The 54,313-nt window shown below is 59.7% G+C and carries 62 protein-coding genes and 4 pseudogenes (1 of these 66 cut by a window edge); 31 read left to right on the top strand and 35 right to left on the bottom strand.

From position 1 onward, the window contains the following. Positions 1-160: 160 nt before the first annotated feature. The 8 genes from H3221_RS24650 to H3221_RS24685 form a co-directional block, all read right to left on the bottom strand. Entirely contained in the window at positions 161-955 is a 795-nt protein-coding gene (locus tag H3221_RS24650) for an ABC transporter permease (RefSeq protein WP_003465028.1), read from the bottom strand. Then, positions 956-1,885, bottom strand: coding sequence for an ABC transporter permease (locus H3221_RS24655; RefSeq protein WP_003465031.1), 930 nt, complete (start codon positions 1,883-1,885; stop codon positions 956-958). It abuts the gene before it with no gap. Between the two features lie 325 nt (positions 1,886-2,210). Next, positions 2,211-3,263: an ABC transporter substrate-binding protein gene (locus tag H3221_RS24660; RefSeq protein WP_134587819.1), complete on the bottom strand. Its 1,053-nt coding sequence runs from the start codon at positions 3,261-3,263 to the stop codon at positions 2,211-2,213. Between the two features lie 280 nt (positions 3,264-3,543). After that, positions 3,544-3,768 carry a DUF2798 domain-containing protein gene (locus tag H3221_RS24665; protein ID WP_003465037.1) on the bottom strand — a complete coding sequence of 75 codons (225 nt, stop codon included), beginning with the start codon at positions 3,766-3,768 and terminating at the stop codon, positions 3,544-3,546. A 54-nt stretch (positions 3,769-3,822) separates the two neighbouring features. Beyond that, positions 3,823-4,524: a cysteine hydrolase family protein gene (locus H3221_RS24670; RefSeq protein WP_003465039.1), complete on the bottom strand. Its 702-nt coding sequence runs from the start codon at positions 4,522-4,524 to the stop codon at positions 3,823-3,825. Between the two features lie 90 nt (positions 4,525-4,614). After that, positions 4,615-5,205 (bottom strand): TetR/AcrR family transcriptional regulator, encoded by a 591-nt coding sequence (locus H3221_RS24675; RefSeq protein WP_003465041.1) that lies wholly within the window; start codon positions 5,203-5,205, stop codon positions 4,615-4,617. 81 nt (positions 5,206-5,286) lie between these two features. After that, positions 5,287-5,964 (bottom strand): GntR family transcriptional regulator, encoded by a 678-nt coding sequence (locus H3221_RS24680; protein WP_016487046.1) that lies wholly within the window; start codon positions 5,962-5,964, stop codon positions 5,287-5,289. A gap of 69 nt (positions 5,965-6,033) precedes the next feature. After that, positions 6,034-6,768: an SDR family NAD(P)-dependent oxidoreductase gene (locus H3221_RS24685; protein WP_016487047.1), complete on the bottom strand. Its 735-nt coding sequence runs from the start codon at positions 6,766-6,768 to the stop codon at positions 6,034-6,036. Between the two features lie 228 nt (positions 6,769-6,996). Between H3221_RS24685 and H3221_RS24690 the strand changes: the two genes are divergently transcribed. The 3 genes from H3221_RS24690 to H3221_RS24700 are packed head-to-tail and all read left to right on the top strand — an operon-like array spanning position 6,997 to position 10,468. Next, entirely contained in the window at positions 6,997-8,028 is a 1,032-nt protein-coding gene (locus H3221_RS24690) for an ABC transporter substrate-binding protein (protein WP_016487048.1), read from the top strand. 53 nt (positions 8,029-8,081) lie between these two features. Further along, positions 8,082-9,149 carry a phosphotransferase gene (locus H3221_RS24695; protein WP_016487049.1) on the top strand — a complete coding sequence of 356 codons (1,068 nt, stop codon included), beginning with the start codon at positions 8,082-8,084 and terminating at the stop codon, positions 9,147-9,149. Further along, positions 9,146-10,468, top strand: a complete 1,323-nt coding sequence (locus tag H3221_RS24700) for an aspartate aminotransferase family protein (RefSeq protein WP_016487050.1) — start codon at positions 9,146-9,148, stop codon at positions 10,466-10,468. Before H3221_RS24695 ends, H3221_RS24700 begins: the two co-directional genes overlap by 4 nt. 4 nt (positions 10,469-10,472) lie before the next feature. Here the strand turns inward: H3221_RS24700 and H3221_RS24705 are convergent, their stop codons facing one another. The 9 genes from H3221_RS24705 to merR (H3221_RS24745) form a co-directional block, all read right to left on the bottom strand. Further along, positions 10,473-11,225: an ABC transporter ATP-binding protein gene (locus H3221_RS24705; RefSeq protein WP_134587845.1), complete on the bottom strand. Its 753-nt coding sequence runs from the start codon at positions 11,223-11,225 to the stop codon at positions 10,473-10,475. Between the two features lie 20 nt (positions 11,226-11,245). After that, positions 11,246-11,803 carry a recombinase family protein gene (locus H3221_RS24710; RefSeq protein WP_003100847.1) on the bottom strand — a complete coding sequence of 186 codons (558 nt, stop codon included), beginning with the start codon at positions 11,801-11,803 and terminating at the stop codon, positions 11,246-11,248. Next, entirely contained in the window at positions 11,797-12,168 is a 372-nt protein-coding gene (locus H3221_RS24715) for a hypothetical protein (protein ID WP_003100853.1), read from the bottom strand. Before H3221_RS24715 ends, H3221_RS24710 begins: the two co-directional genes overlap by 7 nt. Beyond that, positions 12,165-12,665, bottom strand: a complete 501-nt coding sequence (locus H3221_RS24720; RefSeq protein ID WP_003100856.1) for a hypothetical protein — start codon at positions 12,663-12,665, stop codon at positions 12,165-12,167. The genes H3221_RS24715 and H3221_RS24720 overlap by 4 nt, the downstream gene beginning before the upstream one ends. After that, complete coding sequence (locus tag H3221_RS24725; protein ID WP_003100858.1) at positions 12,662-12,988, bottom strand: hypothetical protein; 327 nt, start codon at positions 12,986-12,988, stop codon at positions 12,662-12,664. The genes H3221_RS24720 and H3221_RS24725 overlap by 4 nt, the downstream gene beginning before the upstream one ends. A gap of 254 nt (positions 12,989-13,242) precedes the next feature. After that, positions 13,243-13,599 (bottom strand): cupin domain-containing protein, encoded by a 357-nt coding sequence (locus H3221_RS24730; protein WP_003465043.1) that lies wholly within the window; start codon positions 13,597-13,599, stop codon positions 13,243-13,245. A 236-nt stretch (positions 13,600-13,835) separates the two neighbouring features. Next, positions 13,836-14,222 (bottom strand): HepT-like ribonuclease domain-containing protein, encoded by a 387-nt coding sequence (locus tag H3221_RS24735; protein WP_134587682.1) that lies wholly within the window; start codon positions 14,220-14,222, stop codon positions 13,836-13,838. Next, a complete protein-coding gene (locus H3221_RS24740; RefSeq protein WP_016487057.1) occupies positions 14,219-14,485 on the bottom strand; it encodes a nucleotidyltransferase family protein in 267 nt (88 codons plus the stop codon). The genes H3221_RS24735 and H3221_RS24740 overlap by 4 nt, the downstream gene beginning before the upstream one ends. Before the next feature lie 246 nt (positions 14,486-14,731). Beyond that, complete coding sequence (merR, locus tag H3221_RS24745) at positions 14,732-15,166, bottom strand: Hg(II)-responsive transcriptional regulator (RefSeq protein ID WP_000429838.1); 435 nt, start codon at positions 15,164-15,166, stop codon at positions 14,732-14,734. A gap of 71 nt (positions 15,167-15,237) precedes the next feature. On the opposite strand from merR (H3221_RS24745), the gene merT reads away from it, so the two are divergent. From merT to merE, 6 genes are read left to right on the top strand one after another with little or no spacing between them, the layout of a single operon-like run. Continuing rightward, positions 15,238-15,588, top strand: coding sequence for a mercuric ion transporter MerT (merT, locus tag H3221_RS24750; RefSeq protein ID WP_001294667.1), 351 nt, complete (start codon positions 15,238-15,240; stop codon positions 15,586-15,588). A gap of 15 nt (positions 15,589-15,603) precedes the next feature. Further along, positions 15,604-15,879: a mercury resistance system periplasmic binding protein MerP gene (merP, locus tag H3221_RS24755; protein ID WP_000735441.1), complete on the top strand. Its 276-nt coding sequence runs from the start codon at positions 15,604-15,606 to the stop codon at positions 15,877-15,879. 2 nt (positions 15,880-15,881) lie between these two features. Beyond that, complete coding sequence (gene merF, locus H3221_RS24760; RefSeq protein ID WP_000654684.1) at positions 15,882-16,127, top strand: mercury resistance system transport protein MerF; 246 nt, start codon at positions 15,882-15,884, stop codon at positions 16,125-16,127. Continuing rightward, positions 16,124-17,770: a mercury(II) reductase gene (gene merA, locus H3221_RS24765; RefSeq protein ID WP_000136268.1), complete on the top strand. Its 1,647-nt coding sequence runs from the start codon at positions 16,124-16,126 to the stop codon at positions 17,768-17,770. Before merF ends, merA begins: the two co-directional genes overlap by 4 nt. A 16-nt stretch (positions 17,771-17,786) precedes the next feature. After that, entirely contained in the window at positions 17,787-18,152 is a 366-nt protein-coding gene (merD, locus tag H3221_RS24770; protein WP_003465059.1) for a mercury resistance co-regulator MerD, read from the top strand. After that, positions 18,149-18,385, top strand: coding sequence for a broad-spectrum mercury transporter MerE (gene merE, locus H3221_RS24775; RefSeq protein WP_001087809.1), 237 nt, complete (start codon positions 18,149-18,151; stop codon positions 18,383-18,385). Before merD ends, merE begins: the two co-directional genes overlap by 4 nt. Before the next feature lie 52 nt (positions 18,386-18,437). Here merE and H3221_RS24780 read toward each other — a convergent pair whose 3' ends face one another. From H3221_RS24780 to H3221_RS24795, 4 genes are read right to left on the bottom strand one after another with little or no spacing between them, the layout of a single operon-like run. Beyond that, the gene (locus tag H3221_RS24780) at positions 18,438-19,052 is read right to left on the bottom strand and encodes a recombinase family protein (RefSeq protein WP_000904941.1); all 615 of its coding nucleotides are present in this window, start codon (positions 19,050-19,052) and stop codon (positions 18,438-18,440) included. Positions 19,053-19,112: 60 nt separating this feature from the next. Beyond that, a complete protein-coding gene (locus tag H3221_RS24785) occupies positions 19,113-20,333 on the bottom strand; it encodes a TniQ family protein (RefSeq protein WP_134587647.1) in 1,221 nt (406 codons plus the stop codon). Next, the gene (locus H3221_RS24790; protein WP_134587648.1) at positions 20,330-21,238 is read right to left on the bottom strand and encodes a TniB family NTP-binding protein; all 909 of its coding nucleotides are present in this window, start codon (positions 21,236-21,238) and stop codon (positions 20,330-20,332) included. The genes H3221_RS24785 and H3221_RS24790 overlap by 4 nt, the downstream gene beginning before the upstream one ends. Before the next feature lie 2 nt (positions 21,239-21,240). Then, positions 21,241-22,920, bottom strand: coding sequence for a Mu transposase C-terminal domain-containing protein (locus tag H3221_RS24795; RefSeq protein ID WP_134587649.1), 1,680 nt, complete (start codon positions 22,918-22,920; stop codon positions 21,241-21,243). A gap of 702 nt (positions 22,921-23,622) precedes the next feature. Here H3221_RS24795 and H3221_RS24800 point away from each other — a divergent pair. After that, a complete protein-coding gene (locus H3221_RS24800; RefSeq protein WP_003464991.1) occupies positions 23,623-24,141 on the top strand; it encodes a YkgB family protein in 519 nt (172 codons plus the stop codon). 29 nt (positions 24,142-24,170) lie between these two features. Here H3221_RS24800 and H3221_RS24805 read toward each other — a convergent pair whose 3' ends face one another. The 7 genes and pseudogenes from H3221_RS24805 to H3221_RS24830 form a co-directional block, all read right to left on the bottom strand. Further along, entirely contained in the window at positions 24,171-25,016 is an 846-nt protein-coding gene (locus H3221_RS24805; protein ID WP_003464995.1) for an AraC family transcriptional regulator, read from the bottom strand. Positions 25,017-25,254: 238 nt separating this feature from the next. Then, positions 25,255-25,716, bottom strand: a complete 462-nt coding sequence (locus H3221_RS26030; RefSeq protein WP_423812476.1) for a c-type cytochrome biogenesis protein CcmI/CycH — start codon at positions 25,714-25,716, stop codon at positions 25,255-25,257. A 70-nt stretch (positions 25,717-25,786) separates the two neighbouring features. Continuing rightward, positions 25,787-27,304, bottom strand: coding sequence for an IS66 family transposase (gene tnpC, locus H3221_RS24810; RefSeq protein WP_134587650.1), 1,518 nt, complete (start codon positions 27,302-27,304; stop codon positions 25,787-25,789). A gap of 19 nt (positions 27,305-27,323) precedes the next feature. Next, on the bottom strand, positions 27,324-27,683 hold the full coding sequence (tnpB, locus tag H3221_RS24815) for an IS66 family insertion sequence element accessory protein TnpB (protein ID WP_224490793.1): 360 nt from the start codon (positions 27,681-27,683) through the stop codon (positions 27,324-27,326). 83 nt (positions 27,684-27,766) lie between these two features. Next, a pseudogene (gene ccmI / locus H3221_RS24820) lies at positions 27,767-28,489 on the bottom strand (c-type cytochrome biogenesis protein CcmI); the annotation flags it as partial. Beyond that, positions 28,482-28,955: a cytochrome c-type biogenesis protein gene (locus H3221_RS24825; RefSeq protein WP_012080655.1), complete on the bottom strand. Its 474-nt coding sequence runs from the start codon at positions 28,953-28,955 to the stop codon at positions 28,482-28,484. The gene H3221_RS24825 and the pseudogene ccmI, both read right to left, overlap by 8 nt. After that, positions 28,952-29,074 (bottom strand): annotated as a pseudogene (locus H3221_RS24830) (DsbE family thiol:disulfide interchange protein); the annotation flags it as partial. The pseudogene H3221_RS24830 and the gene H3221_RS24825, both read right to left, overlap by 4 nt. Before the next feature lie 112 nt (positions 29,075-29,186). Between H3221_RS24830 and istA the strand changes: the two are divergent. From istA to H3221_RS24860, 6 genes are all read left to right on the top strand, one after another. Then, a complete protein-coding gene (gene istA, locus H3221_RS24835) occupies positions 29,187-30,686 on the top strand; it encodes an IS21-like element ISPst3 family transposase (protein WP_024012635.1) in 1,500 nt (499 codons plus the stop codon). Beyond that, a complete protein-coding gene (istB, locus tag H3221_RS24840) occupies positions 30,679-31,482 on the top strand; it encodes an IS21-like element ISPst3 family helper ATPase IstB (protein ID WP_010454871.1) in 804 nt (267 codons plus the stop codon). Before istA ends, istB begins: the two co-directional genes overlap by 8 nt. 427 nt (positions 31,483-31,909) lie before the next feature. Continuing rightward, positions 31,910-32,353, top strand: coding sequence for a peptide-methionine (R)-S-oxide reductase MsrB (msrB, locus tag H3221_RS24845; RefSeq protein WP_003464965.1), 444 nt, complete (start codon positions 31,910-31,912; stop codon positions 32,351-32,353). A 1-nt stretch (position 32,354) separates the two neighbouring features. Further along, positions 32,355-32,894, top strand: a complete 540-nt coding sequence (gene msrA, locus H3221_RS24850; protein WP_003464967.1) for a peptide-methionine (S)-S-oxide reductase MsrA — start codon at positions 32,355-32,357, stop codon at positions 32,892-32,894. A gap of 140 nt (positions 32,895-33,034) precedes the next feature. Then, positions 33,035-33,739 carry a glutathione S-transferase N-terminal domain-containing protein gene (locus H3221_RS24855; RefSeq protein ID WP_003464969.1) on the top strand — a complete coding sequence of 235 codons (705 nt, stop codon included), beginning with the start codon at positions 33,035-33,037 and terminating at the stop codon, positions 33,737-33,739. After that, positions 33,736-34,704 carry a magnesium and cobalt transport protein CorA gene (locus H3221_RS24860; RefSeq protein WP_003464971.1) on the top strand — a complete coding sequence of 323 codons (969 nt, stop codon included), beginning with the start codon at positions 33,736-33,738 and terminating at the stop codon, positions 34,702-34,704. The genes H3221_RS24855 and H3221_RS24860 overlap by 4 nt, the downstream gene beginning before the upstream one ends. Before the next feature lie 204 nt (positions 34,705-34,908). Here the strand turns inward: H3221_RS24860 and H3221_RS24865 are convergent, their stop codons facing one another. After that, the gene (locus H3221_RS24865; RefSeq protein ID WP_016487060.1) at positions 34,909-35,076 is read right to left on the bottom strand and encodes a hypothetical protein; all 168 of its coding nucleotides are present in this window, start codon (positions 35,074-35,076) and stop codon (positions 34,909-34,911) included. A gap of 75 nt (positions 35,077-35,151) precedes the next feature. Between H3221_RS24865 and H3221_RS24870 the strand changes: the two genes are divergently transcribed. The 3 genes from H3221_RS24870 (at position 35,152) to H3221_RS24880 (ending at position 37,021) form a co-directional block, all read left to right on the top strand. Then, positions 35,152-36,165, top strand: coding sequence for a zinc-binding alcohol dehydrogenase family protein (locus tag H3221_RS24870; RefSeq protein WP_002118279.1), 1,014 nt, complete (start codon positions 35,152-35,154; stop codon positions 36,163-36,165). Between the two features lie 72 nt (positions 36,166-36,237). Continuing rightward, complete coding sequence (locus tag H3221_RS24875; protein WP_005006001.1) at positions 36,238-36,669, top strand: GlcG/HbpS family heme-binding protein; 432 nt, start codon at positions 36,238-36,240, stop codon at positions 36,667-36,669. 61 nt (positions 36,670-36,730) lie between these two features. After that, positions 36,731-37,021: a DUF1330 domain-containing protein gene (locus H3221_RS24880; RefSeq protein ID WP_023109439.1), complete on the top strand. Its 291-nt coding sequence runs from the start codon at positions 36,731-36,733 to the stop codon at positions 37,019-37,021. A gap of 325 nt (positions 37,022-37,346) precedes the next feature. On the opposite strand, the gene H3221_RS24885 is transcribed toward H3221_RS24880, so the two are convergent. Next, positions 37,347-37,817 (bottom strand): TlpA family protein disulfide reductase, encoded by a 471-nt coding sequence (locus H3221_RS24885; protein ID WP_003464979.1) that lies wholly within the window; start codon positions 37,815-37,817, stop codon positions 37,347-37,349. Between the two features lie 422 nt (positions 37,818-38,239). Here H3221_RS24885 and H3221_RS24890 point away from each other — a divergent pair, with 422 nt between their 5' ends. The 5 genes from H3221_RS24890 to H3221_RS24910 all read left to right on the top strand — a co-directional run bounded on the left by H3221_RS24890 (position 38,240) and on the right by H3221_RS24910 (position 41,137). Then, on the top strand, positions 38,240-38,887 hold the full coding sequence (locus H3221_RS24890; RefSeq protein WP_002118288.1) for a sulfite oxidase-like oxidoreductase: 648 nt from the start codon (positions 38,240-38,242) through the stop codon (positions 38,885-38,887). After that, positions 38,880-39,626, top strand: a complete 747-nt coding sequence (locus H3221_RS24895; protein ID WP_002118292.1) for a ferredoxin reductase — start codon at positions 38,880-38,882, stop codon at positions 39,624-39,626. The genes H3221_RS24890 and H3221_RS24895 overlap by 8 nt, the downstream gene beginning before the upstream one ends. Positions 39,627-40,079: 453 nt before the next feature. Next, the gene (gene grxC / locus H3221_RS24900) at positions 40,080-40,352 is read left to right on the top strand and encodes a glutaredoxin 3 (protein WP_005005995.1); all 273 of its coding nucleotides are present in this window, start codon (positions 40,080-40,082) and stop codon (positions 40,350-40,352) included. 67 nt (positions 40,353-40,419) lie between these two features. After that, positions 40,420-40,701, top strand: coding sequence for a DUF427 domain-containing protein (locus H3221_RS24905; protein WP_003464986.1), 282 nt, complete (start codon positions 40,420-40,422; stop codon positions 40,699-40,701). A 169-nt stretch (positions 40,702-40,870) separates the two neighbouring features. Further along, a complete protein-coding gene (locus H3221_RS24910) occupies positions 40,871-41,137 on the top strand; it encodes a hypothetical protein (protein WP_003464988.1) in 267 nt (88 codons plus the stop codon). A gap of 860 nt (positions 41,138-41,997) precedes the next feature. On the opposite strand, the gene sdhC is transcribed toward H3221_RS24910, so the two are convergent. Next, a complete protein-coding gene (gene sdhC / locus H3221_RS24915; RefSeq protein WP_005005993.1) occupies positions 41,998-42,372 on the bottom strand; it encodes a succinate dehydrogenase, cytochrome b556 subunit in 375 nt (124 codons plus the stop codon). A 350-nt stretch (positions 42,373-42,722) separates the two neighbouring features. Between sdhC and H3221_RS24920 the strand changes: the two are divergent. Next, positions 42,723-44,375, top strand: a pseudogene (locus H3221_RS24920) (Tn3-like element ISPa38 family transposase); the annotation flags it as partial. 39 nt (positions 44,376-44,414) lie between these two features. Here the strand turns inward: H3221_RS24920 and H3221_RS24925 are convergent. Then, the gene (locus H3221_RS24925; RefSeq protein ID WP_134587838.1) at positions 44,415-45,344 is read right to left on the bottom strand and encodes a recombinase family protein; all 930 of its coding nucleotides are present in this window, start codon (positions 45,342-45,344) and stop codon (positions 44,415-44,417) included. Between the two features lie 201 nt (positions 45,345-45,545). On the opposite strand from H3221_RS24925, the gene H3221_RS24930 reads away from it, so the two are divergent. From H3221_RS24930 to H3221_RS24940, 3 genes are read left to right on the top strand one after another with little or no spacing between them, the layout of a single operon-like run. Next, positions 45,546-45,785 carry a ribbon-helix-helix domain-containing protein gene (locus tag H3221_RS24930; protein WP_003089107.1) on the top strand — a complete coding sequence of 80 codons (240 nt, stop codon included), beginning with the start codon at positions 45,546-45,548 and terminating at the stop codon, positions 45,783-45,785. Then, entirely contained in the window at positions 45,785-46,195 is a 411-nt protein-coding gene (locus tag H3221_RS24935; protein ID WP_003150546.1) for a putative toxin-antitoxin system toxin component, PIN family, read from the top strand. The genes H3221_RS24930 and H3221_RS24935 overlap by 1 nt, the downstream gene beginning before the upstream one ends. A gap of 3 nt (positions 46,196-46,198) precedes the next feature. Next, a complete protein-coding gene (locus tag H3221_RS24940; RefSeq protein ID WP_003299771.1) occupies positions 46,199-49,192 on the top strand; it encodes a Tn3 family transposase in 2,994 nt (997 codons plus the stop codon). Between the two features lie 12 nt (positions 49,193-49,204). Here the strand turns inward: H3221_RS24940 and H3221_RS24945 are convergent, their stop codons facing one another. Genes H3221_RS24945 through H3221_RS24955 form a run of 3 tightly spaced genes read right to left on the bottom strand, consistent with a single transcriptional unit; the run spans position 49,205 to position 50,063 of the window. Continuing rightward, positions 49,205-49,417: a GDCCVxC domain-containing (seleno)protein gene (locus tag H3221_RS24945; RefSeq protein WP_003089113.1), complete on the bottom strand. Its 213-nt coding sequence runs from the start codon at positions 49,415-49,417 to the stop codon at positions 49,205-49,207. Positions 49,418-49,424: 7 nt separating this feature from the next. Next, positions 49,425-49,700 (bottom strand): mercury resistance system periplasmic binding protein MerP, encoded by a 276-nt coding sequence (gene merP / locus H3221_RS24950; RefSeq protein ID WP_003150552.1) that lies wholly within the window; start codon positions 49,698-49,700, stop codon positions 49,425-49,427. Positions 49,701-49,712: 12 nt separating this feature from the next. Beyond that, complete coding sequence (locus tag H3221_RS24955; protein WP_003089115.1) at positions 49,713-50,063, bottom strand: mercuric transporter MerT family protein; 351 nt, start codon at positions 50,061-50,063, stop codon at positions 49,713-49,715. Positions 50,064-50,137: 74 nt separating this feature from the next. Between H3221_RS24955 and merR (H3221_RS24960) the strand changes: the two genes are divergently transcribed. The 3 genes and pseudogenes from merR (H3221_RS24960) to H3221_RS24970 all read left to right on the top strand — a co-directional run. Beyond that, positions 50,138-50,536, top strand: coding sequence for an Hg(II)-responsive transcriptional regulator (gene merR, locus H3221_RS24960; protein ID WP_003089120.1), 399 nt, complete (start codon positions 50,138-50,140; stop codon positions 50,534-50,536). Continuing rightward, a pseudogene (locus tag H3221_RS24965) lies at positions 50,526-51,074 on the top strand (SMP-30/gluconolactonase/LRE family protein); the annotation flags it as partial. The gene merR (H3221_RS24960) and the pseudogene H3221_RS24965, both read left to right, overlap by 11 nt. A 165-nt stretch (positions 51,075-51,239) precedes the next feature. Then, on the top strand, positions 51,240-54,313 hold the 5' portion of the coding sequence (locus H3221_RS24970; protein WP_077749512.1) for an SbcC/MukB-like Walker B domain-containing protein. 361 nt of this gene lie beyond the right edge of the window; only the first 3,074 of its 3,435 coding nucleotides appear in the window; it begins with the start codon at positions 51,240-51,242; the stop codon falls past the right edge of the window.

Raw genomic sequence — 54,313 nt, forward strand, 5'->3', positions numbered from 1 at the left:
GAGATGGGCCTGGACACGGGTGATAGATGCTGAATTAAGCCGTGTGACGGCAGGCTGTGCTGGGCTGCACGTCGGCATGGGCGTGCGTGGTCAGGACGCAAAAACACACTTGCCCGCAATGGCGGGCAAGTGTGTTTGCAGAGGGGGAGTGCGTTGTTGGTTATTGTTTGTTGCGACCGGCAATCACCACCAGGATCAGCGACGCCAGGATCAGGATCGAACTGATAGCGGCAATGGTCGGATCGATCTCGTCGCGCAGCGCCGTGAACATGCGCTTGGTCAGAGTCTGGTTGTCGCCGCCGGAGATGAACAGCGCCACCACAGTTTCATCCAGCGAGGTGATGAAGGCGAACAGTGTCGCCGAGACCACACTGGGCTTGATCTGCGGCAGGGTCACGGCCATGAAGGCGCGAAAGCGGTTCATGCCCAGGCTGCGCGCCACCATTTCCTGGGACATGTCGAAGTTACGCAGACCGGCCAGCAGCGCGATGATCACGTAGGGCAAGGCGAGCATGATGTGCGCCAGCACCAGGCCGGTCAGCGTGCTGATCAGGCCGACCCGGGCGTAAACGAAGAACACGCCGGCGGCGATCAGGATGATGGGCACCATCATCGGCAGCAGCAGGATGATCTGCAGCGTACGCACCACCTTCAGGCTGGAGTTGTTGATGGCGTAGGCGGCCGCCATACCAATCGGCAGGCTGATGGCCATGGTGAAAAATGCCGTGATCAGACTGACCCGCGCCGCCGACATCCACTCCACGCTGTTGAAGAACGCCTCGTACCAGTGGAAGGACCATTGCTTGGGAGGGAATTGCAGGAAGCGCGCCTCGGAGAACGACATGGGTACCACGATCAGCACCGGGATGATCAGGTACAGCAGGATCGCCGCGACCAGCACCGTGAACAGCACGTGGGACAGGCGAAGGTGACGCAGGTTGGCAAGCAGGTTCATTTAGCGCGCTCCCAGGATGCGTTCGATGGGGATGAAGCGATTGATGCCCCAGAAGATCAGGAACACCACAAACAGCAGCACCAGGCCGACTGCGCTGGCTGCGCCCCAGGCGTGATAGAGCTCGACGTTGCGTTGCACCAGCATCGACACCAGGATCGTGCGGCCACCGCCGAGCAGTTCCGGGGTGATGAAGAAGCCTAGGCAGATGACGAACACCAGGATGGAACCGGCCATGACCCCCGGCGCTGCCATCGGCAGGAAGACCCGGCGGAAGGTGTAGAAGGGTTTGGCGCCAAGGCTCTCGGACGCTTGCATGAGGTCCTGGGGGATTTTTTTCATCACCGAATACAGCGGCAGGACCATAAAGGGCAGCATGACGTGCAGGGTGCCGATTACCGTGCCAGTGGTGTTGTGCATCAGCGTCAGGGGTTGGTCGATGATGCCAAGGTCCATCAGCGTCTGATTGACCAGTCCGCGGCGTTGCAGGAGCACCAGCCAGGCATAGGCCCGCACCAGCACGCTGGTCCAGAACGGCAGGATCACGCAGATCAGAATCAGGTTGGCCCAGAAACCCTGCAGGCGCGAAGCGGCGTAGGCAATGGGGAAGCCCATGACGATCGACAGGATCGTCACCAGGAAACTGATCTTGAAGGTCAGGGCGAAGGTGTCCCAGTAAATGCTTTCCTGGAAAATCCGGATGTAGTTGGCCAGGGAAAACCCTTCCTCGGTCTGGACCGACTGAAAGGCCAGCCAGCACAGCGGCATGATCAACAGCACCACGACCATGACCAGCGCCGGGGTGAGCAGCAACAGCATGGAGGTGTGCTCCTTGCGTTCTTCACGGGCCAGGGCGTCTTCGCTGGTCATGGGCGGCTGGTGCTGCTGGTCGCTGGAGTCGGGCATGGATTTGGCGAGATAGGCGTTGGACATGATGACCTCTCGTCACTGCGCAGTGCTGGAGGGTATCCAGCACTGACGGGTAGCGCTGGCGGTGGCAGTCGTCCTGGCGGACAGCAGGGTGCGGTGCTCGGGTAATGTCATGTGAAGAACTCCCAATGGTGGGCAGGTACTTGAGGCGAGCGCGAGTTGTCTGCACAGGTCACTCTGCGGGACCCTCAGGCCTAATGTACCGGGATGCCAACGAATGAAGTGGACGCAATTGACCGGTGCGCAAGCGCTTTATGTCGAAATCGCGGGGGCAGACGGCATGTCCTGCGCCGAGGCCTCTGGCCTGCGGCGCAGCAACGGCCGATGGCTATTTTTTCTGGACGAAGGACAACCAGCGTTCTTCGGCCTTGACCCCGGCTTCGGAGGCCCACCATTGCGCCGAGAGCAGGGCCTGGCGCGAGATGTTGCCGGGTGCGGAAGGCAGCTTGGCCTCGCGCTCGGCCGGGATTACCCCGGTCTTGAAGGCTTCGGGGTTGAGCGGGCCGTAGTCGATGATCATCGGCAACGCCGCTTGCAGTTTGGCATCGATGGCCTCGTTGACGAATTTCATGGCGGCCACCTTGTGCGGCGAGCCTTTGAGGACGCACAACGAGTTGGTTTCCAGCACACCCTGGTTGTAGTCGAATGCCACGGGTGCGCCGGCGGCCTGTACGGCGGTGATACGGCCGTTCCAGGCCTGGATCATGTCCACTTCGCCGTCGCTGATCAGCTGCGCCGACTGCCCGCCGGACGTCCACCAGGTGGCGATGTCGGGCTTGATCTGCTCAAGCTTGCGGAAGGCGCGATCGACGTCCAGCAGATAGAGCTTGTCCATCGGCACGCCATCGGCCAGCAGCGCGATTTCCAGAGTTGGACGTGGCAGGTTACGTAGGGAGCGCTGGCCCGGGTATTTTTTGGTGTCCCAGAAGTCGGCCCAGGTCTTGGGTACGTCCGCGCCTTTGAACGCGTCCGTGCGATACGCCAGCACCGTGGAGTAGCTGATGTAGCCGACGCTGTATTCGTCCTTGAGGCTGTCGGGTATTTGCGCGGCATTGGGAATCAGCGCAAGGTCGAGCTTCTCGAACAGCCCTTCGGCTTCGCCACGGATGCAGTCGCCAGTGGGCAGGTCCACCACGTCCCAGGTGACCTTGCCGCTCTCGACCTGGGTCTTGATGATCGGGTAGGCCTTGGGCGAGCTGTCCTGTTTGAGCGTCAGACCGAGCTTTTTCGCCGCAGGCTCCAGGATCGCCTTGCTCTGGGCTTCCTGATAAGCACCGCCCTGGGATACGAACGTGATGTCCTCGGCCATGGCCTGGGTGGCGCTACCGATGAACAGGGCCAGACTCGCGAGTTGGAAAGCTGTAGTGCGCAATGTGCTCATGGAAAGACTCCGAATGGTTGGCAGATTTTCTTGGGCGAGCTGTAGGTTTTGTTGTCGGTCGCTCTGCGGGACCATGGAGGTCTAATGTACCGGCTTGTCCGTGAACGAAGCGGCTACAAATGCGCGGATGAAAAGTGGTTTATTGCGAAAATGCGAACGGGCACAGTATTTCGTGCGTCGGGTGCGGGCTTGCGCGCCTGTCGCGAGCAGCCCCGAAGCCCCCGGTAGGAGCGAGCATGCTCGCGATGGCGGTGTGTTGGGTGAGTCATAGCCAAGTCATTCAGCCCACCGTCATCCGCCTCACCACGCGCCGAATCATCGGCGCCGCCAGCACCACCACCGGCAACATCGATACCCACGACAGCGCCCACGCGTTCAACCAGCGGCCGGCAAAGGCCAGGTCGAGCGCATGGGGTGTGGTGGCGATGGCGGCCGCGACCGCGCAGGTCAGGCCGGATTGAACGACGCCGAAAACGAAATGCTCATAACGGGCGGGGATTTTCATCGGGGGTTCTCGAGAAAGAGCGGGGGGGCGCGATGCCCGGCCGCTCGGGCACGATCAAGCCGGTTGCAGTTGCGCGATAGTCTCTTCGGTGGTCCACAGCCCGTGGGCGAGGAAGCGGTAATTGATGATGGCCGCCAGGTAGCCGTCGCCATCCGGCAGGCGCGGGCCGGCGGTGGCGTCGCGTACCACGACTATTTCAAAGCCCTGTTCGAGCAGTTCGCGCAGGTGTGATTCCACGCAAAGGTTGGCCGCCATGCCGGCGAGGATGATCTGCGACACGCCTTTCTTGCGCAATTGCAGCGCCAGGTCGTTGGTTTCCGGGCCGTAGACCTTGTGCGGCGAGGCGATGATGGTCTCGCCGTCGAGAATGTACGGCTTGTAGATCTCGAGGAAATCGGCGCCGGAGCCTTCGAAGTTTTCCAGGGTGTTCGGTCCCTTGCGATCGAACATGCAGATGCTGTGCATGACCTTTTCCAGCGGACCGCCAAAATGCCAGTCGTGGTCGTGCGGGTAGTAATAGTGTGGCGACACGGCCACGGGCAGGTCGTGAGCCTTGAAGGCCTTGAACAGTTTTTCCAGGTTTTCGACGGTGTTGTTCTCGACGATGCTCTCACCGAACACCGCCCAACTGGCGCCGGCAGGGCTGAGGAAGTCGTTCTGTGGGTCGATGACCACCAGGGCGGCTTTGCTCAGGTCGAGCTTGAAACCAGTGGCAGGCAGTGCGGGTTCGGCGGGGTCGGCGTACAGATGGCTCATGACGATTTACCTCTTGGGTGCTTGCGTGGATGAGACGTGAATATTGCTTTATATAAATGACCAGTCGTCTTATTAATGAGGAAAAAAAACTCACTCCAATAGCCGAGGCAAGACCATCGATACGAAACGCTGCAGAGGTGCACCGTCGCGCAGGACCTTGCCGCGCATGACCGCACCTTCCCAGCCTTCGACGATGACACTGGCCAGCGCTTCGGCGTCGTGAGTTTCAGAGAGTTCGCGGCGCTGCTGCGCTTCACGCAGGCAGCTCGCGAGCAAACCTTCCCAGCGCGCCAGCACATCGGCCAGACGCTTGCGGGTTTGTTCGCTGCCATTGGACATTTCCAGGGACAGGTTGCCAATCAGGCAACCCAGGCTGTATTCATGCTCGCCGTGCTCGAGCACCAGGGCCTGGAAGAACTGGCCGATGCGCTCCAGCGGCTTGACCCGGGCGTCGTAGAAGATCGGCCCGTGGCGGGTTTCGATCGAGGTCCAGTATTCCTCGAGGATCTCTGCCGCGAAGTCTTCCTTGCTGGCGAAGTAGTTGTAGAAAGAGCCCTTGGGAATCTCGGCAGCGGCGGTGATGTCCTGGACGCCGCAGCCGTTGAAGCCACGGTTGTGAACCACCTGGCGGCCAATCGACAGCAAACGGGATCTGACTTCGAGGTTGACCGGGCGAGCCATGACAGAGACATCCAGTGATGAGAAAGTTTTAATAAACTAACTGGTCATCTATGTTTCGTCAACAGTAGAATTGACTGCCAATCAGTCCGCCTGCGCCATCTCGATGTACTCGAGCATCTTCTCGTTGCCATCGAGAATGTCACGGCAGATGGCCGCCCGTGCCGCCGCGCCATCGCGGCGCTTGAGTGCGTCGAGCACTTCCCAGTGATGGTCGATGGCCATGCGCTCGTTGAAGTTGCCATAGGCACGGGCGATCAGTGGGCCGGTGCGCATCCACAGGCTATCGAGCAAACCCGCCAGCACCGGCATGCGCGCGATGGTGGTCAGCGCGTAGTGAAATTGCTGATTGCACTTGAGAGCGGCTTGCAAGTCCTGGGCGTTGATCGCGGCGATGTTGTTTTCGATGCAGGCTTGCAGGTCTGCGAGTTCGCTGTCGGTCACCAGCGCGGCGGCCGTCTCCGCAGCCAGGCCTTCAAGCGCCAGGCGGATGCTGCGGATCTCGCCGTATTGCGCGGCGGTGAGGATGGGTACGCGGATGTCACGCGGGGTCTTGAGGATCAGCGCCTGTTCCTTGGCCAGTTGCAGGATCGCGTCGCGCACCGGTGTGACGCTGGTGCCCAGTTGTTCGGCCAGGTCGCGGATGCGCAGGCGGTCATCGGGCTGGAAACGCCCGGTGATCAGTGCCTCGCGCAGCAACTCGTAGATGCCACTGCCCAGGTAAGAGTGATTGAGGGTTTGAATAGGGTAGGGGTTGCTCATTGATCGCTCATCTGCGGCGGATGCCCGGCCCGAATGATGGAAGTTTCCGGCCGGGATTTCCAGATTATTTCAGACGTGCTGACCACCGTTGACATGAATCTCCGAACCGTTGATGTACGACGCGCCTCGGGTGCAGAGGAAATGCACCAGGGATGCGACTTCTTCCGGCTTGCCCAAGCGGTGCATGGGGATCTGCTGATCGACGATCAGTTCGGTCCCGGCAGACAGGATCGACGTCTCGATCTCACCCGGTGCAATCGCATTGACCCGCACACCGTGTGGCCCGAAATCATGGGCCATTTCCCGCGTCAGTGCGGCCAGTGCAGCTTTCGAGCAGGCGTAGGCGACCCCGGCAAACGGGTGCACCCTGGAACCTGCAATCGAGGTGACGTTGATCACCGAGCCTTGCGCCGCCTTGAGCTCATCGAACAGCCCTTGGGCCAGTAACGCCGTGGAAAACAGGTTGACGTTGAACACGCTGAGCCAGGTGGCGTAATCGGATTCCAGCACGCCCAATCGTGCGCCGGCTTCGCCTTTGGGTGAAATGCCGGCGTTGTTCACCAGGGCATCGAGGCGTCCGCCGAGTTTCTCCCGGATCAATGGCAGGCTGCGGCGCACTTCGTCGATGTCTTCCAGGTCCAGGTGGATGTGGTTCAACTCGCCTTCAGCCCAGGGGCAGCCTTCGGTCCAGTTCTGTCGCGAGGCCGTAAACACGCGCCAGCCCGCAGCGTTGAAGTGCTTCACCGTGGCATGGCCGATGCCACGGCTCGCACCGGTGAGGAGGAGGGTTCGTTGCTCGGTCATGCAGGCGCTCCTGAGGAAGGGGTGGAGTGGTGAGACTATACCAGTAAAAATTATGATGCATCATATTCTAAATATGTTACTAATGAGCTGCGCCTCGGAATCATCGCCGTGCGCCGGCCACCAGGTGCAAGACACCCGGCGCTGACCGAAATATTGCTGCCAAAAACAAAAAAACCACCTGCCATCCCTTAGCTGCCGCTCACGCACGTAGCGAATTCGGAGAGACGCATGAACAGCAAAATCGCAACTGTACTGATGCTTGGAATGCTTGCCGGCCCTTTGAGCGCCGCTGAAAAACTGACCGTGGTGTCCTTCGGCGGCAACAACCGCCAGGCCCAGGAAAAAGCCTTCTACAAACCCTTCACCTCGGAAAAGAAAGTGGCGATCACGGCCGATGACTACAACGGCGAAATGGCCAAGATCCGGGTCATGGCCGACACCGGGAAAACCAGCTGGGACGTGGTCGAGGTCGAATCCCCCGAGCTGTTGCGCGGTTGTAGCGAAGGCCTGTTCGAGCCATTGGACTGGTCGCGCATCGGCAAGAAAGAAGATTTCATCCCGGCCGCCGTCAGCGATTGCGGGGTGGGTATCTTCATCTGGTCTACCGTTCTGACATACGACCCGAAAAAACTCGCCAGCGCGCCACAGGGCTGGGCGGATTTCTGGGACGTGAAGAAATACCCCGGCAAGCGCGGCCTGCGCCGTGGCGCCAAGTTCACCCTGGAGTTCGCCCTGTTGGCCGATGGCGTGGCCAAGGAAGATGTCTACACCTTGCTCGGCACCGAGGAGGGCGTGCAGCGGGCCTTCCGCAAACTGGATCAGATCAAGCCCGACATCCAGTGGTGGGAATCCGGCGCGCAGCCGTTGCAATGGCTGGCGGCAGGCGACGTGGTGATGACTTCGGCCTATAACGGGCGTGTCACCTCGGCGCAGGCGGAGGGACAATCGTTTGAAATGCAGTGGAATGGCAGCCTGTACGACCTGGATCACTGGGCCATCGTCAAAGGCTCGCCGAAGAAGGCCCTGGCGGAAAACTTCATCGCGTTTGCCAGTGCACCGGTTCAGCAGAAGCACTTTGTCGAGGCCATTCCTTATGGGCCAAGCAACACCAAAACCGTGGCACTGGTCGATGAGGCGGTGGGCAGCAAACTGCCGACTTCACCGGATAACCTGAAGAACGCCCGGGCCACGGATGCCGAGTTCTGGATCGACCACGGCGAAGACCTGGAAGAGCGTTTCATCGCTTGGGCCAACAAGTAATGCAAGGGGCCTGCGCGAGCAGGCCACATCACCGAAGCGAGGAGTCATGAACAATGCCGCTTGAGAAAGTATCGGCGCAACCCTGTCTGCTGGAGGCGGCCCCTGCCCGTGTCAGTGACGGGCAGGTCCTTGGGGTCCTTGCGCAGCACTACGCGATCAGCGGAAAACTCGAGCAACTGGGCGGCGAGCGCGACCTCAATTTCCGGGTCATGCTCGCGGACGGTACGTCGCGTCTGTTCAAGTTGTCGCATCCATTGGAAAACCCGCAGGTCGTGGACTTCCATAACCAGGCCATGCTCCAGATCGAGCGTAACGATCCGGCGTTGCCGGTGCAGCGTGTCTTTGCATCACTCGGCGGGCGATTCGTGGAGCCGGTCGAAATCGAAGGCCAGCGCATGTTGGTCCGTCTCCTGTCCTTCGTTGACGGCTTGCCGCTGCACCGCGTCGCCCACACATCGGTGAATTTCAGGCAGAACCTGGGCCAAGCGCTCGCCCGGTTCGACCTGGCCCTGGACGGCTTCAGCCATCCCGCTGCCGGGCACGTCCTGCTGTGGGACATGCAACACGCCCAGCGCCTCAGGCCCCGGCTGAAACACATCGAGCCGGGCGTTCGTCGCGACCGGATCGAACACAGCCTGGACCGCTTCGAATCCCAGGTACTGGGCAAGTGCGCCACGCTGCGCCACCAGGTGATCCATAACGACATGAACCCGCACAACATCATCGTCGATCCGGATCAGCCCGATGTGTTGCGCAACATCCTGGATTTTGGCGACATGGTCCACGCGCCGTTGGTCAACGAGGTCGCGGTCGCGGCATCGTACCAATTGGGGGTGGCGGGCGACGTCCTGGCCCCGGCGCTGGACATGATCCGCGCCTATCACCAGGTCAATCCCCTCACCGGCGAAGAATTGCAACTGCTGCCGGTGCTGATCTCCACACGCCTGGCGTTGTCGTTGTGCATCAATTATTGGCGGGCCGACCTGCACCCGGACAATCGCGAGTACATCCTGCGCAACTCATACCGCGCCCAGGATGCCCTGGCGGGATTGTCCGCAATGGCACCCGCCGAGATCCACGACAGAATCCTTGCCGCTTGCACCCAGGAGGTTGGCGCATGAGCATGATCAACGGTTTCACTTCTGAAGATGCCGATCGCCTGTCAGACAAGGAAAAACGCCTTGTCGAACGCCGGGCACGGTTGCTCGGCCCGGCCTATCGACTGTTCTACGAACACCCCTTGCACACGGTGCGCGGCGAGGGCGTGTGGCTGTACGACGAACAAGGCCGGCGGTATCTGGATGCCTACAATAACGTGGCGTCGGTGGGGCATTGTCATCCCCGGGTGGTCGAGGCGATCAGCCGGCAGGCCGGGCAACTCAACACCCACACTCGCTACTTGCAGGAGGGCATGCTCGATTACGCCGAGCAACTGCTGGGCACCTTTCCCGAGTACCTCGAGCGGGTCATGTTTACGTGCACCGGCAGCGAGGCCAACGATCTGGCGTTGCGCATCGCCAAACAGTTTACCGGCGGCACCGGCGTGATCATCACCCGCTTCGCGTATCATGGCGTCACGGGTGATATCGCCGAGCTTTCTCCGTCGCTCGGCCCGAGCATGGTTCTGCCACCCCACGTGCGCACCGTTCGCGCCCCCGATGCTTATCGGCTGGGTGCGGATCAAGTGGCCTCGACCTTCGTGGCTGACGTCCGTGCGGCCATCGATGACCTGCGCAAACACGGCATTCGTCCGGCGGCGATCCTGCTCGACGGCATTTTCGCCAGCGATGGCGTCTTTGCGGGCCCAACCGGCTGCATCGCCGAAGGGATCGCATTGGCCCAGGCCGAAGGCCTGTTGTACATCGCCGATGAAGTCCAGTCCGGCTTCGCCCGCACTGGCCTGAACATGTGGGGTTTCCAGCGGCACGACGTGCGCCCCGACCTCCTGACCCTGGGCAAGCCGATGGGCAACGGCCACCCCATCGCCGGCCTGGTCGGTCGAGCGCAAGTGGTCGATCACTTTGGCCAGAACATGCGCTACTTCAACACCTTTGGCGGCAACCCGGTGTCCTGCGCAGCGGGGCAGGCCGTGCTGGACGTCATCCGTGACGAACAGTTGCAGCAGCGCTCGCACACCCTGGGTGAATGTCTGTTGACGGGGTTGCGGGAGCTGGCCGAGCGTTACCCGATCATCGGCGATGTGCGCGGTGCCGGGATGTTCCTGGGGGTCGAGCTGGTGACCGATCGCGCCACAAAAGCGCCTGCCGCCACGCAGACCCGTCAGGTGGTCAACGCGATGCGCGAGCAGGGCGTATTGATCAGTGCTGCCGGGCCGCTGGAAAACGTGCTGAAGATTCGCCCGCTGCTGGCCTTCGAACAGGAGCATGCGCACTTGCTACTGGAAGCGGTCGGCACGGCGCTGGAAGGGCTGCAGCCGTAGCGGTTCAGACGATATCGTCGATCAGGATATGGTGCTGCCCACGGCTGCAGCGTTCGATGCGCGCCTCGACCTTGTACACCGCGCGCAGCATCTGCTCGTTGATCACTTCATGGCTCGGGCCGCTGCCCTGAGCGGTGCCATCGGCGATGACCAGCACCTGATCGGCGAAGCGCAAGGCCTGGTTCAGGTCATGGATGGCGATGAACACGATGACTTCGCGCTTTCGCGCCAGGTCGCGCATGAAGTTCAGCACCTGGACCTGGCGGTGCATGTCGAGGGCGCTGGTGGGCTCGTCCATCAGCAGGATCTGCGGTTCGCGCACCAGCGTCTGGGCGATTGAGACCAGTTGTTGCTGGCCGCCGCTGAGTTCACCCAGGTTGCGGAATGACAGCGGCGTAATGCCCAGGGCGTCGAGGATCTCATCGACCAGTTTCAGTTCGTCATCGTGGACCACCCAACCCGGTGTCAGTTGCTTGCGCGCCAGCAGCACCGATTCGTACACGGTCAAACGGGCGCTGGCGTTGAGGCCCTGGGGCATGTAGCTGATGCCTTTCATGCCTTTTTCCGCGCCTTGCAGCTTTACCTCGCCGGGCCCGTCGATCAGCCCTGCCATGCGTTTGAACAGGGTCGATTTACCTGCGGCATTGGGCCCGACCACGGCGACCACCTGGCCGCCGACAAACTCGGTGGTGGTCACACCGCTGATGATCGTGCGCTGGCCATAGCTGGCGCCGAGGTCTTGCAGGGGTCGTCTCAGAAAACGGAAAATAAAGCACGCTAAGCGTGCGTGGAGGCTGGCACCCAGCGGTACAGCGTCGGAATGGACACGCCGAGGTTCTTGGCCACGTCCTTGGGCGGCACCCCGCTGGCCAGCAGCTTCTTGGCCGACTCGATCTTGCTGTCGGTCATCTTCGGCTTGCGGCCGCCTTTGCGGCCGAGCTGCTTGGCGACTTCCAGCCCGGCGCGGGTGCGCTCGACGGTCAGCTCGCGCTCCATTTCGGCAAGGCTCGCCATGACGTGGAAGAAGAACCGCCCGGATGGTGTGCCGGTGTCGATGGAGTCGGTGAGGCTCCTGAACTGGACACCGTGCTTGTGCAGATCGCCGACCAGATCGACCAGTTGCTTGACCGACCGGCCCAGCCGGTCGAGCTTCCAGACGACCAAAGTATCGCCTTCGCGCAGCATTTCGAGCGTCTTGGCCAAGCCAGGCCGGTCTGCCCGCGTGCCACTCACCTTGTCCTCGAAGACCTTTTTACATCCGGCCTTGCTCAAGGCTTCGCGTTGCAGCTCCAGGTTCTGATCCTGCGTCGAGACGCGCGCATAGCCAATCAACATGGCTTGTCTCGCGCCCGGTCGATGCGTTCCTGCATCGCCTGCATCACTTCTTCGTGGGTGTACGATCTGGCGTTGGCGTCGGTGGCTTGCCGCAGGGCTTCCTCAACCTCGCGCGTCATCCGCTCGTAATCCTCCGGCCACAGCGCTTGCTCCATGCGCAGCGACGCCTGACCCAGCAGGTGCAGCAGGCTGAACAGCCGCATGTCGTTGGTGGCGACGATGCGCTCCCGAATCTGCTCCTGAATAGCTTCGCTAGCCCGATGCGCTTGTGGTGTGGCAGTCCCCTCGTAGTCAGCGGGGAATTCCGCTTCCTCGGCAATCCTTGCCCAGGCGCTGGCCAGCGCCTCGATGGTTGACGTGCTCATTTCCGCCGCTCCTGTGCTCTTTGGCGAATCAACCGGCCAAGGGGCCTCGACGCGAAAACCAGCAGCATCACGCCTATCGGATACCAGGTCGAGAAGACCACCAAGGCATCGAAGGCTGGCCGTCCGGTGTTGGTAGGCAGTACGGCGGTCACAGCCATCAACCCGCCGACCGTCCAGATGATGCGCCACACGTAGGGCATCACGCGGGGCACGTAGCCGTCATCGAAAGCGGTCTGGTAGTAGCGGCGCAGGCCGCGCTCGGCAAGCGCCTGGCGCTGCCGCTCCGACAGCGCATCCGTCCGGCCATACCAGCGCCGGAATGGTGGACAGCGCAGCAGCAAAGGGGTGAAGAGGATCATCACCGCCACGATCGCGACACCCCACGCCATGACGGCGCCGGCATCGGGCCGCTTGGCGTTCTCGATCACGGGCGCGAAGACGCCCGGAGCACCGATCATCCAGAACAGCGCAATGTGCTGATGGAAGGAGAGCTTCATTTGCTCATCCACTTGCGCAGCAGGCGCTTTTTCAGGGAGGCGCGTTCTTGCGGGTTGCGTCCCTTGTGATTGGCGATGCGATCCGCCGTGGCGGCCTGGCGCTTGACGGGCCAGTAGGAGCGGCCATCCTTGCCCATCGACCAGACGCTGCTGGCCTGGTTTTCCAGCAGGGGCAGATGGGCGCTCAGGGCTTCGGGCGACGCGCTGGTCAGCGCCGTGCGCTCACGGGTGCGCCAGCGCTGATGCCAGAGCTTCTTGTCCTCGCGCTCGCTGCCGCAGGTCGTGTGCCCGACGATGGGTGTTTTGCGGCGGCTGCGGCTCATAACGTAGTGGTCTCCAAGAACATTCAGGACTGATCCCAGGCGTCGATGGTCAAGACCTGATCGGCAGGACAGGCGGCTACGCGGTCGGGAACTGGATGGTGTTCAGTCTCATGCCGACCCCATTCGATTGATCGCGTCGCTTGCGGCACGCTGCGACGCAAGGAGGTTTGCGACCTGGTTTAGCAGCCGTGTCCGCTGCATGTCTGTTACCTATCTCCCCGACCGCTCATTGGACCAACTCCAGAGATTGGGCTCTATCGCTCAGCCAATACGAAACCGGCATTGGCTGATGCCACAACCGAGACGAACACAAATGGCTCGGTACCTGTATTTCGCGCCCCGTGCACTTGGCCCGGTCTTGCCACGGCTATCTCACCTTCCCTGAGGGCACGAACAATCCCATTGCCCTGAAAGTAATCAGCCATTCCCGACAAAACAGTCCACGTGTCTTGGCCGTGAGGATGAATGTGAGCCGCAATTTCCTGCCCGGGATGGACATGCCAAACCACGATAATTGAGTCTCGGGTTTCAAGCACAACGGAACGAATAGGCTCGCCTTCGGACGGCTGAACATACTCGGCTACAGAAAATATTCTCGATTCAACAGTCATCGGAGATCCCTCTTTCACAGTGCCCCCAGACAGGCTGGATATGAGTTCTAACTCGAATTTGAACGGGAGGCTGGTCGTGCGGTCGTGCAGTTGCCGATGAGCGTGTCGGCTGCTGCCTCCTTGCCCACCAGCGAACTCACGTCCGTTGCGGCCATCCAGAAGGTCTTGCCCGAGCGCGGCTCATAGGTCGCGGGATCGAACACGCCAGAGGGGCCGAACATCGGCGGCTTGATTGGTCATGGCTCCATGCCTTTGTCGTTACGGTCTTCATCGTCGGCATCCTGACGCACGGCGGGCAATTGCTGGAGCAACGCCGGCAGCCATTCCTGTACCGTCTCCCACACCACATCGAGGTTGATGTCGAAATAGCCGTGAGCCATGCGATTACGCATATTGCGCATGCTGCGCCACGGCACGTCGGCATGCGCCTGGGTGAACTCGACGTAGCCATCCATCACCTTTGTGGCCGCCTCGCCGATGACGATCAGGCTCATCATGACGGCCTGCTGGGTGCGCTTGTCGGCCAAGAAGTCGTCCTTGGCCATCCCTTCCACGAAGCTGCGCGCATCGGTTGCGGCCTGCTGAATGTGGTCGAGGTAATCGGGCAGGCGGTTCTCGCTCATATCGGTTGCGCCTCCGCGAGCACCTTGGCCCGGAACTTCGGCGGCAGGTCGCCGGGAGTCAGCAGATCGACGTCAACGCCGAGCAGCGATTTCAGTTCTTCTTCCAAATCGCCCAAGTCCAACAACGTGGCACCGGGCAGCGCATCGACCAACAGGTCGAGGTCGCTGCCATCCCGGTCGGTGCCATGCAGCACCGAGCCGAAGACGCGCGGGTTCGCGGCGCGAAAGCGGCCTACCGCTTCACGCACTGCGCTTCGCTTCATGTCAAGCACAACAGACGGTCGCATGGGCATCCTTTCTTATCGAAACTCGTTGAGATGATATGCAATCAAGAATAGAATTTCAAGAACTATTTTCGAGAATCGCAATGCCTTGATTCCCGTGCCGCGCCTGTCACTTTCAGAAGGCGACAGCACGAAATATCAAAAGTCGACCGCACGGTCTTTTCTGACGTTGGAGTCGCCTCAGAAAACGGAAAATAAAGCACGCTAAGGCGTAGTTCCCTCGGGCTACACCGCGTCCGCACTGCGCGGTTCTTTCTTCCCTTGCAGTGACGCAATCAGCGGGCAGGAAACGTTCCCCTTCCGCGCATGGCAGGCGCACACCAAATCAGACAGCACGGCCTCCATGCGCGCCAGGTCAGCCATCCTCTCGCGCACGTCCTTGAGCTTGTGCTCGGCCAGGCTGCTGGCTTCCTCGCAATGGGTGCCATCCTCCAGCCGCAGCAGCTCGGCGATCTCATCCAGGCTGAAGCCCAACCGCTGGGCTGATTTCACGAAGCGCACCCGCGTTACATCCGTCTCGCCATAGCGGCGAATGCTGCCGTAAGGCTTGTCCGGTTCCGGGAGCAAGCCCTTGCGCTGATAGAACCGGATGGTCTCCACATTGACCCCGGCCGTCCTGGCGAAAACGCCAATGGTCAGGTTCTCCAAATTGTTTTCCATATCGCTTGACTCCGTACATAACTACGGAAGTAAGCTTAAGCTATCCAATTCAGATTCGAAAGGACAAACGTATGTCTGAACCTCAAAACGGGCGCGGCGCGCTCTTCACTGGCGGGCTGGCCGCCATCCTCGCCTCGGCTTGCTGCCTCGGGCCGCTGGTTCTGATCGCCTTGGGGTTCAGCGGCGCTTGGATCGGCAACTTGACGGTGTTGGAACCCTATCGCCCCATCTTTATCGGCGTGGCGCTGGTGGCGTTGTTCTTCGCCTGGCGGCGCATCTACCGGCCGTCAGCCGCCTGCAAACCGGGTGAGGTTTGCGCGATTCCCCAAGTGCGAGCTACTTACAAGCTCATTTTCTGGGGCGTGGCCGTGCTGGTTTTGGTCGCGCTCGGATTTCCCTACGTCGTGCCATTTTTCTATTGATCACAGGAGTTCACCATGAAAAAGCTGCTTTCCGCCCTTGCCCTCGCTGCCGTTGTTGCCCCCGTGTGGGCCGCCACCCAGACCGTTACGCTGTCCGTACCGGGCATGACCTGCTCGGCCTGTCCGATCACTGTCAAGAAGGCGATTTCCAAGGTCGATGGCGTCAGTAAAGTTGACGTGACCTTCGAGACGCGCGAAGCGGTGGTCACCTTCGATGATGCCAAGACCAGCGTGCAGAAACTGACCAAGGCTACCGAGGATGCGGGCTACCCATCATCAGTCAAGAACTGATCATGAAAGACCCGAAGACACTGCTGCGGGTCAGCATCATTGGCACAACCCTCGTGGCGCTGTGTTGCTTCACCCCTGTTCTGGTCATTTTGCTCGGTGTGGTCGGCTTGTCCGCGCTGACCGGCTATCTGGACTATGTGCTGCTGCCTGCGCTGGCGATTTTCATCGGCTTGACCATCTACGCCATCCAACGAAAACGCCAAGCCGATGCCTGCTGCACCCCGAAATTCAATGGAGTAAAAAAATGACCGAAATCACCGTGAATGGCATGACCTGCACATCCTGCGCCACCCATGTCAAAGATGCTTTGGAAAAGATTCCCGGCGTGAATGCCGCTGTGGTGTCCTATCCAGAAAGCCGCGCGCAAGTCATGGCAGACACCGCCGTGAGCCACAACCAACTGCTGGCCGCCATCGCCGCATTGGGTTATCAAGGCTCGATCCGGGTTGGTGATTTCAAAGATGAACCAAAAATCCGTGATGCACTTGAGGGCGCCGGTTTGCATATCGCCATCATTGGCAGCGGCGGGGCCGCGATGGCGGCGGCGCTGAAGGCCGTCGAGCAAGGCGCGACGGTCACGCTGATCGAACGCGGCACCATCGGCGGCACCTGCGTCAATATCGGCTGTGTGCCGTCCAAGATCATGATCCGCGCTGCCCATATTGCCCATCTGCGCCGGGAAAGTCCGTTCGACGGCGGTATTGCGGCAACTGTGCCTGCGATTGACCGCAGCAAACTGCTGGCCCAGCAGCAGGCCCGTGTCGATGAACTGCGGCACGCCAAATACGAAGGCATCCTGGACGGCAATCCAGCCATCACCGTTTTGCACGGTGAAGCGCGTTTCAAGGACGACCAGAGCCTGGTCGTCCGTTTGAACGAGGGTGGCGAGCGCGAGGTAACGTTCGACCGCTGCCTGGTCGCCACCGGTGCCAGTCCGGCCGTGCCGCCGATTCCGGGCCTGAAAGAGTCACCCTACTGGACTTCCACCGAAGCGCTTGTCAGCGACACCATTCCCGCACGCCTGGCCGTGATCGGTTCGTCGGTGGTGGCGTTGGAACTGGCGCAAGCCTTTGCCCGGCTCGGCAGCCAGGTCACGATCCTGGCACGCAGCACCTTGTTCTTCCGGGAAGACCCGGCCATCGGCGAGGCCGTGACAGCCGCTTTCCGCGCCGAGGGCATCGAGGTGCTGGAGCACACGCAAGCCAGCCAGGTCGCCCATGTGAACGGCGAATTCGTGCTGACCACCGGACACGGTGAATTGCGCGCTGACAAGTTGCTGGTTGCCACCGGTCGGGCACCGAATACGCGCAGCCTCGCGCTGGACGCGGCGGGGGTCACTGTCAATGCGCAAGGGGCCATCGTTATCGACCAAGGCATGCGCACGAGCAACCCGAACATCTACGCGGCCGGCGACTGCACCGACCAGCCGCAGTTCGTCTACGTGGCAGCGGCCGCCGGCACCCGTGCCGCGATCAACATGACCGGCGGCGACGCAGCCCTCAATCTGACCGCGATGCCGGCAGTGGTGTTCACCGACCCGCAAGTCGCCACCGTGGGCTACAGCGAGGCGGAAGCGCACCACGATGGCATCGAGACCGACAGTCGCACGCTGACACTCGACAACGTTCCGCGAGCGCTTGCCAACTTCGACACACGCGGCTTCATCAAGCTGGTCATCGAGGAAGGTAGCGGACGGCTCATCGGCGTGCAGGCGGTGGCCCCGGAAGCGGGCGAACTGATCCAGACGGCGGTGCTCGCCATCCGCAACCGCATGACGGTGCAGGAACTGGCCGACCAGTTGTTCCCCTACCTGACAATGGTCGAGGGGTTGAAGCTTGCGGCGCAGACCTTCAACAAGGACGTGAAGCAGCTTTCCTGCTGCGCTGGATAAAAAAAGGAGGTTTTCAATGAGCGCCTACACCGTGTCCCGGCTGGCCCTTGATGCCGGGGTGAGCGTGCATATCGTGCGCGACTACCTGCTGCGCGGATTGCTGCGTCCGGTGGCGTGCACCCCGGGCGGCTATGGCCTGTTCGATGATGCCGCCTTGCAACGGCTGTGCTTCGTGCGGGCGGCCTTCGAGGCGGGCATCGGCCTGGACGCGCTGGCGCGGCTGTGCCGGGCGCTGGATGCTGCGGACGGCGATGAAGCGGCCGCGCAGCTTGCCGTTCTGCGCCAGTTCGTCGAGCGTCGGCGCGAAGCGTTGGCCGATCTGGAGGTGCAGTTGGCCACCATGCCGACCGAGCCGGCACAGCACGCGGAGAGTCTGCCATGAACAGCCCCGAGCGCTTGCCGTCCGAGACGCACAAACCGATCACCGGCTACCTGTGGGGCGCGCTGGCCGTGCTCACCTGTCCCTGCCATTTGCCGATTCTCGCCATTGTGCTGGCCGGCACGACGGCCGGCGCGTTCATCGGAGAGTACTGGGGTATCGCAGCCCTCACGCTGACCGGTTTGTTCGTCCTGTCTGTGACACGACTGCTGCGGGCCTTCAAAGATCGATCATGAGCGCTTCCCATTGAGACAAACCACGCTGTCGCTACGTTGCCTCATGCCGGCATCAAATTCGGCTGAGTAGCTTCTCGCCATCTGGACGTAGCTCACCCTTGGGTGAAACATGCCGATACAGGGTCTGCCGCGTGACGCCAAGTTCCTGGCATAGGTCGCCGACCTTGGTCTCTGGCTGACCCATTGCCGCCATCGCCAGCCGCAGCTTGGCGGCGGTCATCTTGAACGGCCGGCCGCCTTTCCGCCCGCGCGCGCGGGCCGAGGCTAGGCCGGCAATCGTGCGCTCCGCGATCAACTCGCGCTCGAACTCGGCCAGGGCGGCGAAGATGCCAAAGACCAGCTTGCCGGCGGCGGTCGTGGTGTCGATGGCCGCGCCGTGCCCGGTTAATACCTTCAAGCCGATGCCGCGCCCAGTCAGGTCGTGCACGGTGTTGATGAGATGTCGCAGGTCGCGTCCGAGCCGATCCAGTTTCCACACGACCAGTGTGTCGCCAGTTCGCAACGCCTTCAGGCAGCTCGTCAAGCCGGGCCGATCCTCGCGCATGCCGGATGCCTGGTCCTCGTAAAGATGTACTGGATCGACCCCGGCGGCAATCAGCGCGTCGCGCTGCAAATCGGTAGCCTGGGAGCCGTCCGCCTTCGATACCCGCATGTAGCCTATCAGCATGTCGTACCTGTCACATATACGTTCGATTATGTGACAGCTTGCACCAGATAGTTCTAGCCGTCAAAATTTGTCATATAACGCGTTATTTAATGTAAGACACGCAAAGGGTTCATCGGGATCATAATGTGACAAGAATTTCAGTGGGATACCGTCTTTGGAAAACTCAGTGCGTAAGCGCTCCAAGGACTCGGGGTCGTGCCGCCGTCCATTGGCAGCCAGCGCGAACAGTGAGCGGGCTGTCTCAGGATTGTGCCGAGCGTCGGCGACGGCTTTGTTGATCGCCTTGATCGCCTCCTGCCAGACGTTGATGGACTCCTGCTTCCGCTCCCTTGTGGGTAGACCGTTGGTGAACTCGGTTTGCGGCTCCGACCAGAATAGCTTTGCTTGCTCCCCCGGTGGGCTTATCACTCTCGACTCGATCAACCGAATTGCCGTTGCCGCCGCTTCCAGCATCTGTATCCGCACTGCCGGATTCAAGGTTTCATACGGTCGCCATAGACTTTGTCCAGCGCGCGGCGGATACCCGCAGGCTTCCCAAACATGACGGATATATCCTGCGTAGGTTCCGCACGTTGAGAGCGGAGTGTTCAGCTCATCGAGCAACGTGCGTAGTATCCGAAACCAGAGGCCGGCGTGGATGCGCCGGCGCGGCAGCTCAACATAGCCCGTTGTCATTCCCTGCCAGGTGCGCCGATCCATCGCTGTAATCGCTTCGCCGGCCGCGCGTGGTGAAGGGTCGGCGTTCTCCCACCTGAGAAACCGTCCAGGTATTCCCCAATAGGACTCCAGCCAGCAGCCATGCAGCGGGCAACTCAGCATCAGGGGCAGCTTCCAAGCGAGCAATATGGCTTGACCCGCCGGATCATTCAGGCAGAGCGGACAGGCTCGTTCAATCGGCTGACTAGGTAGCCAGGCTCGCCAACGTGCGACTATTCTAATTTTACGATTGCGCCTTGGTAGGAGCACCGAGAACTGGAACGCATAGGTTTCTAGGGCAGCCGAAATCCGGTCGTCGAGACTGTCCAGCAGCCACGGCACCCAACCGGCAACGCTCATGCAGCGCAGCCGGTCCACTTCGATGCCGCTTCGCTGGGAGAGCACTGTCAGCAACGACATTGGTGGCGCGATATCCAGGTCATCGACCTGGCCATGACCGAGATCGTGTGCCAGCAGGTCGCGCACCTCCATCTGATAGCAAGCGGCGATACGCTGGAGCCAGGAGGATAAGGCTTCGCCTTCCCTGGGGGCCGGATGCAGCGGCCAGCGTGCGGCCGGCCTCACATCAGTTCCCGCTCGAATTGCCGACGCCGCTCGCTGGGCCCGGTGTAGTCGGCCATGCTGAGCGTGCGGTGGTTGATCGCCTCCTCGCCACACTCCACAGCAGCGATGGCCGCCGTCATCAGCAGGTGCGCCAGTTCGCCGATGGTGCCCTCGCTGCGAGTGAGCAGATAGCGCGCCATGTCTGGCGTGGCAATCGTGGAAGGGCGTCGCAGCGGGAGCGACGCGGCAAAGCTGGCCAGCAATGAACAGCAATCGTCGTTGACCTCCCACAGCGGCAGCATCATGGGCTCGAACCGGTTCTCTAACTGGTCGTCAGAGCGAATCGCCAGGTAGGCATCGCGCGTGCCGACCCCGACCAGTGGGATGCGCAGCTCGTTGCCGAGGAAGCGCAGCAGATTGAGGAATTCCCGCCGGTTGACGCTGTTGCCAGCCAAGACGTTGTGCAGCTCGTCGATTATCAACATGCGCACGCCGACCTTGCGTAGCAAGGCCAGCGCCAATTGCTCCATTTCCGGCAGTCGTGGGCGCGGGCGCAGCGGCGCGCCCATCGCGGCGAGCAGGGCGACGTAGAAGCGGATCACAGACGGCTCGGAGGGCATCTGCACGACCAGCACCGGAATGTGCTCTTGGTCGACGTCGGAGCTGGCCGGATGCGTGCGCCGGAATTTCTCGATGATCATCGACTTGCCGTTGTTGGTCGGGCCGACCAGCAGCAGGTTAGGCATGCGTTGCTTGTTTGGCCACGCATACAGGGCTTCCAGCCGGGTCAGCGTCTCGACGGCGTGGGGATAGCCGATCCAGCGGTCGGCGCGAAGGCGTTGTATGCGTTCGTCCGCCGGCAGCCGGGTCAGCCCTTGTGCAGCCGGCAACAGGTGTGACAAGTCGATGATAGGGTCTTCGTCCACGGCTACCACTCCTCAATCTGGTCGAACGGTTTGGCCGGCGACAGGTTGTCTGCCTGCGGGTCAGCAACATCCGTTGCTGGCAGAGCCGGCTTGTTCGGCGGAACGGAAGTCTTGAGGTGTTGGCGTCGATCCGTGTCGCGCCGTGCCTTACGCGTGGCCTTCTGTGCAGTGGTCACGATCTCGCGCATCTGCCCGATCATACGGAACAGTGCTGATTCATCGACCTGTTCGCGCCCTTGCTGCCGTAATTTCGCCAGCGCCTGCCGTTGTTCCCACAGGGTGACAGCCGGGTGTGACAAGGTACGGTAGGAAATCTCCAGGTAATGTTGCCCCTCCGGTTCCAACACCCATATGCGGCTGATGTCGCGCGGATCACGCCGGATAAGAAAAGCAGGCAAGCGGTCGCGCCGCGCAATCCATGGTTTGAGCGCATCGGCGTAGTAGTGAATGTGGTCGATGACAAAGCCGGTGCGGGTCAGCGTGCGACGGATGATGGGGAGAAAATCGACCAGGAAAGCCGTGGCTCGGGTGACGACGGCCGGTATACCGGCTCGCGCCACGGCCTCGGCCCAGCGCGCGGCCGGTGGTTGCAACAGGCCATTATGCACAGAGCCATGATAGGTGCCGACTGCCAATGTGAGCCAGCGCTCCAGCTCACGCAACGTCAGGACTGCCTTATTTTCGGAATCGTAGTCCCCCCGCTGATCAGGGTTGGAGAAGGTTGTCCCCGGCAATTCATCGTGGATCATCTGCATCGCGGTACCGATGATCCGTTCTACGATGCCGCCATAGTGCGGCTGTCCCAACGGGCGATAGTCCAACCGGATGCCATGCTGCTCGCAGCCACGACGTAACGCTTCGCTCTTGAACTCGGCCGCGTTGTCCAGATAAAGCTGCCTGGGCTTGCCGCTCATCGGCCAGTCCATCTCCACGTCCAGCCCTTCCAGCCGAGGACGCTTGTCGCAAGCAACATGCGCAAGGCACAGACCGACCGAGACGGCGGATGGGGCTTCCAGCGTAACGACCATGCCGAGCACGCAGCGGGTAAACACGTCGATGGCGATGGTCAGGTAGGGACGGCCAATCGGTTGCCGATCGCGCTCATCGACCACGATCAGATCGATGACCGTGTGGTCGATCTGTACTTGCTCCAGCGGCAAGGTGACTGGCGGCGGGACACCGCCGGCACCTTGCAGGACGCGAGCGGAGTCTTGGCCTTCCCGACGACGAGTGAGTTTGAGCGGGTCCAGGGTGGCGATCCGCAACGCAACGGTGTTGCGTGCAGGCACCCGCAGGTTTTGCTCTTTGCATGCTCGTGCGACTTCGCGGTGAAATGCCGCCAAGCTGCGCTTCTGCTTGGTCAGAAAGCGCTTTTGCAGCAGCTCGCGAATGATGCGTTCAACCGATTCTGGCAGACGCCCCTTCCCTTTACCGCCACCGGATTGCCCGGGAGCCAGGTCCGTTACAAGGCCTGAGCCTTGCCGGGCACGCCGAATCAGGACGTACACCTGCCGCCTGGATAGACCCAGCGCCTGCGCTGCGGCATCGGCAACTTCATGCCCGACCGCCTCAAGCGTTGCCAGTGGCCCGATGATTTCCATTCGGTACCGAGCCTGTGCCCATGCCTCGTCAGACAGGCTGACCACGCCGTGCTCGACAATTGGTGATGTGTCGGACGCCATGCCCACACCTCGCTTTAGTGCACACGAGTATTGAGCATAGTGGAGATTGGTGAAGACGGCTGCTGATATTTCGCTGTCAGGAGCCGTCTTCACAATGGGCGCTACATCCAGTGTCAATGGCCATTAATTTTGACCCACTTGGGTCAGATTAATTGGCCATTAACATTAACAAAAGTGACGTGTGTCGTTCTGCAGGGCATGCTGTTCCCCAACCCTGGAAAACCTATCCTCTTTAACACGTCAAAGTCGATTGATAGGCTTGCTGCAACAGCTATCTGCCCGGTTGAAGTCGAAGATCGATGTATCTGTAGGGTTTGGAAATAAATGCGGGCGCCCACCGCACTCACGGCTCAGTTACCATTCTTTGTGCATCGCGGCCGCGCGGCTAGTTGGTAGCTGTTCTAAGCCTAGTCAGTGCCGCCCTTCGCCCCAAGCCCCATAGTCAGATTTGAGAAATGACAGTAGGCGATGCCGCAACGCGCTTCATCGACCTATGTAAAACGACTCCTTTATCGAAATAGTGCACTCATCGCTCTCCACGGCGATCCCTTCATCGCGAATTGCACCGCCCAAGACGATCTGCACTGAAATCAATACTTTCTGATGCCTCTTGATTAGAGATGCCAGCCATAATCATCTCATCGCCAACGCATACGGCGTTCGGCAGCCAACACACTCTCACTCACTACTGGAAGCTCAGACATGAAAACCATAGGCATTGAAAACTCGAAGTCCAGCGTACAGGCCCACTTAACGCTTGGAACCAAAACTATGGGGCTAGGTATCTATGGCGCGTACTTGGCTCTCGCTATTATTTACTTCTGGTTCGGCGGCATGAAATTTACCCACTACGAGGCCGAGGGCCTGGTTCCACTGGTGAGCAACAGCCCGCTTTTGGGATGGGTGTATAGCATTTTTTCGGTCGACATGTTCTCCAGCCTGCTCGGCATACTAGAGATTTCGATCGGCACTCTGATCGCAGGCCGCATGCTGTCGCCCAAACTATCCGTGGTAGGAGGCGCTCTGTCTGCAGGCCTGTTCTTCACAACCCTTAGCTTTATGTTTTCCACTCCGGGCGTCATTGAGCCTAGTTTAGGGTTTCCGGCGATTTCCGTTGCGCCAGGTCAGTTTCTGCTTAAAGACTTAGGGTTGCTTGCTGTTTCGATATTTGTGGCAGGCCATTCGCTGGTTGAACTGGAAAAACGTAAAATTAATGCATAATTTTTTCAATGGCTTAAGGCAGTAATGCCTTAGGCCTTTTTGCCATCATTTTCCCCCGCCAGATCTTTCAACCAGTCACGAGGGCTCAACCCCGTCTTGCGTCTAAATGCGCGAGACAGCGCCGAAGGACTTTCGTAGCCGACTTGAGCTGCAATCAGCGTAATCGAGCGCCCTTCTCGCATCAGCTTCTGAGCCAGGCTAACTCGCCAACTCAACAAATAATCAGCAGGCGTCTGTCCGATGACACTCTTGAAATGCACGGCATACGCAGCGCGTGACATATTTGACTCACTGGCCAGCTCTGCTATTGACCAGGCATGTTCCGGGGAGTTGTGCATCTGTAAAAGCGATCGGGCAAGCCGCATGTCGGCCAGTCCAGCCATCATTCCGGTGCGCAACTGGTGATGATCGAGCAGGTAACGGAGCAACAGAATGATTAGGAGCTCAAATAAGCGCTCAAGCGCGGCTTCCCTTCCACAATGCACATTTGCCGCCTCGGCAAACATCCACTCCAACGTGTCTGCCAGCATGGGCAGATCATCGAGTGCGAGCACCAAACAGTCCGGTAATGAAGCCGACAAAGGATTATCAATTCCGCCCTCAAACTCCATGGAAGCACACAACAACTTTGCGCCATCGGACTCACCCGCAAACAATTGATGCTTGGCGGGGCGTGGCATAAAAATCAAGCTAGGGCGAGTGAGCTGCAAATCCTTGCGATCGGGACCAAGCAACGTCACGCTGCCGGCCTGAAGCAGATGGATATAACCTCGCCGCTCGGCGCCATCGTAAGATGCAGAGCCGCATAGGTCGCCGTCATAGAACAGATTGGCCCGCACGCCGAACCGCGAGAGCAAATTAGACAAACGATCCATTGGCCGATCCTTGACGAGTCAGAACGCACAGACCATACCATCTGCGTTGTCGTTCAGTGCCTGTAGCGAACATGCCGGCGTAAATCAGCCAACGGATAAAGTGATCACTGAGCAGCTCAGCCTCCCTTTCCAGTTCGGCTGTTAAAAAAACAACACCGTTGTTTGAAAGCACCAGCAAATCAAGTGCTCACTCTTCTATTTTACAGTACCTGGCAACAGCACTTTGCGGTGCAGTCGATCAGATATCCGGAAGGTTGATCGTAAGCTTCAGCCTAGCGCTCTTCGAATTTAATGTCGTCGAGCTTCGGCCCAACCATTCCCCCGACCTACTCTTCCCTCCCCTAGAGACCCTAGCAGTCACTTGAATCGCGGCTGTCTGCGATAAGGTGTTGCTGGTAACTATTGCATCAGCGCCTGAAAACTCCACCTCGGCCGGCAGACTTGAGACCTTAAGTCGTATGGTAGCGAGAGGTACCTTGGAGCCCGATAGCGTCTGTACGAAAACGAACACACTGTCATCCAAAGCGACCTTTTCGAAAATTTCCGGGGAAATGTCCACCCGTACCTTGAGCGGTGTTGGTGGCAAGCCAGCAACATGGTTAATCGTCAAATTGTTGTTTTTTTCATCCGCTGAAAGACCGTTTCTTGCCTTTCCAATGGCCTGTACTAAAGCAGCGTGTGACGGATGGTCGGAACCCATCTCTGCTAATGCGTGATGCCAATATTTTAAAGCATCGTAAGCGATCCACCAACCCCACCTTGCAGCAGGCTTAGTAGTTGATCGCAGTGCCACAGTTCCAGGGCAACAAGGCTTCCAGTGCCTCGACGGTCGTCGCTTGCGGCAGACGCTCCAGCACTTGGCGCAACCAGGCGTAGGGCTCCTGTCCGTTGGCCTTGGCCGTCTCGATCAGGCTGTAAATCAGAGCACTGGCCTGCGCGCCCTTGGGCGTGTCGCTGAACAGCCAGTTCTTGCGTCCGATCACGAAGGGCCGGATCGCCCGTTCGGCGGGATTGTTGTCGATAGGCAGGTTTCCGGCTTCGATATAGCGGATCAGCTTGCTCCAGTTATTGGCCAGGTAGCTGACCGCTTTGCCCAAGGCGCTCTGGGGTGCGACCTGGCCCACGGTCTTGTCGAGCCAGGCCTTCAACTGGTTGAGGATCGCCTGGCTCTGTGCCTGCCGCGCTTCGTATCGTTTGGCGTCATCGGCATCTTTCAGGTCACGCTCGATGCCGTAGAGTTTGTTGATCAGATTCAGCGCCATGTCGGCACGACCGGTCTTGCCCTTGGGTTGGGCTTTCTGAGCCTCAATGAACTTGCGCCGGGCATGCGCCCAACAGCCCTGACGCTCGACGCCTTCCTGCGCAGCGATGGCATTGTACCCGGCGTAGTCGTCGGTCATCAGATAGCCCCGGTACCCTTCCAACAGGCGCTGGGGCACCTCCTGGGCACGGCTTGATGTGTAGTCGAACAGGATGACCGGGTGATCCGGTGGTCCGCCGGTTTGTACCCACATCCAAGATTGGCTACCGGGATCACGATCCGGTTCTTTCAGGACCTGTACCCGGGTTTCGTCACAGTGAATGACGGGACTGGCCAGCAACCGGTCGCGCAGCAGATTAACCAGTGGTTGCAGGTGCTCGGCACTCTGGATGACCCAGCGGGCCAGGGTTTGCCTGGGTATCTCTACACCGTGACGCGTGAGCACTTTCTCGAAGCGGTGCAGCGGCAGACCGTCGGCATACTTGGTGGTCAGCAGCATCGCCAGGACGCTTGGGCTGGCCAGGCTCTTCTCGATCAGTTGTGCCGGCTTGTCAGCCGTGACCGGAGCCGCTTCACAGCCTTTGCAGGCATACACCTTGCGGATGTGACGGATCACCCGGATCTGCATCGGGATGATCTCCAGCTGCTCGCTGGTTTCCTCGCCAATGGCCTGCTTGCGGCAGCCGCAGTCACAGGTCAGTTCGTGCTCGGGCAGTTCATGGATGATCTCGACGCGCGGCAGTTCGGCCGGCAGCGGCTTGCGCTTGCCACGCTTTTTCGCTGGCTCAGGCGCGACGACTTCTTCGTCTGCTTCGGCCGGTGCTTCAACAGCGAGGCTTTCGGCTTCGTTGAACATCGCCAGCTGGGGCGACTGCGGGTCAACGCTCTGTTCTGATTTGCGGCCGAACAGGCGCTGGCGAAGCAGGGTATTTTCTTCCTGAAGCAGAGACACCCGAGACTGCATTTGCACAAGCATTTGCTTGAGCAATTCAGGATCATTTGGCAGTGTGTCGGGCGCTAGAATCATGCCCTGGATTATACCAGCGTCAGGCGACGTAACGGGGTCTCAGCACCTTGTGTGGACGATTGCGCCAGAGGTCAAAACCGTCCAGCATCCAGTTCAGTTCCTCCGTGGTCAGCTCGATGGCTTCATCGCCAGGATCTGGCGGTGTCTTGAAGCGTTCTGCTTCTAGACGCTTAAGCCAGAGGCAGAAGCCATTGCGCTCCCAGTACAAAATCTTGACCCGGTTGCGCGCCCGGTTGAGGAACACGAACAGCACCGGGTCGAAGACGGCGGCCTTGATATCCAGCTCCACCAGAGCGGACAAGCCGTCGATGGATTTGCGGAAGTCGACGGGCTTGGGGTAGAGATACACTTTCTTCACTTTGGTGCCGGGCCGCATCATGGGGCGCACCTCCTTGCAGAATTGAGGAGGTGAGCATGCCGGCGCCGGGCTGGCATTTGTAGGTGGGGTTTATGGAGCGTTTACAAAGCATCTTGGTAACGATGCTCTTCAAACGCAGCCAGACCTATGAGACTCAAGCTCTGGAGCTCACCCGGATTTCCATTTAAAGCTTCATCTGTCAGCGCCTTGATTGGCGGAGACCACATTTTGTTGTTAGAGAAATACAATGCTTTAGCCCACTCGCCTAATAACTCCGGTCGGCGACCGGCCAGTGACACCGTTCGTTCGAACATTCTAGCGGCATCGTCGGGCCTCCCTTGAGCCATGTAGTTTTGGGCCAGGTTATAAGCGTTCTCAGCTGACTCCGGTTGGGCGTTAACCGCGCGTTCCAGACGGTCGTTCATTTGCGCGAGTGAACCGGGAGGCTGGGCGAACTCACGAACCAGCTCGACTTTGTCGCTGGCGCCAAAATGCAGGTACAGCGCGAGCCCCAGCGCCGGTATCAAGAAAGCCACGAATACTGGTAGCGGCTTGCCTGTAGTCGAAAAACGTTCGAGGCCAGCTCCTTCGGTGTCCGCCAGCAATTCGCGGTCCGCCTCAGAGCGGGCACTGTTTTTTTGCGCAGGAGACATCACTCCGTCCCCTTGCTGAAGCTGTAGCTCCGCCAGGCGTTCCTGATACAGCGCCACGTAAAAAGCGGTGCGATCTTCTTCGCTTTGGGCACGACGTACAAACAACACAGGGATTAGCACGAAACTGAGGGCAACCAGCAACAGCAGGCCGACCCATAGCCAGAAATCAATCATTAGATTCTTTACCCAATAGGAGGAGGAGCCGTTGACGCTCTTGGTCAGAAAACACCTCAACATCATCGCCATGCCGACCACGATGACGTGCAACGATCAAGTAAATCACCCACACACCGCCCAACAACAAACCGCCAGGCCCAAACCAGAGCAACCAGGTGTGGCTGTTCAGCTCAGGTTTGTAGCGCACGAATTCGCCATAGCGATCGACCATGAAGTCGATGATCTGCTGATTACTCTGACCTTCATCGAGCATGCGAAAGATCTCTTTTCGCAGATCGGCGGCGATGGGGGCATTGGAGTCTGCGATATCCTGGTTCTGACATTTCGGACAACGCAGTTCCCGGGTCAACTCGGTGTACCGGGCGCGTTCGACCTCATCCTTGAACGCGTAAGCATCGATGGCAGCTTGGGCGGCACTAGCGGAACACAACACTAAGAGAGTTCCACATAGAAACCGGCTCATTGCGTGCCCTCCTGCACCAGACCTTGATAAAGATCTGCAAGCTGTTCACGCCACACCGTCTCATCTATAACGCCGACGTGCTTGTAGCGAATGATGCCCTTACTGTCGACCAGGAATGTTGCCGCTGACCGAAAACTGACCCAGTAGAGGCTGTTCTGCCGACTGAAAACTGACCCAGGTGTTCAACTGCTTCTGCTCAATTTTTGAGCAGGAGAACACAGGGTGATCAGTATGGAAATGATGGGCAAAATTCGCCGGATGTATTTCCGCGACAAGCTGTCGCTGCATGAGATAGCCAAGCGCACCGGGTTGGCGCGCAACACGATTCGCAAGTGGGTCAGAGCACCTGAGGCCAAGCCGCCGGTCTACCAACGCCGCGCGATCTTCAACAAACTCAGCCCTTTTCACGCCACGCTGGAGCAGGCGCTAAAAGCCGATTCGCTGCGGCCCAAGCAACAGCGGCGCAGTGCCAAGGCGCTGTTGGCGCAAATCAAAGCCGAAGGTTATGACGGTGGCTACAGCCAGCTCACCGCGTTTATCCGTGCCTGGCGAGGGGGACAGGGCAAGGCGTCGCAGGCCTTTGTGCCGCTGACCTTTGCTCTTGGCGAGGCGTTTCAGTTTGACTGGAGCGAGGAAGGCTTGCTGGTCGGCGGCATTTACCGGCGTATGCAGGTGGCACATCTGAAGCTGTGTGCCAGCCGTGCGTTCTGGCTTGTGGCGTATCCGAGCCAGGGCCATGAGATGTTATTTGACGCCCATACACGCTCGTTCGGCTCCTTGGGCGGCGTGCCGCGCCGGGGCATCTACGACAACATGAAGACCGCCGTCGACAAGGTCAATAAGGGCAAAGGCCGGGCGGTGAATGCGCGCTTTGCGGTGATGTGCGCGCATTACCTGTTCGATCCGGACTTCTGCAACGTCGCCGCTGGTTGGGAAAAGGGCATCGTTGAAAAGAACGTGCAAGACAGCCGCAGGCGTATCTGGCTAGACGCCCAGGACTGCCAGTTTCACTCCTTCGAGGAACTCAATGCCTGGCTGGGCCAGCGCTGCCGCGCGCTTTGGAACGAGCTGACGCACCCTCAATACAGCGGGCTGAGTGTGGCCGAAGTGCTGGAGTTGGAGCGCGCTGAACTGATGCCTGTGCCAGCGCCATTCGACGGTTACGTCGAGCGGCCTGCGCGGGTCTCCAGCACCTGCCTGGTCAGCGTCGGGCGCAACCGCTACTCGGTGCCGTGTGAGTATGCGGGTAAGTGGGTCAGCAGCCGTTTGTATCCGACGCGAATCGAGGTGGTGGCTGACGACGCGCTGATCGCCAGCCATGTCCGCTTGCTGGATCGCGACCAGGTCAGCTATGACTGGCAGCACTACCTCCCGCTGATCGAACGCAAGCCCGGTGCGCTGCGCAACGGCGCGCCCTTTGCTGATCTGCCGGCGCCACTGCGTCAGCTTAAGCACGGTCTGGGGCGTCATGCCGGCGGTGACCGGATCATGGCGCAAGTTCTGGCTGCCGTACCGGTCGCCGGGCTCGATGCGGTGCTGGTGGCTGTTGAGCTGGTACTGGAAAGCGGCAGCCTGAGCGCCGAACACATCCTCAATGTCGTGGCGCGCCTGGCCGCGACCGAACCACCACCCAGCGTCGAAACCCACTTGTCGCTCAAGGAAGCCCCCGTCGCTAACACGGCGCGCTACGACCGCCTGCGTGGCCAGACCGAGGAGATCGGTCATGCGTGATTTGATGGCGGAACTCAAGGAGCTGCGCCTGCACGGCATGGCCACGGCCTGGGCGGAGTTGACTGCGCAGGGTGAGTCGAACACAGCCTCGTCCAAGTGGCTGCTCGAACACCTGCTGGAACAAGAGCACACAGATCGCGCCATGCGCTCGGTGAGCCACCAGATGAACATGGCCAAGCTGCCGATGCACCGCGACCTGGCCGGCTTCGACTTCAGCGCCTCCAGCGCAGACGCTCGTTTGATCAGCGAACTGGCCAGTCTGGCCTTTACCGACACCGCGCAGAACGTGGTGCTGATCGGTGGGCCTGGCACCGGTAAAACCCACCTGGCCACTGCGCTGGCCGTGTCCGGCATCACCCGGCACGGCAAGCGCGTGCGCTTCTACTCCACGGTCGATCTGGTCAATCTGCTGGAGCGCGAAAAGCACGACGGCAAAGCCGGGCGGATCGCCCAAGCTCTGCTGCGCATGGATCTGGTCATCCTCGACGAACTGGGTTATCTGCCCTTCAGCCAGGCCGGCGGTGCGTTGCTGTTTCACCTGCTATCCAAGCTGTACGAACACACCAGCGTGGTGATCACCACCAACCTGAGCTTCGCCGAATGGTCGAGCGTGTTCGGCGACGCCAAGATGACCACCGCCCTGCTGGATCGGCTGACCCACCACTGCCACATCGTCGAAACCGGTAACGAGTCCTATCGCCTGCAACACAGTAGCTTGGCGGCCCAGGCCAAGATCAAATCACGGGAGCGAAAGCGTAAGGGCGGCCAGGAACCGGAGGACGATGAGCCGTTCTGATTTCATGGCGACGACGGCCTGCTACATGGCTGCGTGTGGCAGGTCTTAAACAACTGAACTGGGCTAGCGAAGGAGTGGGGGCAACAGCAGCTGCGCTGGTAGACTTATCCACAGTTGCTGGTAACAAAATCAGCAATCCGCCCTGGGTCAAATTTCAATCGGCAGGGTGGGTCAATTTTCCATCAGCGCCAACAACACTGTATTATATAATCGTGCTTTTGTGTTATTTTTTTAATATTTACTGATTACGTACTTGCTTAACCACTCAGTTGCGCTAGAACTAATAGACGCGAAATTTAAATCTCTAATTTTCCAACACTTAGTAAAACCTCGTTTGCCATCCCACTACCATTGTAGGAGCAAATCAGGAGACATAAAAAATTAGCGGTAGCGTGCCTGGCCCTCTAGATAAGTATTGGAGACTGTAATGAAGTTTGAAAAGTCACAGACAGCAATCGACCACCTGACTCCCGAGCAACACCGAATTACCCAGGAGGCGGGCACCGAAAGGCCCTTCACGGGCGAGTACAACGACAACAAGGAGCCTGGCATCTACGTCGACATAGTGTCGGGAGAGCCACTGTTCGCTTCGACGGACAAGTTCGATTCGGGTACTGGCTGGCCCAGCTTCACCAAGCCGATCGTTTCGGCAAACGTGAACGAGGTGCGGGACAGCGCACACGGCATGGTCCGGACGGAGGTCAGGTCAGTACACGCAGACAGTCATCTCGGCCATGTGTTCCCCGATGGTCCTTCCGACCGCGGCGGTCTGCGGTACTGCATCAACTCAGCGTCCCTTCGCTTCATCCCGCGCGACGAGATGGAGTCCGAGGGATACGGTGAATATCTCGATCAAGTAGAGGAGGCTTAACATGCATCAGCGCGCTGTTCTCGCAGGAGGATGTTTCTGGGGCATGCAGGACCTAATCCGCAAGCGGCCCGGCATCATCTCGACCCGTGTGGGTTACACGGGCGGCGATATTCCGAACGCCACGTATCGTAATCACGGCACGCATGCCGAGGGGATCGAGATTGTCTTCGACCCGACAGTGACGAGCTACCGGAACATCCTGGAATTCTTCTTCCAGATCCACGATCCGACGACGCTGAACCGCCAGGGCAATGATCGTGGGCTCTCCTACCGGTCGGGCATCTATTATGTCGACGAGGAGCAGAAGCGCGTCGCCGAGGATACGATCGCCGATGTGGATGCCTCGGGGCTGTGGGATGGCAAAGTGGTGACCGAGGTCCAGCCGGTCGGCGAGTTCTGGGAGGCCGAGCCCGATCACCAGGATTATCTGGAGAAGCGCCCGGGCGGCTACACCTGCCACTTCGTCCGTCCCGGCTGGGTGCTTCCGAAGCGCCAAAAGGTTGACGACGTACAGCCAGCGGCCGGGACCGCGGCGGAATAGGCTTCACTGCCGTTGCCACTGCGCCGATCCGGTCCGCAATCTTCGTGACCGCGTCGTTCAGCGACGCGGTCATCGAACCCTACTTCAGAGTGACGGCTCGTTCCAGTCAGTCGCCATCGCAACACCAGGATCGCAGATTTATGCCAGACCTCTCGTCCTTTCCGATCACGCAGCGCTGGCCGGCATCTCATCCCGATCGCCTGCAACTCTACGCAGCCCCTACGCCCAATGGCGTCAAGGTCTCGATCATGCTTGAGGAGACTGGCCTGGCGTACGAGCCCCACCTGATCGACATCTCGAACAACGAGTCGAAGGATCCGGCGTTCGTGTCGCTGAACCCGAACGGACGCATACCGGCGATCATCGATCCGGCTGGCCCTGACGGTAGACCCATCGCCTTATGGGAATCCGGTGCGATCCTCCTCTATCTGGCCGACAAGACGGGTCAGTTCATCTCCACCGAACCAGGCCAGCGTTACGAGACCCTAGCGTGGGTGTTCTTTCAGATGTCGGCCATCGGGCCGATGTTCGGTCAGCTCGGCTTCTTCCTGCGATTTGGCGGCAAGGACTATGAGGACAAGCGGCCGCAACAGCGCTTTATCGACGAATCCACGCGTCTGCTGGGGATTCTGGATCGCCGGCTGGAAGGCCGCGACTGGATCGTCGACGACTATTCGATCGCGGACATCGCGACGCTCGGCTGGGTGAATGCGCTGGTGGAATTCTACGCTGCGGGTGACATCCTTGGCCTCAGCAGCTTTTCGAACGTCCGCGCATGGCTTGGACGCGGGCTGGCTCGACCGGCCGTCCAGCGTGGCCTCCACATTCCCGCGAGGCCAGCATGAGCATCATCGCCGCCTATTATTACAACGAAGGCAAGCGAGTTCGCGAAATCGCGCTCGATGAGCACGTCAAGTTGGGCGAGAGTCGCTCGGGCTTCTGCTGGATCGCGCTTAGCGAACCCACCCCCGAGGAACTACTCGCGATCCAAAGGACATATAATCTTCATCCGTTGGCGATCGACAACGCGATGCACCCGCTGTGCCCGCCCAAGCTCGAGGTCTACAACGATGAGTTGTACGTCGTCGCGCAGACCGCCGAGCTGGTCGGCGACCGGATCAGCTACGGCAAGATGGCGATCTTCACCGGTCACAATCACCTTATCACCGTGCGGCACGGCAATGCCGGAGCGCTGGGCAAACTTCGGGAGCAACTCGAGGCATCGCCGACGCAGTTCGGCAAGGGTGTCGACTATGTGCTGCACGCGATCTTGCATCGCGTGGTCGACCAGTATCTGCCCATCTTCGAAATGATCGAGGACGACGTCCTGGCGATGGAGCGACGGTCGCTGCACGATTTCCTCGGGCCAGAAGAGGTGGCGCGAATCTTCGAACTAAGGTCCGAACTCACGCGGTTCCAGCGCACGCTCGGGGCTATGGCCGAGCTGGTGCGAAAGCTCGTTCGCGGCCACTTTCCCTGCATCAGCGCCGAAATGACACCATATTTCCACGACGTCGCGGACCATGTCCACCGCGTGCAGTCCATGGTCGACGGCCTCCTGCTTGTCCTGTCCACGGTCTTTGAGGCCAGCAGCCTTCTTGAAGCGCAAAGGACGGGGGTGATCACCCGCCAGCTGGCGGCTTGGGCGGCAATACTGGCAGTCCCGACGGCGATCGCTGGAATATACGGCATGAACTTTAAGCACATGCCGGAGCTGGACACGGCCTACGGATACTTTGTCGTGCTCGGAGTGATAGCGATATCGTGCGTTTTCCTATTTGTGCGCTTCAAGAAGGCTAAGTGGCTGTGAATACTGCCCATCGTTTTCTTCGCCGTCATCTGACGGTTACAGCGGGCCTTATACGGAAGCTTGTCCAATCCAACTCAAGATGAAGGTGCGTCCATGACATAGCAGCTGACCGACGCTCTACAAGCAGTTCAGTCCTTCATCGCCAAGGGCTAAGACCGCGAATAGCGCGTCAAGGACAGCAATCTCGTCGATCTCGAGCCAGGATCAACCATCGGTCCGTGCGGCATCTGCGTCGACGCGGCGTTTCGCCTCGGAAGCGGTGATGATGGCGATAACGCCTCCACCCTCTACGCGATCACCGATCCGGCGACCGAGCATAAGGGCCTGTTGATCGACGTGTTCGATGAAATCTGCTACCGCGACCCAGTTCAAGAGTCGGGACCTCAATGTAGAAGAAGTTGACTAACGAGCATTCGCGTCATCCGATCAAGCAAGCTGGAGACATTTATGAAAGCCATTGGTTACAAGGTTCCGGGACCCATCGCCGCGGATGCCGCGCTGGTCGACATCAATCTGCCTCGGCCTGTCGCTGCAGGATACGATATCCTGGTTGAGGTGAAGGCCGTCTCGGTCAACCCGGTCGACTACAAGGTCCGCAACAGCACGCCGCCGGCAGATGGCGATTGGAAGGTGCTGGGATGGGATGCCGCCGGGATTGTGCGCGAGGTCGGCCCCGACGTCACGCAGTTCGAGTTAGGCGACGAGGTCTATTATGCCGGATCGATCACACGGCCCGGTACCAATGCGGAGTTCCATCTCGTCGACGCCCGGATTGTCGGTCACAAACCTGCGTCGCTCTCCTGGGCGGAAGCGGCGGCGCTGCCGCTGACGACGTTGACGGCCTGGGAGGCGATGTTCGACCGCCTGGACGTGGCGAAGCCCGTACCCGGTGCGGCGGAGGCGATCCTCATCATCGGTGGCGCGGGCGGGGTTGGGTCGATCGCCGTCCAGATCGCGCGACAGCGCACGGACCTCACCGTCATCGCCACAGCCTCTCGACCGGAAACCCAAGAGTGGGTAAGAGGGCTTGGAGCTCACCACGTCATCGACCATTCTCGTCCGCTCGCGCCACAGATCGCCGAACTCGGCATCGGTGCTCCCGCTTTCGTCTTTTCGACCACACATACCGAGCAACATGTCGCCGACATCGCCGAACTGATCGCCCCACAAGGACGGTTCGGACTGATCGACGATCCCAAGGCATTCGATATCATGGTTTTCAAGCGCAAGGCGGTGTCGATCCACCACGAGCTGATGTTCACGCGGTCGATCTACGGCACGCCCGACATGAATGAGCAGGGCGAGATTCTGGATGCGATGGCAGCGCTGGTTGACGACGGCAAAATCCGCACGACGCTGACCCGGCGACTGTCGCCGATCAATGCCGCCAATCTGAAGACGGTGCATGCACTGATCGAAAGTGGCGCGGCTAAAGGCAAGATCGTCCTCGAAGGCTTCTAACGACCGCGATCGCCAAACATCTTGTCCAACCTCAAAAAGCCGAACGGGTTATGCCCCAGCGATGAGAATCCCATGACCAAATCTATTGCCACCGCCTCGATCAACCGCGAAACCGCAGTCGCCCTCATCGACGCGGCGCTCGCTGCGGCCCGTGCCATCGGCATCCCGGCTGCCGTCGCCGTCGTCGACGCCACCGGTAACCTGCGCGCGTTCGAGCGCACCGACGATGCGCCGTTCCTTACCGTCGATGTTGCCATCGACAAGGCCTGGAGTTCCGCCTCGTTTGGGTTCCCGACCCATGTCTGGAACGACTATGTGACCAACGATCCAAAAGTGGCGCCGCTAGCCTATCGCCCTCGGATGGTCGCTGTCGGCGGCGGTTATCCGATTCTGGAGGATGGGAAGTTGATCGGCGGCATAGGCATCTCCGGAGGCAACTATCAGCAGGATCAGGATGCGTGCGTCGAGGCACTCATGAAAATCGGGTTCCAGTTGCCAGCCTGACGACTGTGAGGCCATCACCGGTGGTAATGGCCAACAGATCCAACCTTTGAGAGGCCTAATGATGGAAGCGTTCGTCGTCTTTACGCGGGAAGAAACCAGCGACCCACATGCACTCGCAACCTATTCTGCAGGCGTCGGACCATCGTTCGATGGTCACGACGTTACCTTTCTCGCCGCTTATGGCGCGATCCAGCATTTGGAGGGGCCGCCCATCGAAGGGGCCGTAATCTTGCGTTTCCCGACGATGCAGGCCGCTCGCGACTGGTATGACAGTCCCGCCTACCAAACCATCGCTGCTCATCGCTTTGCCGGTTCCCGTTACCGCGCCTTTATCATTGAAGGGCGGCGGTGACATACCGACAGAAGCACTTCGGCGCTGACCACGAGGTATCGGCGTGTGAACTCGCATCTTGGGAATCTGTGGGGGGGACCAAGACAGCGGCGCTAGGGGCTCATATCGTCGATCGGATCAGAGAGTTGCTCGGCGAGAATGGGTTATCTATTGCCGAGCTGACGGAGCGGAGCCGCCCTCTCCCAACGGATTGATTCAATCGTTGACGCTCCTCCTATCCGGATCCGGGTTTTCGCACGCTGATCAACAGAGTTACAGCGCGCAACGCCTGTAGTGGGCATCAGGGGATGGGTGGCAATCAGGATGATTGCCCACCTTCCAACGATTAACCTTGCTCAAGTTGCTTCACTAGTCGCTCCGCGTCGAGATGGAAGTCCGAGAAAACAATGCTACCGCCAGCGTCGATAACCGTAAACCACGGAGTTCCTCGTGTGCGGTAGTCTTCCATGAAGGTTGGAAACGGCGAGCCGGTCGGTTGCTCGTCGTGACCGAAAACGATAGGAAGCTCATACTTGAGCTGGTTCACGCGCAACTTCTCGAAGGTATTCTCATGCGTTCCTTCGAAGACGGTCTGGATCACTGCGAACCCCACGTCTTTTGAGCTCAACGCTGCATGCAACTTTTGTAGCGTCGGAAACCCATGCAAATGGCAACCTTGGCACCAATGCTGGAAGGCAAACAAGATTTTCGGGCCGGGCCCGATATCTGACAGTTTGAACGGCGCGATACTTTCCCCATCTTTGCCAATCCATTTTTGCACCCGCAGCTCAGGCGCTTGTCGTTCGATCTCGTTCATCTGATCCTCCAACCCCGATACAGAAGCTTAGTGGATGATCGCGCGTCGCGACGGTGCGCGAACGTCCGACCTTATTTTCCCTATTTCCTGAAGCCAGAATAGATCAGATCGACATTTCGTCCTTAATATACTCAAGCTGCCGGCGAGCGCGAACTGGGCAACCATGCGCTGGTGAGCCTTGAGCTTTGCACGCTGCCCATCCGTTTGAGAGCGAACCTGCAACTTCCGCTCCGCATACCGCAGATCAGCGTACGCAGCCTTGGGGTTATCTACCCTATAGCCATTGGGTATTGGGAATCATGCTGGCCTGACGCTATGTTCGATACGCGATTTTTTACGATGATAGAGCATCTGTATCTGATTTTTAGTCGATTGGCTTATTCGGCGGATGTGCGGGCAAATGCTTTACGCAGAGTACTGAAATGAAGGCCGGCTTCGGTCTGCCGTATCGAGCAAGAGGGGTCACTATGGTCACCAGAGGTTTCACCGGTCGCGGTTCAGGCGACCAGTCCGATCGGATTCCGCCAGGTCAGCATCTGGTGGAGGATTTCCCTGTTCTGTCGGCCGGCCCTACGCCGAGGGTAGAGCCCTCCGACTGGAAATTCACAGTCAAAATTGGTCCGAAGCCCGTCAAAACGTGGAATTGGGGCGAATTCAACACTCTACCAAAGACCCAGGTGACAAAGGATATTCACTGCGTCACCTCTTGGTCCAAACTGGATACCGTTTGGGAGGGTGTACTCATTGAAGACATCCTTGCAGATGCAGAGCTTGATCGGCCTACCGATTTCGTCTTGGCGCACTGCTACGATAATTATTCGACAAACGTCCCTCTGACGGATCTGCTTTCCGGGAAAGCGATGGTCGCCCTCAGTTATGCGGGCAAGCCACTTTCCCGCGATCATGGGGGGCCGGCGCGTCTTCTAGTGCCGCACCTTTACTTCTGGAAATCCGCCAAATGGGTGAATGCGCTGCAATTCACGACGCGTGACGAGGCCGGCTTTTGGGAGCTGCACGGCTATCACATCTACGGCGATCCGTGGCGCGAACAACGATACACCCATGACTGAAAACGAAGCGCAAGTCCGTTCGTGGCAATCATGCGTGATCGACGACATCATCCAGCAAACACCGAGTATCAAGAGCTTCTTCCTTCGGTTGAGCAAGCCGTTCGCGCACACCGCAGGTCAGCACGTCGATATCCGGCTGACCGCGCCCGACGGCTACAGTGCAATGCGCAGCTACTCGATCGCGTCATCGGCAGTTTCGACCCCGATCGTCGAGATAGCTATCGAGCGCATGCCGGATGCCGAAGTTTCGCCGTTTTTTCACGACATCGCGGCGATTGGTGACGAAATCGAAGTTCGCGGTCCGCTCGGTGGCCATTTCCTTTGGCCTGAGCCTGCCATAGATCCGGTTCTGTTGATCGGGGGAGGCTCCGGCCTCGTGCCGTTGATGGCAATGATCCGGCAGCGCCGCGCATTGGCCCAAGCCGTTCCGACAGCGTTGCTCCTGTCCGCACGAACCGCCGAGGACGTTCTCTTCTCAGAAGAACTTCATTGCATCGAAATCAGCGATCCGGCGTTCGTCCTGGCGCTCGCGATTACGCGCGAGAAACCGGTTCGCGCATCGGACTTTGCGCGACGGATCGACGGCATGATGGTCCAAGAAATTCTAACCAGGCTTCAGGGAAAGCCGACGCAAGTGTTCGTCTGCGGGTCTAACGGATTCGTCAACATCGCAACCGATAGCGCGCTGCTGGCGGGCTTGGACGCCTCCATCATCAAGACGGAGCGCTACGGGGGCTAGCGGCGCGAGCTATCTCACGTCGCGCCGATCGTAGACGTGCGCCCTGGGAAGCTTTGGCGATCAACGTGAACCGTTTTGCCGAACACAGTCTTCGTACCCCCCGGCCTCTAGAACGCCTTCGCTCGCGATACCTGGCTCGACATCAAGCTCAATTTGAAAGTTCCTGCACTATCCGTCGTCCTGATATGCTCGACCAGCATGATGGGCGATTCGAGCGGGACCGCTTCCGTCCCAATCGAGGCTCGGTTACCTTAGAGCATCGGCTCGGCGCTACAGGAGGCGCGTGCGGCCTCTGCCTGGCGGTGAAAGCACTTTGGGCCATGTCGCCTGGATAGCGGCCAATCGTCAGCATCTGCTCCGATGTCGGCCAAGGTGCAGTCGCCATCTTTGAACGCCGCGAATTGGAGATCAACGCCATGACAGCGATCCGCGTGCAACTGCCGGAGATGCAATATGACAACTGATGTATTGCTGTACACCACGAATTGGTGCCCGTTCTGCCGCCGAGCGAAGGCGCTCCTCAAGGAAAAGGGCGTGCGATGGAAGGAGCTCGATATTGAGGCGGATCCGGCTCACCGGCAGGCCATGGCGGAAGCGTCGGGGCGAAGCTCCGTGCCGCAGATCTTCATCAATGGCACCCTTATCGGTGGCTCCGATGAGCTATTCGCGCTCGATGTCAGAGGCGAGCTCGACAAACTTCTCGGGCGCAACCCGCCTGCCACCTGAGGAGGTGCGGCTTGGGGCAGCCAGCCCGCGAGCCTTCGCCGGTTGATGAATACAAAAGGAGAGTCCGTTGGTCTCAGCCATCTGGAAAGACACTACTATCGCCACAAGCGACGAAACAGTCATCGTCGAGGGAAATCACTACTTCCCACCGTCAGGAGTCGACCTGAGCCTGCTTGAGATGAGCCCGCACACATCTGTCTGTCCGATCAAAGGCGCCGCGCGCTTCTTTCATGTTCGCGCGGGTGACGCGCTCAACGTGAACGCCGCTTGGACCTATCCCGCCCCCACTCCGGATGCCGAGGGTATCCGGGATTACATCGCTTTCTGGAAAGGCGTGGACGTTGCCTAGCAGACTGGACGGACGACTTCGCTGATAGCCATGCGGGCGCCGACATCTCAATTATCCTGCCCACCCCGGGCCTCGTCGGCTGCAGGAATCTGCCCGGCACCTTAGCGCGACCCGGCACTGGCGGTCTCGCACCCGCCGCGCCTCTGTTCTATCAATAAGGATGGATGACATGGAGCATTCCGAGTTCGATGCCGCTTTCGCGAAGCTTGCGGAGGGATACAGAGAAGGGACTTATGAAGGCCGGCGTTTCAGCTTGATCGTCCGGCGATCTGGGGACGGACGTCGCAACAGTCTGTTCGCCAGGGAGTTGGACGGGACTGACATTGTCAGCTTCAACCTCTTCCGCGTTACATCAGATAGGACATTGTTGAAGCCGTGCGAAATGTCCGCCGAAAAGGTCGTAGCGTTCGTGCTGGAGTTCCGACCGGACACCTGACGGGCAGAAGAAGATCCCGGCCAACCGGCGCGCCTGCGACGGCCGGCTATCTAAGGCTGCGCAAGCCTATAGCCGCAGCTCATTGCACTTCGTCTGGCGAGGAATTCAACATCGATACGTCGCCATCCGCGGGGATATCGGTACAGGCGCCCGTGTAAGCCAGATTGAGAAATCCTAAGCGATGACTAACACCAATGACGCCACCCTTCCGACACATTCTATTCTTGAGGAATGCACAGCGATGGCTGTCGTCAACGCTCTGAAGATTATTCTGAAGAACAGCTACGCGATCTACCTTAAGACAAAAAATGCCACTCGGGCGCATCCCGCCCCTACTTCAGGGACTTTCACTTGCTTCTCGCTCTGTCACTCACAGCATCGGCACGCCCATGACGCATGGTATCCAGGCCTCATAATTTTCCCATATAACCTTCTTGTCTTTTGCGCACCCAGAAAGACTCGAGGCTTTAACTGGACAGATGAGCCCTCGAGGGTAGTGTTCACCTGATTGGCTTTCTCATATCTGATGTTGATTCGCACAGTGTGCCAACCAGGTGATAGTTTCAAAAAACCTGCGCTTCAGAGCGAATTAGACGATCTTCGATAAGAGCGATCCGCCTCAAAATCCAAAACATCTAACATTGTCCTAGAGCCATATTTGTACCTAGTACTATGGCGCTCCCATTAACACATTTGATGATGCACAGAAAACTTAGCTCATGATAGCTTTCAGCTAACAGCTATTCGGAAGCCCGAAAGGATTCAACCGTTTAAGCGTGAACCGTCGATTATAAATACTTTCGTAAGTTAGCTTTAAAGGACGCTTTTAGTCCTTGTAAATACGCATTACGACTCCACAGCTACCAAATCCATACGGCGCCAGCAACCATTAAAACACCCGACACTACTAAAACAATAGTAGAGGCGCGATTGCTGCCTTTCAAAGTATGACCAACACCCACATCCATAACTAGGTGTCGAATTCCGGCTACGAGATGATAAATAAATGAAGAGTATACCAACCAGAAACTAACTTTGCCGAAAGGTGAAGAAAAAATCTCCTTGACTTCATTAAAACCCTTTTCTGACTCCAACGATTTGCTCAGCATATACAGTATCAGTCCCAGAAAAATAAAGAGCATAATTCCTGAAATCCGGTGCAGAATCGATGTAAGCGCCGTGAGAGGAAGCTGAATGGTTCGAATATCAAGATTAACCGGCCGCTTTTTATTCATTTTGACTCCAGTCAACAATTCTAGTGGGGGATTTCAGTTTTCGATCTCATTCATCATAGCAGCTGTAACTAAGGCTGGCGGCGACAATAATGGAGATATTCGGGGCTTACGTTGCATTTTGAGGTCGCAAGTGCATGTGCGTAAATTGAAGCAAATTGCAAGGTTATGCCCAATAGGTAGCTAGCTTATTAATTTAACTGTCAATGGCCATTAATTTTGACCCTCAGGTGGGTCAGATTAATTGGCCATTAACATCCAGTCAGTTGGTGCAGTCGCCTTCTGAAAACGACAGCGCCGGTTGCCTTGGCGGGCTTGTCACAAACCTACGTTTTCAAGAAGAAGGAAACCGCATGCCCCGCCGTTCGATCCTCTCCGCCGCCGAGCGCGAAAGCCTGCTGGCGTTGCCGGACACCAAGGATGAGTTGATCCGTCACTACACGTTCAGCGAAAGCGACCTCTCCATCATCCGGCAGCGGCGCGGCCCGGCCAATCGGCTGGGCTTCGCGGTGCAGCTCTGCTACCTGCGCTTTCCCGGCGTCATCCTTGGCGCTGATGAGCCACCGTTCCCGCCATTGCTGAGACTGGTCGCCAACCAGCTCAAGGTCGGCATCGAAAGCTGGGACGAGTACGGGCAGCGTGAGCAGACCCGACGCGAGCACCTGGTCGAGCTGCAAACGGTGTTCGGCTTCCAGCCGTTCACGATTGGCCACTACCGGCAGGCTGTCCAGTTGCTGACCGAGCTGGCCATGCAAACCGACAAGGGCATCGTGCTGGCCAGAGCCTTGATCGAGCACCTGCGGCGGCAGTCGGTCATTGTGCCCGCCCTCAACGCCGTCGAGCGGGCGAGCGCCGAAGCGATTACCCGCGCCAACCGGCGTCTCTACGACGCCTTGGCTGAGCCGCTGACGGACGTGCATCGCCGTCGCCTCGACGATCTGCTCAAGCGCCGCGACAACGGCAAGACGACGTGGCTGGCCTGGCTGCGGCAATCCCCGGTCAAACCGAACTCGCGGCACATGCTGGAACACATCGAACGCCTCAAGGCGTGGCAGGCGCTCGACCTGCCCTCCGGCATCGAGCGGCTGGTTCACCAGAACCGGCTGCTCAAGATCGCCCGCGAGGGCGGCCAGATGACGCCCGCCGACCTGGCGAAGTTCGAGCCGCAGCGGCGTTACGCGACCCTGGTGGCGCTCGCCATCGAGGGCATGGCCACCGTCACCGACGAAATCATCGACCTGCATGACCGCATCCTGGGCAAGCTGTTCAATGCCGCCAAGAACAAGCATCAGCAGCAGTTCCAGGCATCCGGCAAGGCGATCAATGCCAAGGTGCGGCTGTTCGGGCGCATCGGCCAGGCGCTGATCGAGGCCAAGCAAGCGGGCCGCGATCCGTTCGCCGCCATCGAGGCCGTCATGTCCTGGGATGCTTTCGCCGAGAGCGTCACCGAAGCGCAGCGGCTCGCGCAACCCGAGGACTTCGATTTCCTGCACCGCATCGGCGAGAGCTACGCCACGCTGCGCCGCTACGCGCCGGAATTTCTCGACGTGCTCAAGTTGCGGGCCGCGCCCGCCGCCAAGGACGTACTCGACGCCATCGAGGTGCTGCGCAGCATGAACAGCGACAACGCCCGCAAGGTGCCCACCGACGCGCCGACCGAGTTCATCAAGCCGCGCTGGCAGAAGCTGGTGATGACCGACACCGGCATCGACCGGCGCTACTACGAACTGTGCGCGCTGTCGGAGCTGAAGAACGCGCTGCGCTCCGGCGACATCTGGGTGCAAGGCTCGCGCCAGTTCAAGGACTTCGAGGACTACCTGGTGCCGCCCGCGAAATTCGCCAGCCTCAAGCAGGCCAGCGAATTGCCGCTGGCCGTGGCCACCGATTGCGACCAGTACCTGCATGACCGGCTGACGCTGCTGGAAACGCAGCTCGCCACCGTCAACCGCATGGCGCTGGCCAACGAGCTGCCGGACGCCATCATCACGGAGTCGGGCCTGAAGATGGGGTTTGGGGAGCAATGGAACCAAAAACCAACGTAAGCCCTACCAACGCTTTTCGGTGTCTTCTTCCCAGGCGCCCATCTCGACAAAACAGTTGCGCATGTCGGCCTCCTGGCTGATCTCGGTCAGCAGGTCATGCACGCTCTTGTCCAGCTCATCGTCGCTCCGATACGGAATGGTCAACTCATAGTGGCCGGCATCCAGCCGCTTCATGCCATAGGGCTCCAGGCAGTAGCGCTCAATGTTCTCCGTGGCCCGCTTCCGGCCGCGCACGAACTTGCTGTTATTCACCACCGCGAGGCGCAGGGTGACGGTGGCCACCCGCTCGGCGGCGGGCGGCTCTGCCGGCGACGCGGCCGAAGGCTGCCGGTCGCGTGACCTGGCGCTCTTCTGGTACGCGCCGATCTCGACACCACGGTGGCGCAGGTAGCTGTACAGCGTGCTCTTGGAGATGTGCAGCTTCTCGCCGATCGCGCTGACGCTCAGGCGACCTTCGCGGTAGAGGGTTTCGGCCGCCATGGCGGTGGCCTCAGCCTTGGCTGGCAGGCCCTTGGGACGGCCACCGATCCGGCCACGCGCCCGTGCGGCCGACAGACCCGCCTGAGTCCGCTCGCGGATCAGCTCGCGCTCGAACTCCGCCAGCGAGGCGAACAGGTTGAACACCAGGCGGCCTTGGGCGTGGGTGGTGTCGATGGGGTCATTCAGGCTCTGTAAGCCGACCTTGCGCTCTGCCAGCTCGCCGACCAACTCGACCAGGTGCTTGAGGGAACGCCCAAGGCGATCCAGCTTCCAGATCACCACGGCATCACCCGGCCGCACGTTGGCCAGCAGTTTGTCCAACTCCGGCCGGGCGCTTTTCGCGCCGCTGGCGATGTCTTGGTAGATGCGTTCGCACCCGGCCTGTTTCAGGGCATCGACTTGTAGGTCGGCTTTCTGATCCCGAGTGCTCACTCGCGCATAACCGATCTTCATCAAAAGTACTGTTTACTCGACTACGTTAGTAATAGTTGAACTTTGATTAAGCGTACCAGTTATTTGAACCGTAGCGCGGGGAGCTTAACGAACCGAGCCATTCCTCGATAGAGTTCGGCAAAACCTTCGTTTTGTCGAACCATTGCATCGCCCTTTGTGATTGGCGTATAAACACACAAACACCTATTAGCGGAGAACGCTATGAATACCATTCGCTGGAATGTCGCCGTCTCGGCCGACACCGACCAGTCGCTTCGGATGTTTCTGGCCAGCCAGGGCGGCGGCCGTAAGGGCGACCTGTCGCGCTTCATCGAAGAAGCGGTACGGGCACACATCCTGGAGCTGAGCGCTGAGCAGGCCAAGGCCGCTAACGCCCATCTGAGTGAGGCAGAATTGACCAACGCGGTTGACGAAGCGCTCGACTGGGCACGTAAGCGCTGATGCGGGTCGTGTTGGATACCAACATCCTGTTCAGCGCCCTGATCTCGCCACATGGCGCGCCCGATGCGATCTACCGTGCCTGGCGGGCGGCGCGTTTCGAGGTGGTGACCTCGCGGATGCAACTCGATGAAATTCGTCGAGCCAGCCGCTATCCCAAGCTTCAGGCCATCCTACAGCCCGCCAAGGTGGGCGCCATGATCAATAACCTGCAACGGGCTGTGGTACTGGAGCGCCTGACCATCGAGGTCGAAGCCGATGATCCGGATGACTCGTTTTTGCTGGCCATGGCCTTGGCGGGCGATGCGGACTACCTGGTAACCGGTGATCGCCGCGCCGGCCTGCTGCAACGCGGGCACATCGAACGCACGCGGATCGTCACGCCCGCCGTGTTCTGCGTCGAGGTGCTGTGATCAATGCCGGTCGGTTTTCTGACTCAAGAGCAACGCGACGGTTTTGGCCGCTATGTTGATTCGCCCAGCCGTGAAGAGCTGGAACGTTACTTCCACCTGAGCGATGAAGACCGTGAAGCCATCCAGGTGCTGCGGGGTAACCATAACCGTCTGGGTTATGCCGTTCTGCTGACCACCGTCCGCTTCGTTGGCGTTCTGCCGGACAAGCCCGCCGCCGTGCCGGTGGAAGTCCTGCAGGTGCTTTGCCGACAACTGGCGATTCCAGACCCCGACTGCCTCCAGCGCTATAGCGATCATCGCCGCTGGATACATGCCACCGATATTCAGAACCGCTTTGGCTATCGTCATTTCACCGATCCGGGCATCGGCTTTCGCTTGAGCCGCTGGCTGTATGCCCTCTGCTGGACGGGCACCGACCGGCCGGGAGTGCTGTTTGAGCGAGCCACCTCGTGGCTGTTCACACAGAAAGTCCTCCTGCCTGGTGTGTCTCAACTAGAGCGCTTTATCGCCCAGTTGCGCAGTCGGGTCGAAGAACGCCTCTGGTTTACGCTGGGCCGCAGCGTGACTGAGGAACAGCGATTGCAACTGCAAGACTTGCTGACGGTGGCCGAAGGCAACCGCAGCTCCCGGCTGGATCAATTGCGCTCCGGCCCGGTCATGGTCAGTGGCCCCGCGTTGATTCGGGCACTGCGCCGGCTCGATGACGTGCGCGGCATCGGCATCACCTTGCCGGCGGCGGCGCACATCCCTCCCAGCCGTATCGCCGCCCTGGCCCGCTTCGCCAACACGGCCAAGGTCACCGCGATTAATCGGCTGCCGGCGTCGCGGCGGATGGCGACACTGGTGGCCTTCGCACTCTGCCTGGAGGCGACTGCGCACGACGACGCACTGGAAGTCCTGGAGGCCTTGCTGCGCGACCTGTTCAGCAACGCGGAGAAGGCCGACAAGAAAGCCCGCATGCGCAGCCTGAAAGACCTGGATCGGTCGGCCGCGACGCTCGCCGCCGCGTGCAAGGTCGTGCTGGACAGCTCGATCAGCGATGACAACGTGCGCGCCCGGCTGTTCAACGACCTGCCGAGGACCACCCTGGAAAAGGCCCTGGAAGAGGTCAACGCGCTGATCCGCCCGGTAGATGACGTCTATTTTCTTGCATTGGAAGCGCGCTACCGCAGCGTGCGCCGCTTCCTGCCCGACCTGCTCAAGCACATCCGCTTCGGCTTCAGCCCGGCCGGCAAGGGCGTGGCGGCTAGTCTGGAGTGGCTGCAACTGAACCTGCCGCGCCGGAAGCCAGAGGATGACGCGCCGCAGGAGATCGTGGCCAAGGCTTGGCAGAAGCACATCACCCGCGAAGATGGCTCCCTCGACATGGGTGCCTATGTGTTCTGCACGCTCGATGCGCTGCGCACGGCCCTGCGCCGCCGCGATGTCTTCGTCTCGCCCAGTTGGCGCTATGCCGACCCGCGCCTTGGCCTGCTCGACGGTGCCGAATGGCTGGCGGCGCGACCGATCATCTGCCGGTCACTGGGCCTGACCATCGACGCCAAAACCACCCTGGACGCCTTGTCCGTCGAGCTGGATGCAACCTGGCTGGCAGTAGCCGCGCGCCTGCCCGACAACCCGGCGATTCAACTGAGCGAGAACACCGAGGGCAAGACCGAACTGTCGCTCGGGGCGCTGGACAAGCTGGACGAGCCCTGCTCGTTGCTGCAACTGCGGGCGGCCGTGTCTGACCTGATGCCGCGTGTCGATCTGCCGGAAATCCTCTTGGAAATCGCCGCCCGCACTGGCTTTTCCGAGGCCTTCACCCATGTCTCCGAACGCAATGCACGCGCCGACAACCTGGTCACCAGCCTCTGCGCGGTGCTGTTGGGCGGGGCCTGCAACACCGGCCTGGAGCCCTTGATCCGCACCGACAACCCGGCGCTGCGCCGTGACCGGCTGTCCTGGGTCAGCCAGAATTATATCCGCGACGACACCCTGTCAGCGGCTAACGCCATCCTGGTCGGAGCGCAAAGCCAACTGGAACTGGCCCAAGTCTGGGGTGGCGGCGAGGTCGCCTCCGCCGATGGCATGCGCTTCGTCGTACCGGTGCGCACCGTGCATGCCGGCCCCAATCCGAAGTATTTCGGCACCGGCCGGGGTGTCACCTGGTACAACCTGATTTCCGACCAATTCTCCGGCCTCAACGCCATCACCGTGCCCGGCACGCTGCGCGACAGCCTGGTGTTGCTGGCGGTCGTGCTGGAACAGCAGACCGAGTTGCAGCCGACGCAAATCATGACCGACACCGGGGCCTACAGCGATGTGGTGTTCGGGCTCTTCCGCCTACTTGGCTACCACTTCAGTCCGCGGCTGGCCGATGTCGGCGGTACCCGCTTCTGGCGCACGCGCCCGGACGCGGACTACGGCAAGCTCAATGGGCTCGCCCGCCAGTCGGTCAAACTCGACCTGATCGCCGAGCACTGGGACGACCTGCTGCGCCTGGCCGGCTCGCTCAAACTCGGCCGGGTACCGGCCACCGGGATCATGCGCACCCTGCAAACCGGGGATCGTCCCACCCGTCTGGCCCAGGCGCTGGCCGAATTCGGGCGGATCGAGAAGACCCTGCATACGCTGACCTACATCGACGATGAGTCCAAGCGCCGCGCCACCCTGACCCAGTTGAACCGAGGCGAAGGCCGGCACAGCCTGGCCCGCGCCGTGTTCCACGGCAAACGCGGCGAGCTGCGTCAGCGCTACCGCGAAGGCCAGGAAGACCAGCTCGGCGCTCTGGGCCTGGTGGTGAACATCATCGTGCTGTGGAATACCCTCTACATGACAGCGGCCGTGGAACGCCTCAAGCAGCACGGCTATCCAGTGCTGGAAGAGGATTTGGCCCGGCTATCGCCGCTGATCTACGAGCACATCAACATGCTCGGGCGGTATTCCTTTGCGGTACCGGAAGAAGTTGCGCGCGGCGAGCTGCGGCCACTGCGTAATCCAGACGACGACCTGTGATCCCCCTAAACGCTATGAGCAACACCCAAGCTGCTGCTGGATCGGCGGGCACTTCACCGAGCCGAACGAACAGAAAACGCAGCAATCCCCTGGGTTGGGGCGCAGCAGCGCCTTGCAGTTGCTGCACTCGTAATAGAACTGGCAGGCGTCCGTGGGCATGGTTTCCGGCTTGGCGAAGCCGCAGCGCGGGCAAGTCAGCACGGACTCAAGGACAATGGCGCTCATCGTGACCTCACTTCTGCACTGTGGAGGGGTATCCCGCGTTCGCGGTCGCCTCAGTCAGTGCCTCGGGCTGGGCCTTATCGGGATCGTAGGTGACGGTCGCCGTCTTCTGGTCGAAATTGACCTGGACGTCACTCACGCCGGACACCTTCTCCAGCGACTTCTTGACCGTGATCGGACAGAGTCCGCACGTCATGTTCTGCACGTCGAGCGTGACGGTTTTCGGGGGAGCCGCCAGCGCCACGAAGGGCAAGGCGAAAAGCACGGCGATCAGCAGTTTGCGCATGGTTAATCTCCTTCAGTAGAACAGCGGGGCGAGCCACGGCACGGCCAATAGGCCGAGCAGCAGCACGCTGACGATCCAGAACACGAGTCGCTGTCGCACGAGCGTGCGCGGATCGGCGCAGGGTGTACCTGGCGTACAAACCTGTGGCACCAGGTAGAGCTTGCGGAATGCCAATCCCAGGAACAGTAGAGTCAACCCGATGAAGAGGGGGCGTAGTGGCTCCATCATGGTCAGAGCGCCCACCCACGTACCGCCGACACCGAGTGCCAACAGCACCAGTGGCCCGACACAGCACACCGACGCACCGATGGCGGTCAGCGAACTCGCGACCAGCGAGCCTTTCCCGGTGAGTTGCATCCCCATTCCCATCTCCTGAGCCTGATTGCCTAGGTGCTATTCTAAACTCCGTACCAAAGTACGGAATCAAGGAGAAAGTGATGGCCACAGAGCTGACCATTGGCAAGCTGGCAGACGCCGCCGGGGTGAACGTCGAGACGATCCGCTACTACCAGCGACGCGGGCTGCTGGATGAACCAGCCAAACCCTTGGGTGGCCATCGGCGCTATCCGGTGGACATGGTGAAGCGACTGCGTTTCATCAAGCGGGCTCAGGCGCTGGGTTTCACGCTCTCGGAAGTCGGTGGACTGCTGACGCTGGATGAGTCGTGCGCCTGTGCCGAAACGCGAGCACGGGCTGCACGCAAGCTCGCGTTGATCGAGCAGAAGATGGCCGACTTGGTCGTCATGCAGCAACTGTTAGGCGAACTGGTGCAGCAATGTGATGCGGGAGACGGCGGAACGATCTGCCCGATCATCGAGGCACTGATCAGAGAGTAATGCCTGGCGGGTGAGCTGGAGATCGGAAAGCCCCTTTACGGTGGGATTCAGAGCTTACGTTGGTTTTTGGTTCCATTGCTCCCCAAACCCCAAAGTCACGCGCGTGATCGAAGATCTCGCCGGGCCTAATGGTCTGTGTTTCTCGCCAGATGAAAAGACCCTGTACATCGTTGAAGGTCGCGCCAAGCCGAATCGTTTGGTCTGGGCGTACGCGGTTAATGAAGACGGCACGCTGGGTAATCGCAACAAGCATATCGAGGCGACTGCGTATGGCGCGCTCGATGGCATTAAGTGCGATGAGGCCGGTAATCTCTGGTGTGGTTGGGGCAGCAATGGCTCGCCACAGGGTAAACCAGAGGAGCTTGATGGTGTGCGTGTGTTCAATGCTCAAGGCAAGGCGATTGGCCATATTTCGTTGCCGGAACGTTGCGCCAACCTATGCTTTGGCGGCGTTCAAGGTAACCGCCTGTTCATGGCCAGCAGCCATTCTATTTACTCAGTATTTGTAAACACCCGCGGCGCCACTTTTATTAAGTGAGCCACCAGCCGCAACCCAGCGGTTGCGGTTGCCCCACGCTGAACGGCTTGGCAGTACAGCGTGGCTGACTGAAATTAAGTGCGAGCCTCAACGCTCGCACTTATGTCCTGCACGCAGCGCGCGACAATGCCAGAATAGTCGCTCATGTCAGCCTGCGACCTTTGTATGAAAATCCTCAGCCTGCGCCTCAAAAATCTGAACTCACTCAAGGGCGAGTGGAAGATTGATTTCACTGCCGAGCCATTTAAAGACAACGGGTTGTTCGCGATTACCGGGCCCACCGGCGCGGGTAAAACCACGTTGCTTGATGCTATTTGCCTGGCCTTGTATCACCGCACGCCACGTATGAGTACGGTGTCTGCGGGGAGCAATGAATTGATGACGCGGCACACGGCTGAGTGCTTGGCCGAGGTTGAGTTTGAAGTTAAAGGTGTGGCGTACCGAGCGTTTTGGAGCCAGCGCCGCGCCCGCGACAAAGCTGATGGGGCACTGCAGGCGCCCAAGGTTGAGTTGGCATTGATGGCCGACGGCAAAATCGTTACTGACAAAATCAACGAAAAACTGCGTGAAACCGAGCGCCTGACCGGGCTGGATTTTGAGCGTTTCACTAAGTCGATGTTGCTCGCTCAAGGCGGCTTCGCGGCATTTCTTGAGGCCAATGCGAATCAGCGTGCAGAGTTGCTTGAAGAACTGACCGGCACTGATATTTACGGGCAAATTTCTCAGCGGGTGTTTGAGCAAACTCGTGAGGTAAAAACTGCGCTAGATCACCTGCGCGCTAAAGCTGAAGGGGTTGAGCTGTTAAGTGACGAGCAGCGTGAGCAACTTAACGCTGAGCATGCTCAAGTCAGCGTGGATGAGCAGCGTTTGGCGGCTGAGCAAAGCGGCCTGAATGCACAGACGCTGTGGCGCGATGCCAAAGCCAAGGCGCAGACGCAATTGCAGCAAGCGCAGGAGCAAGCGAGTCAGGCACAACAAGCGCTTAATCAGGCTCAGCCGCAATTGCACAAGCTGGCGGCCAGTGAGCCGGCCACACAATTGCAGCCGCTGTACCGCGAGCAACTGCGCATCAGTCATCAGTTGCAAGCCAGCCAAGCTCAAGAGCAGCAGTTGCGTGAGCAGCACATGGCTGCGCTGGAGCAAATCTGTCAGCAGGCGTGGCAAGGTCAACAAGTCAGTCAGCAAACATTGCAGGCAGAACGTGCGACTACAGAGGATTTGCAGCAGCGCGCTGATGCTGTTGCGCAGCAGCTCGTCACTCAGCCGCAGCGGGCGCAGTTAGGTGCGCATCTGGCCGCGTGGCAAGAGCAGTTCGACTCCTTGGCGGTGAGCGAGCAAGAGCAAGCCGCTGAGCGTGAGAAGCAACAACAACTGGATGACCAACTGGCTCAGCTAGCAGCTGAGTTACCCCAGCAGCAAACGGTTTTGCACGCAGCGACGACTCAGCTTAAACAAGCTGAGCTGGCGGCAAACACCGCGCGCGCGGAGTTGGATGGATTGTTTGGCGGCCATAATGACGCAGCCTTACGTGAGCAAACTCAGCAATTAACCGAGCGTGGGCGTCAGCTGGAGCGTTTGGCAATGCTGCTGACTCAGCGTCAGCAGTTTGTTGATCAGCAGGCTCAAGCGCAGGCGCAACTGATAGCTCAGCAAGCCGAGCAAGCGCAGTTAAATCAGCAGCGTGAGGCGCTGCGCAGTCAGTTTGTCGACCTTAAACAGCAGATCGCCGACAAACAAAAGCTGCTTGAGCAAGAGCAACGTATTCAACAGTTAGAACAATACCGCGCCGCCCTACAAGCCGATGAGGCCTGTCCGCTGTGTGGCTCGCATGAGCACCCGGCGATTGCCGAGTATCAAGCGCTTAACCCGTCGCAAACTGTGCAAGCCTTGCAGGCCAAACAGCTTGAGCAAGATGCGGTGCGGGCACAAGGCGAGACGCTGAACAAGCGCCTGGCTGTGGTGGAAACACAAATAGCCCAGGCTCAAGCGCAAGTTAGTGCTGCACGACAGGGGTTGGCTGAGGCGGATCAGCGCTGGCAGCAAGCCTGTGAATCGCTCGGGCAGGCAATTGCGGATGCCAGCGCATTGCAGGCCGCACAACACGACCACGAGCAGCACATGCAGCAGCAACAGTTGCGCATGAGCCAGCTCGACCAACTCAAGTTAGTCGCCCAGCAAGCCGCCGATGGGGTGATGACGGCTGAGCTTGAGCACAGTAAATGCAGCGCTCAATTGGATACGCTGACCAGTAAACAGAGCCATGTGCAACAGCGTCACCACGACAGTATTAGCCAACTGCAGTTGCTCACCAGCAAGCATGCCGAACGCTTGGAACGCCTCAGTAGCTGTTTGCAGGTGCTGGGTTTGAACATGCCTGTAGCGCCTGCCGATTGGCTGCGTGAACAACAGCAAGCATGGCAAGGCTGGCAGGCTGAACAGGCGTTAAGCCTGAGTTTGGCTACGCAGTTGCAAGCGCAAACGCATGCACTGCAACAGGCGCACGAGCACGCACAAACCTGGCAGCAGCACTGGCTTGAGCAAGCGCAAGAGCCGTTAGCGGAGTTGCCGGCGGTTGATAACCCGCATGAGCAATTACAAGCATTGCAGCGTAGTTGGCAGGCTTCGCAACAGCAGCGTGATCAGCTGTGGGGGCAACTGCAAACGGTGCAAGTGCGTATCGAGCACGAGCAGCGTGAGTTAGCCGCGCAAAATAACGACTGGCAGAACGCTTTGGCGGCTAGCCAGTTTGCCGATGAGGCGCAGTTTATGGCGGCGTTATTGGATGACGCTGAACGCGCGAGCTTGCGCGAGCTTCAGCAGCGCCTAAACAACGCAGCCACTGCCGCTCAGGCTTTGGCGCACGATTGCACGCAGCGCTTTGCTGAATTGCAGTCGGTTGAGCAGTCGAAAGTGCTGGTCGATCTGGATGATGAGGCGCTGGCGCAACAGCTTGTACAGTTGGCAACACAGTTGCGCAACCTGAGCCAGCGCCAAGGTGAGATTCGTGCACAACTGCAAGGTGATGATGCGCGGCGCCTGAGCCAACAAAGCCTGTTTGCGCAGATCCGTGCGCAACAATCCAATTACGATGCTTGGCAGCAACTCAACAGCCTGATCGGCTCGGCGGATGGCGCTAAATTTCGCAAGTTCGCCCAAGGATTAACACTCGATCACTTGGTCTACTTAGCTAATCAGCAGCTTGAACGCTTGCATGGACGCTATCAGTTGGCGCGCAAGTC

This window comes from Pseudomonas chaetocerotis, from assembly GCF_015712105.2.
Classification (GTDB): domain Bacteria; phylum Pseudomonadota; class Gammaproteobacteria; order Pseudomonadales; family Pseudomonadaceae; genus Aquipseudomonas; species Aquipseudomonas chaetocerotis.

Bases quoted from the DNA above. Each gene is read 5' to 3' on its own strand.
- merD (WP_003465059.1), top strand. From the start codon at position 17,787: ATGAGCGCCTACACCGTGTCCCGGCTGGCCCTTGATGCCGGGGTGAGC.
- H3221_RS24875 (WP_005006001.1), top strand. From the start codon at position 36,238: ATGACCAAATCTATTGCCACCGCCTCGATCAACCGCGAAACCGCAGTC.
- merF (WP_000654684.1), top strand. From the start codon at position 15,882: ATGAAAGACCCGAAGACACTGCTGCGGGTCAGCATCATTGGCACAACC.
- H3221_RS24930 (WP_003089107.1), top strand. From the start codon at position 45,546: ATGAATACCATTCGCTGGAATGTCGCCGTCTCGGCCGACACCGACCAG.
- H3221_RS24655 (WP_003465031.1), bottom strand. From the start codon at position 1,885: ATGTCCAACGCCTATCTCGCCAAATCCATGCCCGACTCCAGCGACCAG.
- H3221_RS24885 (WP_003464979.1), bottom strand. From the start codon at position 37,817: ATGAACGAGATCGAACGACAAGCGCCTGAGCTGCGGGTGCAAAAATGG.
- H3221_RS24805 (WP_003464995.1), bottom strand. From the start codon at position 25,016: ATGGATCGTTTGTCTAATTTGCTCTCGCGGTTCGGCGTGCGGGCCAAT.
- H3221_RS24780 (WP_000904941.1), bottom strand. From the start codon at position 19,052: ATGCTGATAGGCTACATGCGGGTATCGAAGGCGGACGGCTCCCAGGCT.
- H3221_RS24675 (WP_003465041.1), bottom strand. From the start codon at position 5,205: ATGGCTCGCCCGGTCAACCTCGAAGTCAGATCCCGTTTGCTGTCGATT.
- msrA (WP_003464967.1), top strand. From the start codon at position 32,355: ATGCATCAGCGCGCTGTTCTCGCAGGAGGATGTTTCTGGGGCATGCAG.
- H3221_RS24895 (WP_002118292.1), top strand. From the start codon at position 38,880: ATGACTGAAAACGAAGCGCAAGTCCGTTCGTGGCAATCATGCGTGATC.
- msrB (WP_003464965.1), top strand. From the start codon at position 31,910: ATGAAGTTTGAAAAGTCACAGACAGCAATCGACCACCTGACTCCCGAG.
- H3221_RS24890 (WP_002118288.1), top strand. From the start codon at position 38,240: ATGAAGGCCGGCTTCGGTCTGCCGTATCGAGCAAGAGGGGTCACTATG.
- H3221_RS24680 (WP_016487046.1), bottom strand. From the start codon at position 5,964: ATGAGCAACCCCTACCCTATTCAAACCCTCAATCACTCTTACCTGGGC.
- grxC (WP_005005995.1), top strand. From the start codon at position 40,080: ATGACAACTGATGTATTGCTGTACACCACGAATTGGTGCCCGTTCTGC.
- H3221_RS24880 (WP_023109439.1), top strand. From the start codon at position 36,731: ATGGAAGCGTTCGTCGTCTTTACGCGGGAAGAAACCAGCGACCCACAT.
- H3221_RS24685 (WP_016487047.1), bottom strand. From the start codon at position 6,768: ATGACCGAGCAACGAACCCTCCTCCTCACCGGTGCGAGCCGTGGCATC.
- merE (WP_001087809.1), top strand. From the start codon at position 18,149: ATGAACAGCCCCGAGCGCTTGCCGTCCGAGACGCACAAACCGATCACC.
- tnpB (WP_224490793.1), bottom strand. From the start codon at position 27,683: ATGATGCGGCCCGGCACCAAAGTGAAGAAAGTGTATCTCTACCCCAAG.
- H3221_RS24660 (WP_134587819.1), bottom strand. From the start codon at position 3,263: ATGAGCACATTGCGCACTACAGCTTTCCAACTCGCGAGTCTGGCCCTG.
- H3221_RS24710 (WP_003100847.1), bottom strand. From the start codon at position 11,803: ATGTTGATTGGCTATGCGCGCGTCTCGACGCAGGATCAGAACCTGGAG.
- H3221_RS24825 (WP_012080655.1), bottom strand. From the start codon at position 28,955: ATGAGCCGGTTTCTATGTGGAACTCTCTTAGTGTTGTGTTCCGCTAGT.
- istA (WP_024012635.1), top strand. From the start codon at position 29,187: ATGGAAATGATGGGCAAAATTCGCCGGATGTATTTCCGCGACAAGCTG.
- H3221_RS26030 (WP_423812476.1), bottom strand. From the start codon at position 25,716: ATGGGTTCCGACCATCCGTCACACGCTGCTTTAGTACAGGCCATTGGA.
- H3221_RS24695 (WP_016487049.1), top strand. From the start codon at position 8,082: ATGCCGCTTGAGAAAGTATCGGCGCAACCCTGTCTGCTGGAGGCGGCC.
- H3221_RS24940 (WP_003299771.1), top strand. From the start codon at position 46,199: ATGCCGGTCGGTTTTCTGACTCAAGAGCAACGCGACGGTTTTGGCCGC.
- H3221_RS24725 (WP_003100858.1), bottom strand. From the start codon at position 12,988: ATGAGCCGCAGCCGCCGCAAAACACCCATCGTCGGGCACACGACCTGC.
- sdhC (WP_005005993.1), bottom strand. From the start codon at position 42,372: ATGAATAAAAAGCGGCCGGTTAATCTTGATATTCGAACCATTCAGCTT.
- merP (WP_000735441.1), top strand. From the start codon at position 15,604: ATGAAAAAGCTGCTTTCCGCCCTTGCCCTCGCTGCCGTTGTTGCCCCC.
- H3221_RS24800 (WP_003464991.1), top strand. From the start codon at position 23,623: ATGAAAACCATAGGCATTGAAAACTCGAAGTCCAGCGTACAGGCCCAC.
- merT (WP_001294667.1), top strand. From the start codon at position 15,238: ATGTCTGAACCTCAAAACGGGCGCGGCGCGCTCTTCACTGGCGGGCTG.
- merA (WP_000136268.1), top strand. From the start codon at position 16,124: ATGACCGAAATCACCGTGAATGGCATGACCTGCACATCCTGCGCCACC.
- H3221_RS24795 (WP_134587649.1), bottom strand. From the start codon at position 22,920: ATGGCGTCCGACACATCACCAATTGTCGAGCACGGCGTGGTCAGCCTG.
- H3221_RS24650 (WP_003465028.1), bottom strand. From the start codon at position 955: ATGAACCTGCTTGCCAACCTGCGTCACCTTCGCCTGTCCCACGTGCTG.
- H3221_RS24925 (WP_134587838.1), bottom strand. From the start codon at position 45,344: ATGAAGATCGGTTATGCGCGAGTGAGCACTCGGGATCAGAAAGCCGAC.
- H3221_RS24735 (WP_134587682.1), bottom strand. From the start codon at position 14,222: ATGAGCGAGAACCGCCTGCCCGATTACCTCGACCACATTCAGCAGGCC.
- merR (WP_000429838.1), bottom strand. From the start codon at position 15,166: ATGGAAAACAATTTGGAGAACCTGACCATTGGCGTTTTCGCCAGGACG.
- H3221_RS24700 (WP_016487050.1), top strand. From the start codon at position 9,146: ATGAGCATGATCAACGGTTTCACTTCTGAAGATGCCGATCGCCTGTCA.
- H3221_RS24945 (WP_003089113.1), bottom strand. From the start codon at position 49,417: ATGAGCGCCATTGTCCTTGAGTCCGTGCTGACTTGCCCGCGCTGCGGC.
- H3221_RS24955 (WP_003089115.1), bottom strand. From the start codon at position 50,063: ATGGGGATGCAACTCACCGGGAAAGGCTCGCTGGTCGCGAGTTCGCTG.
- H3221_RS24870 (WP_002118279.1), top strand. From the start codon at position 35,152: ATGAAAGCCATTGGTTACAAGGTTCCGGGACCCATCGCCGCGGATGCC.
- H3221_RS24690 (WP_016487048.1), top strand. From the start codon at position 6,997: ATGAACAGCAAAATCGCAACTGTACTGATGCTTGGAATGCTTGCCGGC.
- H3221_RS24730 (WP_003465043.1), bottom strand. From the start codon at position 13,599: ATGACTGTTGAATCGAGAATATTTTCTGTAGCCGAGTATGTTCAGCCG.
- H3221_RS24715 (WP_003100853.1), bottom strand. From the start codon at position 12,168: ATGAGCACGTCAACCATCGAGGCGCTGGCCAGCGCCTGGGCAAGGATT.
- H3221_RS24855 (WP_003464969.1), top strand. From the start codon at position 33,035: ATGCCAGACCTCTCGTCCTTTCCGATCACGCAGCGCTGGCCGGCATCT.
- H3221_RS24720 (WP_003100856.1), bottom strand. From the start codon at position 12,665: ATGAAGCTCTCCTTCCATCAGCACATTGCGCTGTTCTGGATGATCGGT.
- merR (WP_003089120.1), top strand. From the start codon at position 50,138: ATGGCCACAGAGCTGACCATTGGCAAGCTGGCAGACGCCGCCGGGGTG.
- H3221_RS24935 (WP_003150546.1), top strand. From the start codon at position 45,785: ATGCGGGTCGTGTTGGATACCAACATCCTGTTCAGCGCCCTGATCTCG.
- H3221_RS24665 (WP_003465037.1), bottom strand. From the start codon at position 3,768: ATGAAAATCCCCGCCCGTTATGAGCATTTCGTTTTCGGCGTCGTTCAA.
- H3221_RS24670 (WP_003465039.1), bottom strand. From the start codon at position 4,524: ATGAGCCATCTGTACGCCGACCCCGCCGAACCCGCACTGCCTGCCACT.
- H3221_RS24910 (WP_003464988.1), top strand. From the start codon at position 40,871: ATGGAGCATTCCGAGTTCGATGCCGCTTTCGCGAAGCTTGCGGAGGGA.
- istB (WP_010454871.1), top strand. From the start codon at position 30,679: ATGCGTGATTTGATGGCGGAACTCAAGGAGCTGCGCCTGCACGGCATG.
- H3221_RS24860 (WP_003464971.1), top strand. From the start codon at position 33,736: ATGAGCATCATCGCCGCCTATTATTACAACGAAGGCAAGCGAGTTCGC.
- tnpC (WP_134587650.1), bottom strand. From the start codon at position 27,304: ATGATTCTAGCGCCCGACACACTGCCAAATGATCCTGAATTGCTCAAG.
- merP (WP_003150552.1), bottom strand. From the start codon at position 49,700: ATGCGCAAACTGCTGATCGCCGTGCTTTTCGCCTTGCCCTTCGTGGCG.
- H3221_RS24740 (WP_016487057.1), bottom strand. From the start codon at position 14,485: ATGAAGCGAAGCGCAGTGCGTGAAGCGGTAGGCCGCTTTCGCGCCGCG.